At 59.6% G+C, this 56,936-nt stretch carries 51 protein-coding genes; 29 read left to right on the plus strand and 22 right to left on the minus strand.

Annotated features, from left to right (window positions below; all coding sequences use genetic code 11):
* Positions 1–92 precede the first annotated feature (92 nt).
* The 12 genes from KGB20_RS28525 (at position 93) to glmS (ending at position 11,517) form a co-directional block, all read left to right on the plus strand.
* On the plus strand, positions 93–500 hold the full coding sequence (locus KGB20_RS28525; RefSeq protein ID WP_057712661.1) for a F0F1 ATP synthase subunit I: 408 nt from the start codon (positions 93–95) through the stop codon (positions 498–500).
* Between the two features lie 16 nt (positions 501–516).
* On the plus strand, positions 517–1,386 hold the full coding sequence (gene atpB / locus KGB20_RS28530; protein ID WP_057712662.1) for a F0F1 ATP synthase subunit A: 870 nt from the start codon (positions 517–519) through the stop codon (positions 1,384–1,386).
* Positions 1,387–1,519: 133 nt separating this feature from the next.
* On the plus strand, positions 1,520–1,777 hold the full coding sequence (gene atpE, locus KGB20_RS28535; protein ID WP_003097235.1) for a F0F1 ATP synthase subunit C: 258 nt from the start codon (positions 1,520–1,522) through the stop codon (positions 1,775–1,777).
* Positions 1,778–1,835: 58 nt separating this feature from the next.
* Positions 1,836–2,306: a F0F1 ATP synthase subunit B gene (locus tag KGB20_RS28540; protein WP_008045681.1), complete on the plus strand. Its 471-nt coding sequence runs from the start codon at positions 1,836–1,838 to the stop codon at positions 2,304–2,306.
* A gap of 12 nt (positions 2,307–2,318) precedes the next feature.
* Positions 2,319–2,855, plus strand: a complete 537-nt coding sequence (locus KGB20_RS28545) for a F0F1 ATP synthase subunit delta (protein WP_008045680.1) — start codon at positions 2,319–2,321, stop codon at positions 2,853–2,855.
* 21 nt (positions 2,856–2,876) lie between these two features.
* Complete coding sequence (gene atpA / locus KGB20_RS28550) at positions 2,877–4,421, plus strand: F0F1 ATP synthase subunit alpha (protein WP_030132553.1); 1,545 nt, start codon at positions 2,877–2,879, stop codon at positions 4,419–4,421.
* Positions 4,422–4,471: 50 nt separating this feature from the next.
* Positions 4,472–5,332 (plus strand): F0F1 ATP synthase subunit gamma, encoded by an 861-nt coding sequence (gene atpG / locus KGB20_RS28555; RefSeq protein WP_008045673.1) that lies wholly within the window; start codon positions 4,472–4,474, stop codon positions 5,330–5,332.
* 27 nt (positions 5,333–5,359) lie between these two features.
* A complete protein-coding gene (gene atpD, locus KGB20_RS28560; protein WP_008002330.1) occupies positions 5,360–6,739 on the plus strand; it encodes a F0F1 ATP synthase subunit beta in 1,380 nt (459 codons plus the stop codon).
* A 45-nt stretch (positions 6,740–6,784) separates the two neighbouring features.
* Positions 6,785–7,210 carry a F0F1 ATP synthase subunit epsilon gene (locus KGB20_RS28565; protein ID WP_007969909.1) on the plus strand — a complete coding sequence of 142 codons (426 nt, stop codon included), beginning with the start codon at positions 6,785–6,787 and terminating at the stop codon, positions 7,208–7,210.
* 113 nt (positions 7,211–7,323) lie between these two features.
* Positions 7,324–8,691: a bifunctional UDP-N-acetylglucosamine diphosphorylase/glucosamine-1-phosphate N-acetyltransferase GlmU gene (glmU, locus tag KGB20_RS28570; protein WP_154909741.1), complete on the plus strand. Its 1,368-nt coding sequence runs from the start codon at positions 7,324–7,326 to the stop codon at positions 8,689–8,691.
* 215 nt (positions 8,692–8,906) lie between these two features.
* Positions 8,907–9,683 carry a DeoR family transcriptional regulator gene (locus tag KGB20_RS28575; RefSeq protein ID WP_008018362.1) on the plus strand — a complete coding sequence of 259 codons (777 nt, stop codon included), beginning with the start codon at positions 8,907–8,909 and terminating at the stop codon, positions 9,681–9,683.
* Position 9,684: 1 nt separating this feature from the next.
* Entirely contained in the window at positions 9,685–11,517 is a 1,833-nt protein-coding gene (glmS, locus tag KGB20_RS28580; RefSeq protein WP_150812674.1) for a glutamine--fructose-6-phosphate transaminase (isomerizing), read from the plus strand.
* 46 nt (positions 11,518–11,563) lie between these two features.
* Here the strand turns inward: glmS and KGB20_RS28585 are convergent, their stop codons facing one another.
* From KGB20_RS28585 to KGB20_RS28600, 4 genes are read right to left on the minus strand one after another with little or no spacing between them, the layout of a single operon-like run.
* Positions 11,564–12,589 carry a DUF2955 domain-containing protein gene (locus KGB20_RS28585; protein ID WP_150812675.1) on the minus strand — a complete coding sequence of 342 codons (1,026 nt, stop codon included), beginning with the start codon at positions 12,587–12,589 and terminating at the stop codon, positions 11,564–11,566.
* A complete protein-coding gene (locus KGB20_RS28590; protein ID WP_154909743.1) occupies positions 12,579–13,697 on the minus strand; it encodes an HlyD family secretion protein in 1,119 nt (372 codons plus the stop codon). Before KGB20_RS28590 ends, KGB20_RS28585 begins: the two co-directional genes overlap by 11 nt.
* Entirely contained in the window at positions 13,690–15,201 is a 1,512-nt protein-coding gene (locus tag KGB20_RS28595) for an efflux transporter outer membrane subunit (protein ID WP_102669468.1), read from the minus strand. Before KGB20_RS28595 ends, KGB20_RS28590 begins: the two co-directional genes overlap by 8 nt.
* Before the next feature lie 14 nt (positions 15,202–15,215).
* The gene (locus tag KGB20_RS28600) at positions 15,216–16,346 is read right to left on the minus strand and encodes an AI-2E family transporter (protein WP_154909745.1); all 1,131 of its coding nucleotides are present in this window, start codon (positions 16,344–16,346) and stop codon (positions 15,216–15,218) included.
* A 581-nt stretch (positions 16,347–16,927) separates the two neighbouring features.
* On the opposite strand from KGB20_RS28600, the gene KGB20_RS28605 reads away from it, so the two are divergent.
* The 5 genes from KGB20_RS28605 (at position 16,928) to KGB20_RS28625 (ending at position 24,181) form a co-directional block, all read left to right on the plus strand.
* Positions 16,928–17,830: a LysR family transcriptional regulator gene (locus KGB20_RS28605; protein ID WP_154860847.1), complete on the plus strand. Its 903-nt coding sequence runs from the start codon at positions 16,928–16,930 to the stop codon at positions 17,828–17,830.
* 127 nt (positions 17,831–17,957) lie between these two features.
* A complete protein-coding gene (locus KGB20_RS28610) occupies positions 17,958–18,584 on the plus strand; it encodes a glutathione S-transferase family protein (RefSeq protein ID WP_057712671.1) in 627 nt (208 codons plus the stop codon).
* A 63-nt stretch (positions 18,585–18,647) separates the two neighbouring features.
* Complete coding sequence (locus tag KGB20_RS28615) at positions 18,648–20,678, plus strand: pyridoxamine 5'-phosphate oxidase family protein (RefSeq protein WP_154860849.1); 2,031 nt, start codon at positions 18,648–18,650, stop codon at positions 20,676–20,678.
* Between the two features lie 202 nt (positions 20,679–20,880).
* Positions 20,881–22,077: a DUF3142 domain-containing protein gene (locus KGB20_RS28620; protein WP_154909747.1), complete on the plus strand. Its 1,197-nt coding sequence runs from the start codon at positions 20,881–20,883 to the stop codon at positions 22,075–22,077.
* Positions 22,064–24,181 carry a hypothetical protein gene (locus tag KGB20_RS28625; RefSeq protein ID WP_154909748.1) on the plus strand — a complete coding sequence of 706 codons (2,118 nt, stop codon included), beginning with the start codon at positions 22,064–22,066 and terminating at the stop codon, positions 24,179–24,181. The genes KGB20_RS28620 and KGB20_RS28625 overlap by 14 nt, the downstream gene beginning before the upstream one ends.
* Before the next feature lie 3 nt (positions 24,182–24,184).
* Here KGB20_RS28625 and KGB20_RS28630 read toward each other — a convergent pair whose 3' ends face one another.
* Complete coding sequence (locus KGB20_RS28630; protein ID WP_154860851.1) at positions 24,185–24,814, minus strand: LysE family translocator; 630 nt, start codon at positions 24,812–24,814, stop codon at positions 24,185–24,187.
* 145 nt (positions 24,815–24,959) lie between these two features.
* Here KGB20_RS28630 and KGB20_RS28635 point away from each other — a divergent pair, with 145 nt between their 5' ends.
* A complete protein-coding gene (locus tag KGB20_RS28635) occupies positions 24,960–25,433 on the plus strand; it encodes an Lrp/AsnC family transcriptional regulator (RefSeq protein ID WP_007969928.1) in 474 nt (157 codons plus the stop codon).
* A gap of 112 nt (positions 25,434–25,545) precedes the next feature.
* On the opposite strand, the gene lpdA is transcribed toward KGB20_RS28635, so the two are convergent.
* The gene (lpdA, locus tag KGB20_RS28640) at positions 25,546–26,946 is read right to left on the minus strand and encodes a dihydrolipoyl dehydrogenase (RefSeq protein ID WP_057712677.1); all 1,401 of its coding nucleotides are present in this window, start codon (positions 26,944–26,946) and stop codon (positions 25,546–25,548) included.
* 214 nt (positions 26,947–27,160) lie between these two features.
* Between lpdA and hflK (KGB20_RS28645) the strand changes: the two genes are divergently transcribed.
* From hflK (KGB20_RS28645) to cfaB, 5 genes are all read left to right on the plus strand, one after another.
* Positions 27,161–29,119, plus strand: a complete 1,959-nt coding sequence (gene hflK / locus KGB20_RS28645) for a protease modulator HflK (protein WP_154909853.1) — start codon at positions 27,161–27,163, stop codon at positions 29,117–29,119.
* Positions 29,116–30,153 carry a protease modulator HflC gene (gene hflC / locus KGB20_RS28650; protein WP_154909750.1) on the plus strand — a complete coding sequence of 346 codons (1,038 nt, stop codon included), beginning with the start codon at positions 29,116–29,118 and terminating at the stop codon, positions 30,151–30,153. Before hflK (KGB20_RS28645) ends, hflC begins: the two co-directional genes overlap by 4 nt.
* Positions 30,150–31,208 carry a protease modulator HflK gene (hflK, locus tag KGB20_RS28655; RefSeq protein ID WP_154909752.1) on the plus strand — a complete coding sequence of 353 codons (1,059 nt, stop codon included), beginning with the start codon at positions 30,150–30,152 and terminating at the stop codon, positions 31,206–31,208. The genes hflC and hflK (KGB20_RS28655) overlap by 4 nt, the downstream gene beginning before the upstream one ends.
* The gene (locus tag KGB20_RS28660) at positions 31,205–33,115 is read left to right on the plus strand and encodes a cation-translocating P-type ATPase (RefSeq protein ID WP_154909754.1); all 1,911 of its coding nucleotides are present in this window, start codon (positions 31,205–31,207) and stop codon (positions 33,113–33,115) included. Before hflK (KGB20_RS28655) ends, KGB20_RS28660 begins: the two co-directional genes overlap by 4 nt.
* A gap of 220 nt (positions 33,116–33,335) precedes the next feature.
* Complete coding sequence (gene cfaB, locus KGB20_RS28665; protein ID WP_057712681.1) at positions 33,336–34,520, plus strand: C17 cyclopropane fatty acid synthase CfaB; 1,185 nt, start codon at positions 33,336–33,338, stop codon at positions 34,518–34,520.
* Here cfaB and cls read toward each other — a convergent pair.
* Positions 34,517–35,956, minus strand: coding sequence for a cardiolipin synthase (gene cls, locus KGB20_RS28670; protein WP_154860855.1), 1,440 nt, complete (start codon positions 35,954–35,956; stop codon positions 34,517–34,519). The genes cfaB and cls overlap by 4 nt on opposite strands.
* A 132-nt stretch (positions 35,957–36,088) precedes the next feature.
* On the opposite strand from cls, the gene KGB20_RS28675 reads away from it, so the two are divergent.
* Positions 36,089–36,610, plus strand: a complete 522-nt coding sequence (locus KGB20_RS28675; RefSeq protein WP_057712683.1) for a DUF3617 domain-containing protein — start codon at positions 36,089–36,091, stop codon at positions 36,608–36,610.
* 89 nt (positions 36,611–36,699) lie between these two features.
* Here KGB20_RS28675 and KGB20_RS28680 read toward each other — a convergent pair whose 3' ends face one another.
* The 7 genes from KGB20_RS28680 to KGB20_RS28710 all read right to left on the minus strand — a co-directional run bounded on the left by KGB20_RS28680 (position 36,700) and on the right by KGB20_RS28710 (position 42,166).
* Positions 36,700–37,587 carry a His/Gly/Thr/Pro-type tRNA ligase C-terminal domain-containing protein gene (locus tag KGB20_RS28680; protein WP_057712684.1) on the minus strand — a complete coding sequence of 296 codons (888 nt, stop codon included), beginning with the start codon at positions 37,585–37,587 and terminating at the stop codon, positions 36,700–36,702.
* A gap of 194 nt (positions 37,588–37,781) precedes the next feature.
* The gene (locus tag KGB20_RS28685) at positions 37,782–38,342 is read right to left on the minus strand and encodes a carbonate dehydratase (protein WP_057712685.1); all 561 of its coding nucleotides are present in this window, start codon (positions 38,340–38,342) and stop codon (positions 37,782–37,784) included.
* On the minus strand, positions 38,339–39,214 hold the full coding sequence (locus KGB20_RS28690; RefSeq protein ID WP_154909756.1) for a metal ABC transporter substrate-binding protein: 876 nt from the start codon (positions 39,212–39,214) through the stop codon (positions 38,339–38,341). The genes KGB20_RS28685 and KGB20_RS28690 overlap by 4 nt, the downstream gene beginning before the upstream one ends.
* An 11-nt stretch (positions 39,215–39,225) precedes the next feature.
* On the minus strand, positions 39,226–40,092 hold the full coding sequence (locus KGB20_RS28695) for a metal ABC transporter permease (protein ID WP_150812687.1): 867 nt from the start codon (positions 40,090–40,092) through the stop codon (positions 39,226–39,228).
* The gene (locus tag KGB20_RS28700) at positions 40,092–40,760 is read right to left on the minus strand and encodes a metal ABC transporter ATP-binding protein (RefSeq protein ID WP_154909758.1); all 669 of its coding nucleotides are present in this window, start codon (positions 40,758–40,760) and stop codon (positions 40,092–40,094) included. The genes KGB20_RS28695 and KGB20_RS28700 overlap by 1 nt, the downstream gene beginning before the upstream one ends.
* The gene (gene folE2, locus KGB20_RS28705; protein ID WP_154860858.1) at positions 40,757–41,653 is read right to left on the minus strand and encodes a GTP cyclohydrolase FolE2; all 897 of its coding nucleotides are present in this window, start codon (positions 41,651–41,653) and stop codon (positions 40,757–40,759) included. The genes KGB20_RS28700 and folE2 overlap by 4 nt, the downstream gene beginning before the upstream one ends.
* A gap of 135 nt (positions 41,654–41,788) precedes the next feature.
* On the minus strand, positions 41,789–42,166 hold the full coding sequence (locus tag KGB20_RS28710; RefSeq protein WP_154909760.1) for a glutamine synthetase: 378 nt from the start codon (positions 42,164–42,166) through the stop codon (positions 41,789–41,791).
* Between the two features lie 142 nt (positions 42,167–42,308).
* Between KGB20_RS28710 and zigA the strand changes: the two genes are divergently transcribed.
* A complete protein-coding gene (gene zigA / locus KGB20_RS28715) occupies positions 42,309–43,514 on the plus strand; it encodes a zinc metallochaperone GTPase ZigA (protein ID WP_154909761.1) in 1,206 nt (401 codons plus the stop codon).
* Positions 43,515–43,529: 15 nt separating this feature from the next.
* Here zigA and KGB20_RS28720 read toward each other — a convergent pair whose 3' ends face one another.
* Positions 43,530–43,886, minus strand: coding sequence for an NADH:ubiquinone oxidoreductase (locus KGB20_RS28720; protein ID WP_154909763.1), 357 nt, complete (start codon positions 43,884–43,886; stop codon positions 43,530–43,532).
* Between the two features lie 27 nt (positions 43,887–43,913).
* On the opposite strand from KGB20_RS28720, the gene KGB20_RS28725 reads away from it, so the two are divergent.
* Positions 43,914–44,885, plus strand: a complete 972-nt coding sequence (locus KGB20_RS28725) for a CobW family GTP-binding protein (protein ID WP_154909765.1) — start codon at positions 43,914–43,916, stop codon at positions 44,883–44,885.
* A gap of 4 nt (positions 44,886–44,889) precedes the next feature.
* On the opposite strand, the gene KGB20_RS28730 is transcribed toward KGB20_RS28725, so the two are convergent.
* A complete protein-coding gene (locus KGB20_RS28730) occupies positions 44,890–45,303 on the minus strand; it encodes a DUF3301 domain-containing protein (protein ID WP_150812694.1) in 414 nt (137 codons plus the stop codon).
* A gap of 119 nt (positions 45,304–45,422) precedes the next feature.
* On the opposite strand from KGB20_RS28730, the gene pdxY reads away from it, so the two are divergent.
* Positions 45,423–46,295 (plus strand): pyridoxal kinase PdxY, encoded by an 873-nt coding sequence (pdxY, locus tag KGB20_RS28735; protein WP_057712695.1) that lies wholly within the window; start codon positions 45,423–45,425, stop codon positions 46,293–46,295.
* Positions 46,296–46,421: 126 nt separating this feature from the next.
* On the opposite strand, the gene KGB20_RS28740 is transcribed toward pdxY, so the two are convergent.
* Complete coding sequence (locus KGB20_RS28740) at positions 46,422–46,904, minus strand: acyl-CoA thioesterase (protein ID WP_057712696.1); 483 nt, start codon at positions 46,902–46,904, stop codon at positions 46,422–46,424.
* 289 nt (positions 46,905–47,193) lie between these two features.
* Here KGB20_RS28740 and KGB20_RS28745 point away from each other — a divergent pair, with 289 nt between their 5' ends.
* Positions 47,194–48,957: a cation:proton antiporter gene (locus KGB20_RS28745; RefSeq protein ID WP_057712697.1), complete on the plus strand. Its 1,764-nt coding sequence runs from the start codon at positions 47,194–47,196 to the stop codon at positions 48,955–48,957.
* A 22-nt stretch (positions 48,958–48,979) separates the two neighbouring features.
* Here KGB20_RS28745 and KGB20_RS28750 read toward each other — a convergent pair whose 3' ends face one another.
* The 4 genes from KGB20_RS28750 to uvrD all read right to left on the minus strand — a co-directional run bounded on the left by KGB20_RS28750 (position 48,980) and on the right by uvrD (position 53,363).
* Positions 48,980–49,387 (minus strand): SMI1/KNR4 family protein, encoded by a 408-nt coding sequence (locus KGB20_RS28750; protein WP_003187120.1) that lies wholly within the window; start codon positions 49,385–49,387, stop codon positions 48,980–48,982.
* A 138-nt stretch (positions 49,388–49,525) separates the two neighbouring features.
* Positions 49,526–50,404, minus strand: a complete 879-nt coding sequence (locus KGB20_RS28755; RefSeq protein ID WP_057712698.1) for a Tim44 domain-containing protein — start codon at positions 50,402–50,404, stop codon at positions 49,526–49,528.
* A 179-nt stretch (positions 50,405–50,583) separates the two neighbouring features.
* A complete protein-coding gene (locus KGB20_RS28760; protein ID WP_007971691.1) occupies positions 50,584–51,024 on the minus strand; it encodes an EamA family transporter in 441 nt (146 codons plus the stop codon).
* Between the two features lie 155 nt (positions 51,025–51,179).
* A complete protein-coding gene (uvrD, locus tag KGB20_RS28765) occupies positions 51,180–53,363 on the minus strand; it encodes a DNA helicase II (RefSeq protein ID WP_057712700.1) in 2,184 nt (727 codons plus the stop codon).
* Between the two features lie 256 nt (positions 53,364–53,619).
* On the opposite strand from uvrD, the gene KGB20_RS28770 reads away from it, so the two are divergent.
* A complete protein-coding gene (locus tag KGB20_RS28770) occupies positions 53,620–56,490 on the plus strand; it encodes an EAL domain-containing protein (protein ID WP_154909767.1) in 2,871 nt (956 codons plus the stop codon).
* Positions 56,491–56,570: 80 nt separating this feature from the next.
* Here KGB20_RS28770 and KGB20_RS28775 read toward each other — a convergent pair whose 3' ends face one another.
* A complete protein-coding gene (locus tag KGB20_RS28775; RefSeq protein WP_150812697.1) occupies positions 56,571–56,882 on the minus strand; it encodes a hypothetical protein in 312 nt (103 codons plus the stop codon).
* Positions 56,883–56,936: the final 54 nt, after the last annotated feature.

A 56,936-nucleotide genomic window follows, 5' to 3' on the forward strand; every position in this document is an offset into this window, starting at 1 on the left:
CAGAACCGCCCCTATACTCTGCGCGCATTTTGTCGGCACAAATTATGCCAAGTTATTGAATTTCGGCAGCCGACCATTGGGGAGTAAAAGTGATGGAAACCCGCACGCCAAACCGCCTGCCCTTCCATCGCCTGGCAGTTTTTCCGGTGTTAATGGCTCAATTTGTCGTGTTGCTGATCGCCGCTTTGGCGCTCTGGTACCGATATGGAGTCGTTGCCGGGTACTCGGGACTCTGCGGAGGCCTGATAGCCTTGCTACCCAATATTTATTTCGCTCACAGGGCATTTCGGTTTTCCGGCGCCCGAGCAGCCCAGTCCATCGTCCGGTCTTTTTATGCCGGCGAGGCAGGCAAACTGATTTTGACGGCAGTGCTGTTTGCACTGGTGTTTGCAGGTGTGAAGCCACTGGCGCCGATTGCAGTATTCGGTGCCTTCGTGCTGACTCAGTCGGTCAGCTGGTTCGCTCCCCTGCTGATGAGAACAAGACTTTCGAGACCTTAGGGCGTTTGAGGCAACCATGGCAGAAACAACCGCTTCGGGCTATATCCAGCACCACTTGCAGAACCTGACCTTCGGTCAGCACCCTACCGGCGGCTGGGGCTTTGCCCACACCGCAGCAGAAGCCAAAGAAATGGGCTTCTGGGCTTTCCACGTCGATACTCTCGGCTGGTCGGTCGCATTGGGTCTGATCTTCGTTCTTCTTTTCCGCATGGCGGCCAAGAAAGCGACTTCCGGTCAGCCTGGTGCTTTGCAGAACTTCGTTGAAGTATTGGTCGAATTCGTCGATGGCAGCGTGAAAGACAGCTTCCATGGCCGTAGCCCGGTGATTGCACCGCTGGCACTGACCATCTTCGTCTGGGTGTTCCTGATGAACGCCGTCGACCTGGTACCGGTCGACTGGATTCCTCAGCTGGCCATCCTGATCTCCGGCGATGCCCACATCCCGTTCCGCGCCGTGTCGACCACCGACCCGAACGCGACTCTGGCCATGGCCTTCACGGTGTTCGCGCTGATCATTTTCTACAGCATCAAGATCAAGGGCCTCGGCGGCTTCATCGGCGAGCTGACCCTGCACCCGTTCGGCAGCAAGAACATCTTCGTTCAGGCCCTGCTGATTCCGGTGAACTTCCTGCTGGAATTCGTGACCCTGATCGCCAAGCCGATCTCCCTGGCTCTGCGTCTGTTCGGCAACATGTACGCCGGCGAGCTGGTCTTCATTCTGATTGCTGTGATGTTCGGCAGCGGTCTGCTCTGGCTTAGTGGCCTGGGCGTTGTTCTGCAGTGGGCGTGGGCTGTGTTCCACATCCTGATCATCACCCTGCAGGCGTTCATCTTCATGATGTTGACCATCGTCTACCTGTCGATGGCGCACGAAGAAAACCATTAAGGCCAGTCTCGACTAGTCTGATGTCCTTCCCGGTAAAACGGGAAGGTGCTCCTTACGGGGCATCTGAAACGATTTGTTTTACCGCTTTAATCTAAAAAACCTAAACCATACGACGTAAAAGTCGGGAGGAAAGATGGAAACTGTAGTTGGTCTAACCGCTATCGCTGTTGCACTGTTGATCGGCCTGGGCGCACTGGGTACCGCAATTGGTTTCGGCCTGCTGGGCGGCAAGTTCCTGGAAGGCGCAGCGCGTCAGCCAGAAATGGTTCCAATGCTGCAAGTTAAAATGTTCATCGTTGCCGGTCTGCTCGACGCCGTAACCATGATCGGTGTTGGTATCGCTCTGTTCTTCACCTTTGCGAACCCGTTCGTTGGTCAAATCGCTGGCTAATTACTCGGATCTTCCGGGTAATTTGGTGTGATGGACAACGTAACTGCGAGGTGTTGGCGTGAACATTAATGCGACCCTGATTGGCCAGTCCGTTGCGTTCCTGATTTTTGTACTGTTCTGCATGAAGTTCGTATGGCCTCCGGTCATTGCGGCACTGCACGAACGTCAAAAGAAGATCGCTGATGGTCTGGACGCTGCCAGCCGTGCAGCTCGCGACCTGGAGTTGGCCCAAGAAAAAGCGGGTCACCAACTGCGCGAAGCGAAAGCTCAGGCAGCTGAAATCATCGAGCAAGCCAAGAAACGCGGTAACCAGATTGTCGAAGAGGCTGTTGAAAAGGCCCGTGTCGACGCTGACCGTGTGAAGGTTCAGGCTCAGGCCGAGATCGAACAGGAACTGAACAGTGTCAAAGACGCGCTGCGTGCCCAAGTGGGCTTGCTGGCAGTCGGCGGCGCCGAGAAGATCCTGGGTGCCACAATCGATCAAAACGCGCACGCAGAGCTGGTTAACCAACTGGCTGCTGAAATCTAAGCGAGGGCGATCATGGCAGAACTGACCACGTTGGCCCGACCTTACGCTAAGGCGGCCTTCGAGCACGCTCAGGCCCACCAGCAACTGGCCAATTGGTCAGCCATGCTCGGCCTGGCTGCAGCGGTGTCGGAAGACGACACCATGCAGCGCGTGCTCAAGGCCCCGCGACTGACGAGCGCAGAAAAGGCCGCCACGTTTATTGACGTGTGCGGCGACAAGTTTGATGCCAAGGCACAGAACTTCATCCACGTCGTTGCCGAAAACGACCGTCTCCCGCTGTTGCCGGAGATCGCCGCTCTGTTCGACCTGTACAAGGCCGAACAAGAGAAGTCGGTAGACGTTGAAGTCACCAGTGCTTTCGCATTGAACCAAGAACAGCAAGACAAACTCGCCAAGGTTCTCAGTGCACGACTCAACCGGGAAGTGCGCCTGCAAGTTGCGGAGGACGCTGCCCTTATTGGTGGTGTCGTCATCCGCGCCGGCGACCTGGTTATCGATGGCTCGATTCGCGGCAAAATCGCGAAACTTGCCGAAGCATTGAAATCTTGAGTTTGAAGGGGCAGCAGAGCAATGCAGCAACTCAATCCTTCCGAAATAAGTGAAATTATCAAGGGCCGCATCGACAAGCTCGATGTGACCTCCCAAGCCCGTAACGAAGGCACTGTCGTCAGCGTATCTGACGGTATCGTGCGGATTCACGGTCTGGCCGACGTAATGTACGGCGAGATGATCGAGTTTCCGGGCGGCGTCTTCGGTATGGCCCTCAACCTGGAGCAAGACTCCGTAGGTGCCGTTGTATTGGGCGCATACCAGTCTCTGGCTGAAGGCATGAGCGCCAAGTGCACTGGCCGCATCCTGGAAGTTCCGGTTGGTAAGGAACTGCTGGGTCGCGTAGTCGACGCACTGGGTAACCCTGTTGACGGCAAAGGTCCACTGGGCAACACCGAGACCGACGCGGTCGAGAAAGTTGCTCCAGGCGTGATCTGGCGTAAGTCGGTAGACCAGCCTGTACAGACTGGCTACAAGGCTGTCGATGCCATGATCCCTGTCGGCCGTGGCCAGCGTGAGCTGATCATCGGTGACCGTCAGATCGGTAAAACCGCTCTGGCGATCGACGCGATCATCAACCAGAAGAACAGCGGCATTTTCTGCGTCTACGTAGCAATCGGTCAGAAACAATCGACCATCGCCAACGTGGTTCGCAAGCTGGAAGAAAACGGCGCCCTGGCCAACACGATCATCGTGGCTGCCAGTGCTTCGGAATCTCCTGCGCTGCAATTCCTGGCACCGTACTCCGGTTGCACCATGGGTGAATTCTTCCGCGACCGCGGTGAAGACGCGCTGATCGTTTATGACGATCTGTCCAAGCAAGCAGTGGCTTACCGCCAGATTTCCCTGCTGCTGCGCCGTCCACCAGGCCGTGAAGCTTACCCAGGCGACGTGTTCTATCTCCACTCCCGTCTGCTGGAGCGCGCATCCCGCGTTTCGGAAGAATACGTAGAGAAGTTCACCAACGGCGCAGTGACCGGCAAAACCGGTTCCCTGACCGCACTGCCGATCATCGAAACCCAGGCTGGCGACGTTTCCGCGTTCGTTCCGACCAACGTGATTTCCATCACCGACGGTCAGATCTTCCTGGAATCGGCCATGTTCAACTCGGGCATCCGTCCTGCAGTGAACGCCGGTGTTTCGGTATCCCGTGTGGGTGGTGCCGCTCAGACCAAGATCATCAAGAAGCTGTCCGGTGGTATCCGTACCGCTCTGGCTCAGTACCGTGAACTGGCGGCATTCGCCCAGTTCGCTTCTGACCTGGACGAAGCGACCCGTAAGCAACTTGAGCATGGTCAGCGCGTTACCGAGCTGATGAAGCAGAAGCAATACGCACCAATGTCGATCGCTGACATGGCGCTGTCGCTGTATGCCGCTGAGCGTGGGTTCCTGACTGACGTTGAAATCGCCAAGATCGGCAGCTTCGAGCAAGCGCTGATTGCTTTCTTCAACCGCGATCACGCCGATTTGATGGCGAAGATCAACGTGAAAGGTGACTTCAATGACGAAATCGACGCTGGCATGAAAGCCGGTATCGAGAAGTTCAAGGCCACCCAAACCTGGTAAGCCGCAGCGGGAGCCGCAAGGCTCCCGCTTGCTAACCTGATAGGTGTTACATGGCAGGCGCAAAAGAGATTCGCAGTAAGATTGCGAGCATCAAAAGCACGCAAAAGATTACCAGCGCCATGGAAAAAGTGGCGGTCAGCAAAATGCGCAAGGCACAAATGCGCATGGCTGCTAGCCGTCCTTATGCGGAGCGTATCCGCCAGGTAATTGGGCATCTGGCCAACGCCAACCCGGAATACCGCCACCCGTTCATGATCGACCGCGAAATCAAGCGTGTTGGTTATGTCGTAGTGAGCAGTGACCGTGGTCTGTGCGGCGGCTTGAACACCAACCTGTTCAAGGCCCTGGTCAAGGACATGGCGGTAAACCGCGAAAACGGCGTCGAGATCGATCTGTGTGTCGTTGGTAGCAAGGGTGCGGCCTTTTTCCGCAACTTCGGCGGTAACGTCGTTGCAGCTATCAGCCACCTGGGTGAAGAGCCGTCGATCAATGATCTGATCGGCAGCGTCAAGGTGATGCTGGATGCCTACCTGGACGGCCGTATTGACCGCCTGTCCGTGGTGTCCAACAAGTTCATCAACACCATGACGCAACAGCCTACCGTGGAGCAGTTGATTCCATTGGTGGCAACCCCGGATCAAGACCTCAAGCACCACTGGGACTATCTCTACGAACCGGATGCCAAGGAGCTGCTCGACGGCTTGATGGTCCGTTACGTGGAGTCGCAGGTCTACCAGGCGGTGGTCGAGAACAACGCGGCTGAACAAGCTGCGCGGATGATCGCGATGAAGAACGCTACCGACAACGCCGGTGATTTGATCAGCGATTTGCAGCTGGTCTACAACAAGGCGCGTCAGGCTGCGATCACCCAAGAGATCTCGGAAATCGTCGGCGGCGCTGCCGCGGTTTAACGGTTCAAATATTCAGAGGATCCAGCTATGAGTAGCGGACGTATCGTTCAAATCATCGGCGCCGTTATCGACGTGGAATTTCCACGCGACAGCGTACCGAGCATCTACAACGCGCTGACAGTACAAAGCGCGGCCGGGACCACTCTGGAAGTTCAGCAGCAGCTGGGCGACGGCGTGGTTCGTACCATTGCGATGGGTTCCACCGAAGGCCTGAAGCGCGGTCTGGAAGTTACCGACTCTGGCGCAGCCATCTCCGTACCGGTCGGTAAAGCGACTCTGGGCCGGATCATGGACGTTCTGGGCAACCCGATCGACGAAGCTGGCCCTATCGCCACTGAAGAGCGTTGGGGCATTCACCGTCCAGCGCCTTCGTTCGCTGAACAAGCAGGCGGCAACGACCTGCTGGAAACCGGCATCAAGGTTATCGACCTGGTTTGCCCGTTCGCCAAAGGCGGTAAAGTCGGTCTGTTCGGTGGTGCCGGTGTAGGCAAAACCGTAAACATGATGGAACTGATCCGTAACATCGCCATCGAGCACAGCGGTTATTCCGTGTTCGCCGGTGTGGGTGAGCGTACTCGTGAGGGTAACGACTTCTACCACGAGATGAAGGACTCCAACGTTCTGGACAAAGTGGCACTGGTTTACGGTCAGATGAACGAGCCGCCGGGTAACCGTCTGCGCGTAGCACTGACCGGCCTGACCATGGCCGAGAAGTTCCGTGACGAAGGTAACGACGTTCTGCTGTTCGTCGACAACATCTACCGTTACACCCTGGCCGGTACTGAAGTATCCGCACTGCTGGGCCGTATGCCTTCGGCAGTAGGTTACCAGCCGACCCTGGCTGAAGAGATGGGCGTTCTGCAAGAACGTATCACTTCGACCAAGGAAGGTTCGATCACTTCGATCCAAGCGGTATACGTACCTGCGGATGACTTGACCGACCCGTCGCCAGCGACCACCTTCGCCCACTTGGACGCTACCGTCGTTCTGTCCCGTGACATCGCTTCCCTGGGTATCTACCCAGCGGTCGATCCACTCGACTCGACTTCGCGCCAGCTGGACCCGAACGTAATCGGCCAGGACCACTACGACACCGCTCGCGGCGTTCAGTACGTTCTGCAGCGTTACAAAGAACTGAAGGACATCATTGCGATCCTGGGTATGGACGAGCTGTCGGAAGCCGACAAGCAGTTGGTAAACCGTGCTCGTAAGATCCAGCGCTTCTTGTCGCAGCCGTTCTTCGTGGCTGAAGTCTTCACCGGTGCATCGGGTAAATACGTTTCCCTGAAAGACACCATTGCTGGCTTCAAAGGCATCCTCAACGGTGACTACGACCACCTGCCAGAACAAGCGTTCTACATGGTTGGCGGCATCGAAGAAGCGATCGAGAAAGCCAAGAAACTGTAATCCCGGCGCCCGGCAACGGGCGCTAATTTAGGTTGAGGCAATCAGATGGCTATGACAGTCCATTGCGATATCGTCAGCGCGGAAGGAGAAATCTTTTCCGGTCTGGTCGAGATGGTGATTGCGCACGGTGCACTGGGTGATCTTGGTATCGCTCTGGGTCACGCGCCGCTGATCACTAATCTGAAGCCAGGTCCGATCCGCCTGGTCAAGCAGGGCGGGGAAGAGGAGGTGTATTACATCTCCGGTGGTTTCCTCGAGGTTCAGCCGAACATGGTCAAGGTTCTTGCCGACACCGTGCAACGTGCTGCCGACCTGGATGAAGCCTCTGCTCAGGAAGCCGTTAAGGCAGCCGAGAAGGCCTTGCATGAACGTGGCGCAGAATTCGATTACGGTTCTGCTGCCGCACGTCTGGCCGAGGCTGCAGCTCAGCTGCGCACCGTCCAGCAGATCCGCAAGAAGTTCGGCCACTAAGGCTGCACTTGTTGTGTGATTGATTAAAAAGGGTAGCCTCGGCTACCCTTTTTTCTTTTCCGATTTTTACAACCCGGTCGCAGCCGCTGACCACCCAGGATTGGTAGCCAGTCATGTCTCTTGAAATCGTTATTCTCGCTGCTGGCCAAGGCACGCGTATGCGTTCTGCTTTGCCGAAAGTTTTGCACCCGATTGCTGGCAACTCCATGCTCGGCCATGTTATCCACAGTGCCCGGCAACTTGATCCACAGCGCATTCACGTCGTGATCGGTCATGGTGCCGATGCGGTGCGCGAACGCCTGGCGGCGGATGACCTGAACTTCGTCCTGCAGGATAAACAGTTGGGTACCGGCCACGCCGTTGCTCAAGCCGTGCCGTTCATTCAGGCCGACACCGTGCTGGTGCTCTACGGCGATGTGCCGTTGATCGAGGTCGACACCCTGCAGCGCCTGCTCAAGAAGGTGGGGCCGCAGCAGTTGGGCTTGCTGACCGTCGAACTGGATGACCCGACCGGTTACGGCCGCATCGTTCGTGATGACGCAGGTAAAGTGACGGCCATCGTCGAACAGAAAGATGCCAACGAAGCCGAACGCAAGATCACCGAAGGCAATACCGGCATTCTGGCGCTGCCTTTTGCCCGTCTCGGCGACTGGATGAGCCGACTTTCCAATAACAACGCCCAGGGCGAGTACTACCTGACCGATATCATTGCCATGGCCGTGAGCGATGGTCTGGTGGTGGCCACCGAGCATCCGCACGACGCCATGGAAGTGCAGGGCGCCAATGACCGCAAGCAGCTTTCCGAACTTGAACGGCATTATCAATTGCGCGCCGGTCGTCGCTTGATGGCTCAAGGCGTGACGCTGCGCGACCCGGCACGATTCGATGTGCGCGGAGACGTAACCGTAGGCCGCGATGTGCTGATCGACATCAACGTGATCCTCGAAGGCAAGGTGGTCATTGAAGACGACGTGGTGATCGGCCCGAACTGTGTGATCAAGGACAGCACCCTGCGCAAAGGCGTGGTCATCAAGGCCAACAGCCATATCGAAGGTGCCATTCTGGGTGAAAGCAGCGATGCCGGCCCGTTTGCGCGTCTGCGTCCAGGTACCGTGCTGGAAGCCCGGGCGCATGTGGGTAACTTCGTCGAGTTGAAAAACGCTCACCTGGGCGAAGGTGCCAAGGCCGGTCACCTGACTTACCTGGGCGATGCCGAAGTCGGGGCGCGCACCAACATTGGGGCCGGCACCATCACCTGCAACTACGACGGCGCCAACAAGTGGAAAACCGTGTTGGGCGAAGATGTGTTCATTGGTTCCAACAACTCGTTGGTAGCGCCTGTGGATATCCTGGCCGGTGCGACCACGGCGGCCGGTTCGACCATTACTTCGACTGTGGATAAATCCCAGTTGGCGATTGGGCGTGCTCGTCAGAAGAACATCGACGGCTGGAAGCGGCCGGAGAAGATCAAGAAGGGCTGAGTTATCCACAACTCCCTTGTAGGAGCGAGCTTGCTCGCGATGAATTCGAGAGCGGCGCATTTTTCCAGAAAGAATGCATCATCGTTCACGTCCATCGCGAGCAAGCTCGCTCCTACAGGTTATCCACAGCTCTTTTTATCGCATGGTGCTTGACGAAGTTTCGCTGATAGGTTTTGATTGCTTCCGTTATCTTTCGAAACGAAACTTACCAGCTTATGTCGAAGCGCAACACACCTCAGCGCCGTCACAACATCCTCGCCTTGCTCAATGAGCAGGGCGAAGTCAGTGTGGATGAGTTGGCCAAGCGTTTCGAAACGTCGGAAGTTACGATTCGCAAGGATCTGGCGGCGCTTGAAAGCAATGGCCTGTTGCTGCGTCGTTACGGTGGGGCGATCACCATGCCTCAGGAACTGGTCGCCGATCTTGGTCAGCCGGTTTCCAAGTACAAGCAAGCCATCGCCCGTGCCGCCGTCGCGCGGATTCGCGAGCATGCTCGGATCATTATCGACAGTGGCAGTACCACCGCCTCCATGATCCCGGAACTCGGACAGCAACCCGGCCTGGTGGTGATGACCAACTCGCTGCATGTCGCCAATGCCCTGAGCGAACTTGAGCACGAACCGGTGCTGTTGATGACCGGTGGTACCTGGGATCCGCATTCCGAGTCCTTTCAGGGGCAGGTTGCCGAGCAGGTACTACGCTCCTACGATTTCGACCAGCTGTTTATCGGCGCCGATGGCATCGATCTGGTTCGCGGTACAACCACCTTCAACGAACTGCTCGGGCTGAGCCGGGTCATGGCCGAAGTCGCCCGCGAAGTGGTCGTGATGGTGGAGGCCGACAAGATCGGTCGCAAGATTCCAAACCTGGAGCTGCCCTGGAGCAGCGTCCATACCCTTATTACCGATGAACGCCTGCCACTTGAGGCTCGCGATCAGATTCAGGCCCGCGGCATCACATTGATTTGCGCGGCTGTCAGTCAGGAGAAATAGCATGTGTGGAATTGTCGGCGCAGTCGCAGAACGTAACATCACCGCCATCCTCGTCGAAGGCTTGAAGCGTCTGGAATACCGCGGGTATGACAGTGCCGGCGTTGCGGTCTACACCAACGACGAAAAACTCGAGCGCCTGCGTCGTCCGGGCAAGGTCAGTGAGCTGGAGCAGGCGTTGGCCGCCGAGCCGCTGCTCGGGCGTCTGGGCATTGCCCACACCCGCTGGGCTACTCACGGTGCGCCGTGCGAGCGCAATGCCCACCCGCATTTTTCCGGCGACCTGGCGGTGGTGCATAACGGCATCATCGAAAACCACGAAGCCCTGCGTGAACAACTCAAGGCCCTGGGTTATGTGTTCACCTCGGACACCGACACCGAAGTCATCGCTCACCTGCTGAACCACAAGCTCAAGGATCTGAGCGACCTGACCGTGGCCCTCAAGGCAACTGTCAAAGAGTTGCACGGTGCTTACGGCCTGGCAGTGATCAGCGCTCAGCAACCGGATCGCCTGGTTGCAGCCCGCAGCGGCAGCCCGCTGGTGATCGGCCTGGGCCTGGGGGAAAACTTCCTGGCGTCCGACCAGTTGGCTCTGCGTCAGGTCACCGACCGTTTCATGTACCTGGAAGAAGGCGATATCGCCGAAATCCGCCGCGACAGCGTGCAGATCTGGGACGTTGACGGCAAGGCTGTCGAGCGCGAAGCCGTGCAGTATCGCGACGGCGCCGAAGCCGCTGAAAAGGGCGAGTTCCGCCACTTCATGCTCAAGGAAATCCACGAGCAACCGTCCGTGGTGCAGCGCACCCTGGAAGGTCGCCTGAGCCAGAACCAAGTCCTGGTACAGGCATTCGGCCCACAGGCGGCCGAACTGTTCGCCAAAGTGCGTAACGTACAGATCGTCGCGTGTGGCACCAGCTACCACGCAGGCATGGTCGCGCGTTACTGGCTCGAAGAGCTGGCCGGCATTCCGTGCCAGGTCGAAGTCGCCAGCGAATTCCGCTACCGCAAGGTGGTGGTGCAGCCGGACACCTTGTTCGTGACCATTTCCCAGTCCGGTGAGACAGCCGATACCTTGGCCGCGCTGCGCAACGCCAAGGAACTGGGTTACCTCGCCAGCCTGGCGATCTGCAACGTCGGCATCAGCTCGCTGGTGCGCGAATCCGATCTGACCCTGTTGACCCAGGCCGGTCGCGAAATCGGTGTGGCTTCGACCAAAGCCTTCACCACGCAATTGGTTGGCCTGCTGTTGCTGACACTTTCCCTGGGCCAGGTTCGTGGCACCTTGGCCAAGGGTGTCGAAGCGACGTTGGTCGAAGAGTTGCGTCGTTTGCCGACCCGTCTGGGCGAGGCGCTGGCCATGGACGGCACCGTGGAAAAAATCTCCGAGCTGTTCGCCGAGAAACACCACACGCTGTTCCTCGGCCGTGGCGCGCAGTTCCCGGTGGCGATGGAAGGGGCACTCAAGCTCAAGGAAATCTCCTACATCCACGCTGAAGCCTATCCGGCCGGCGAGCTGAAACACGGCCCGTTGGCGCTTGTGGATAACGACATGCCAGTAGTGACCGTGGCGCCGAACAACGAACTGCTGGAGAAGCTGAAGTCCAACCTGCAGGAAGTCCGCGCCCGCGGTGGCCAGTTGATCGTCTTCGCTGACGAGAAGGCCGGCATGACCAACGGTGAAGGCACTCACGTTGTGCACATGCCGCACATCCACGACATCCTGTCGCCGATTCTCTACACCATCCCGCTGCAACTGCTGTCGTACTACGTTGCCGTACTCAAGGGCACCGACGTTGACCAGCCGCGCAACCTGGCGAAGTCGGTCACTGTGGAATAAGTTATCCACAGGTGAAAAACCCCCTTCTCAGGGGGTTTTTCTTTTTCTAGGAGGTCGTAATTCGACGCTGGCGCCGCGTGTCCAGCAGATGGACCATGACACAGGCGTACAAGGTCACCAGTATGAACAGGCCCATGCGGATGGCGAAGGCGGTGTAGACGTCCTTGCCCGCCGCACTGTCCTGTACCGATTGGCCGAGCAGAATGATCAGGGTCGCCAGGCTGTTGAGCCAGAAACTCGGTGGCTGTCGGGTCAGGGCCAGGCCGTAGAGTTTTCTGGCCGCCAGCAAACCGAACAGCAGCATCCACAGAAAGAACATCCACAGGTTGACGAACAGGCTCAGCGCGCACCAGAAAAGAATTGCCATCAGGCCACCAAGCAGGGTCGAGCCGAGCAACTCCTGGCCGGCGGTGCGGGCGCTGGTCGCGCAGCTTTGTTGGCCGAGGCTGACGGCTTTCATGATGATCGGCAGGTAGCTGGCCGGGTCGATCATGGCCAGCAGGAAAGTCGGCAGTACCACCAGCGTGGCACGTAGCGCCAGCCAACTGCTTTCGGTTGGAGTAAGGCTCGGGCCGGGTTTGGCCGCGGGGGCACTGGCGGGGTCGGGAAACAGCCAATGGCTGATGGTCAGCGTGGTGACGGCCAGGAACAGCCCCTTGACCAGGGCCACGATCACCTCAAGCGCCAGGGCGAATTCAGCGGTTCCGGCCGAACTGATCAAGGTCAGGCCCACCACCAGGAAAGTCGCCACCAGCGGGTTGCCGCCGCGCAGGCCATAACCGAAGGCCAGGAACAGGCACAGTCCGACCAACAGCACACCGCTGAACGGGTAGTAACGCAGCAGGGGAATGAGCAACAGGCCGGTCCCGGTGGTCAGCATAAGGATCAGGATCAGGCCCAGGCTGGCCTTGAACGGCAATGGTCGGTTCATCGCTGCCAGCATCATCAGCGCCAGCATCGGAGAGAGGAACGGGATGGGCAGGGCCAGACCAAAGCTCGCCGCCAGGCACAGCGCCGTGCCGAAGCTCAAGCGCAGGGCGCGCTGAACCCGGGGCGGGCGCTCAATACGCATAGGACATCCAGCTCATCAGGCGCAGGAACAGGCGACCCAGGATATTCAGCGGGTTACTTTCACTCGGAAATGCCATGACTTCGGCCTGCCCGCCGGACCGGATGCCTTGCGGGCTGGTCAACTCACCGGGCTCGAACTCGATGATCACCGGAAAGCGCTGGGCAGGGCGTAGCCAGTCGCGGCTGTTCTCCACTTTCGGCAGGCTACCCGGCTGAGTGCTCTGACCAACTTCGACGCCATAGCCGACGCTGCGCACATGGCCTTTGAAAATTCTCCCCGGCAGGGCGTCGAGGACGATGGACACTGGCGTCCCGGGCTGGACACTTCCCAGATTGTTTTCGGTCATGTCGGCGCTGATCCACACATCGTGGATGGCGATCAGGGTCATCACCGGCGCACCTGCGGAAGCAAACTGGCCGACATCGGTGCGCAGATCGGTGATCAGGCCGGCCGAGCGCGCGTGGACCTTCGTATTGCTCAAGTCCAGCTCGGCTTTTTCAAGGTTGCTGGCGGCGCTGAGCAACTGGGCGTTTTCGTCTTCGTTACCGCCCTGTTGTTCGCGTGCACGTTGCACTTCGGCCTTGGCCGCGGCGACCTGGCTGATGGATTCTTCCAGGGTTGCGCGGGATATCTCCAGACGTCGCAGCGAGATGGTGCCCGGGTCTTCTCTGTACAGGCGTTCAAGCCGCTGGATGTCCTGGCGTGCCTTGAGCTCGTTGGCCTGGGATGCACGCAGCGACGCTTGTTTGGAGTCGACGCCGGCGGTGTTGGCGCCCACCTGGCGACGGGTTGACTCAAGGTCGGCGCGAGCGCGATCGACGGCAATCTGGTACTGCTCCGGGTTGACTTCAAACAGCAATTCGCCAGCCTTTACGTCCTGGTTGTTGCGTACATGCACCTTGGTCACCCGGCCGGATACCTCGGCGGCCACCGGTACAATGAAGGCCTGCACCCGTGCCTGTTGCGTGTAGGGGGTGTAACGGTCGGCCATCAGGTACCAGACCAGGCTCAGGATGATCAGCACCACCACCCAGTTGATCGCTTTTTTCGCAGGGTCGGCGGCAGGTGTCGGGGCTTTCTCGGCGGCCGGTTGTTGGCTGTCAGTCATTGGCACTTTCCTTCGGTTCGTCGAGCAGATCGCCCCAATCGGTCCGTTCTTGCATTTGTTTGCGGGTGGCCGGGTCGATCATCGGCTGGTCGCTGTACCAGCCTCCGCCCAGAGCCTTGTATAGGGCGATCAGGCTGTTGACCGCGGTGCCACGGTTGACCAGGTAGATATCCTGTTGGGCAAACAGGGCCCGCTGGGCATCCAGCACGCGCTGGAAATCGGAATAGCCTTCGCGGTATTGGGCATTGGCCAGGGTCACCGAACGTTCGGCGGCCACCGATGCATCGCTGAGGATCCGGTCGCGCTCCAGTGCCTTGATCAAGCCGGTCGCGGCATCGTCGGCCTCGCGTGCCGCCTGGCGCACGCTGTCCTGGTAGATAACGATCAGTTGCTGCAAGCGCGCATCCTGCACGCGGACGTTGTTGGTGATCCGGCCGTGGTCGAAGATGTCCCAGCGCAAACTAGGGCCGGCCACCATGTCCAAGGTGTTGGATGCACCGCTGAGTGAGCTGGCAGACCAGACGATGCTGCCCAGCAGGCTGATGGAGGGGTACAGGTCAGTCTCGGCCACACCGATCAACGCCGACTGCGCCGCCACTTGCAGTTCGGCAGCACGAACATCGGGGCGCCGCACCAGCAGGTTGGCCGGCACATCCTGCAAGACCGCAGTATCGAGCAGCGGCACTAAGCCGGTGTTGCGATTGAGGTCAGGGATCGAGCCGGGTGGCTGGCCGATCAGGGTGGACAACGCATTGCGCAAGCTCGCCACCTGGCTCTCGAAATCCGGGATGGTACTGAGGGTGCCCAGGTACTGGGTCTTGGCTTGTTGCAGATCAAGTTCGGCTTCGGCCCCGCTGTTGAACAGGCGCTCGGTGATCTCGTAGCTGCGTTTTTGCAATTTGGCGTTACTGCGGGCGATGGCCAGGCGCGCCTCGGCGGTGCGCAAGGCGTAGTAGTTTTGCGCCAGTTGCGCGTGCAACAGCACCAAGGCATTTTCATAGTTGGCCTGGGCGGCAAACCAGGATGCGTCCGCCGACTCGATGGCACGGCTGAAACGCCCCCAGAAATCCAGCTCCCAGCCGATATCGAAACCGGCGCTGTATTGCCAGAAATGCGTGTCCTGAGGGTTGGCGCCGCCCGATTGTCGACGGTTCAGGTACAGGCTGTCGGCGCTGGCCTGCTGCAATTGCGGGTAGCGTCCACTCAGGGCGATACCCAATTGCGCCCGGGACTCCATGACCCGCAGGCCAGCGAGGTGCAGGTCGGCGTTGTGGGCATCGGCTTCGGCCATCAAATGGTCCAGCACCGGGTCGTTGAACACGCGCCACCATTGGCGGCTGTCAGGTTGCGCGCGTTGTTGGCCGGCGACCTCCAGGGCCGGGCTGTTCCAGTGGTCGACCCAGGGCTGGGCCGGCGACTGGAAATCCGGGCCCAGTTGTACGCAGCCCCCCAGGACGACGGTGCCACAGAGCAGAAGCCGGCTGATGCGAGCAGGGCGTGGCATCAAGCGCAAACTCCTCAGACAGGACGCTGATCGTTCAACGCCTCGATCTCGGGTGTCTCGTTCATTAGCTCGACAGACGGTTGGTCCTGGACCCATTGCCAGAACAATTGGTAGCCCACCGCCAGCGCCACCGGCCCGATGAACAAACCGATGAAGCCGCCGCTTACCATGCCGCCCAGGGCACCAATCAGAATCACCGGCATCGGAACATCGACGCCACGACCCAGCATCAACGGTTTGAGAACGTTGTCGGCCATCCCGGCAATCAGGCTGTAGATGCCAAACACGACGGTGGCCAGGCTGGTCCCTTCGGTGGCGAAGACAAAAGCGATCACCGGAAGGGTCACCAGCAGTACCGGCAATTGCATGATCCCCATCAACAGCGCCACCATGGCCAGTAGCCCGGCACCGGGGACACCCATGAGCACGAAGCCCACACCGACCAGCAACATCTGAATGAACGCGATGCCCACTACGCCCTGGGCGACCGCGCGGATGGTTGCAGTGCAGAGCACGGTAATGCGTGGCCCACGCTCTGGTCCGGAAAGGCGCGAGGTGATGGCCAGGGCGCTTCTTTCGCCGTTTTCGCCATAGGCCATGAACACGCCGGCAATGATCAGGGCGCCGATGAACAACAGAAAGCCCACGCCAACATCGGCCATTTTGCCCAACAAGGTCAGGCCAACGGACTTGATGTAAGGCATCAGCTTCATGAGCACGCTGCTCATGTCGGTGGCGGCCTGCATCCAGTAGCCATAGAGCGGCTCGCCTATGAGCGGCAGGGAAGCGATTTTTTCGCTGGGGAGCGGAATCTGCAACGTATCGGACTTGAGAACCGCCAGGGTGCCCTGGACCGATTCACTGATCGAGGTGCCCAGCAGGTAGATCGGTACCATCAGCAAAGCCAGGGCGACCACCACGATCAGGGTGGCGGCACGACCGTCCTTGTTGACCAGCTTGCGCTTGATGAGCGCATGCAGGGGATACAGGGTAATGGCCAGAATCATTGCCCAGAGCATCAGGTTGAGGAAGGGGTGGAAGATCTGGAAGCAGAACAGTACCAGCACCGTAATCAACCCGGCGCGAATCAGTACATCGAGCAAACCACCGGACAGTGCTCTAGCGGAAATATTAGTGCGCAACATTGTCGAACTCCTTGCTGTGTCACACAGGTTAGCCAGGCCGTTGAAGTTCAACTCTTCCCTACTAAGTGAATCCATAAAGCAGGATCGACGGGCAGCCGTCAAAGCGTTAAAAACCGATAACGCCTTACTTTAAGTAGAGAAAACTTCAATGAGGTACCTACCAAAAACCCAATAGGTAACAGGTGGTTTGTAGTATAGGAGCAGTCGTATATTCCGCCTGTTTATACAGGCTGGAATCCTGCTGCAGTTGATGGGGTCCGCTGCGAGCCCTTGACTGAAGCGGTTTGGAAGCTGAACCAATGGTTCTTTTTCTCTACCGGGCATTTGCCATTGCAGCGGGCTGATCAGAATAATTGCCAACAGTCGCACTCGTCGCAAGAAAATAATCGTCATTAATTATCAATAATCCCCGGTCCGCTTTTTGAGGTTTGTGACACGCTTGGTTTTTGCGGTGCAGGCGCTACAGTGCAGTAGCCCATTGATTTACCTGATGGTCTGGCGCCCAACTATGTTGTTGAACATTTGCGCTTAACATTCCGGCCTTCGGTTGCGGTTTATCTATCTGAAATGAGGACAGTCCCATGGACCGCTTCCAGGAAATGCAGGTCTTCGCTGCTGTCGCCAAGGAGCAGGGTTTTTCGGCGGCGGCGCGGGGTTTGGGTCTGTCGGCGGCCAGCGTCACCCGAGCGGTCGCGGCGCTGGAGAAGCGAATAGGCACACAACTGCTCACGCGTACGACGCGCAGCGTTTATTTGAGCGAGGCCGGTCAGCGATATCTGGAGGATTGTCGGAGAATTCTCGCCGAGGTGCAGGAAGCCGAGGACTCGGCAGCGGGCAGCCATATTCATCCCCGTGGGCAACTGACCATCACCGCACCGGTCTTGTTTGGCGAGCTGTTTGTCACGCCGTTGATGGTGAATTATCTGACGCAATTCCCCGAGGTCTGCATCAACGCGCTGTTGGTGGACCGGGTGGTGAGCGTGGTCGAGGAGGGCGTTGATGTGGCCATCCGCATCGGCGAGCTCCCCGACAGCAACCAGCATGCGATCCGCGTGGGCGAGGTGCGGCGGGTGATCTGCGCATCGCCACAGTTTCTGGCCAGCCATGGTCGGCCCAGGCATCCACAGGAACTGGCCCAGGCGCCGATCATTGCGACATCGGCCATAGGCCAGTTGCGGAGTTGGCCATTCATTGAAGACGGTGAAACCTTGAGTGTGCGGGCTGAACCGCGGCTGGTGGTGACGGCGAATCAGGCGGCCATCACGGCAGCCAGTCTGGGGTTGGGATTCACGCGGGTACTGTCTTATCAAGTGGCGAGCAAGGTGGCTGCCGGTGAGCTGGAAATCATTCTGGCGGACTTCGAACTGCCGCCGTTGCCCATCCATGTGGTCTATCAGGGCGGACGTAAAGCGCCGGCCCGGGTGCGCAGTTTTGTTGATTTCGCGGTGAAGACGCTGCGCGAGCATCCGGCGCTCAAGTGTTGAGTTATTTCACCCAATGAAATAATTGATTGCGTTTTTTGGTGATTCTGCTGTTTTGGTTGAAGGTAGAGTATGCACCTCATCGGCGCTGGTCTCTCCTGAACAGCACCACTCACCCGAGGTGTCGACCATGCAAGCGATCAAACTCTACAACTTCCCACGTTCCGGGCACGCTCATCGTGTCGAATTGATGCTGTCCCTGCTGAAACTGCCGACCGAATTGATCTTCGTTGACCTCGCCAAAGGCGAACACAAGCAACCGGCGTTCCTCGCGCTCAATGCTTTCGGTCAGGTACCGGTGATTGATGATCAGGGCGTGGTGTTGGCCGATTCCAACGCGATTCTGGTTTACCTGGCGCAAAAGTACGGCAACGGTCGCTGGCTGCCGGCTGATCCGGTAGGGGCCGCCAAGGTCCAACGCTGGTTGTCGGTGGCGGCAGGTCCGATTGCCTTCGGCCCTGCCCGGGCAAGATTGATTACTGTGTTCGGCGCGCCTTACAACGCTGCAGAAGTGGTTGCCTATGCCCATACCGTGCTCAAGGTAATCGATCACGAATTGGCCGATACGCCGTATCTGGCTGGCACTGATCCGACGATTGCCGACGTCGCCGCCTACAGCTACATCGCCCATGCGCCTGAGGGCAATGTGTCGCTGGACGAGTACACCAACATTCGTGCCTGGCTGGCCCGCATCGAAGCCTTGCCGGGTTTTGTCGGCATGCCGCGCACCGTCGCCGGCCTGCAAAAAACCGCCTGATGCTGGTGGCCCGGTGTTGCCGGGCCGCCCCGTTCTGCGCCACAGGCGCAAGGGAGCAGCCGTATGGACCGTTCACCCTGGCATGCCGGCGAGAAACAATTGCAGGCGCATGTGGGCGTTGCCGAACGAATGGAGGCGTTCGGTCGTAAGGTGATTCGCAGCGAGATGCCGGACCAACACCGCACCTTCTATCAACAATTGCCGTTCATGCTGTACGCAGCGGTGGATGCCGACGGTCATCCCTGGGCCAGTGTCCTTGAAGGCCAGCCCGGTTTCGCACATTCGCCAGAACCTGGCTTGCTGCAATTTCGCAGTCTGCCGGCTTTTGATGATCCCGCGCAGTTGAGCGAAGGCTCGGCCATCGGACTGCTGGGCATCGAGTTGCACACCCGCCGCCGCAACCGCATCAATGGGCATGTCAGTGCCATGACCATGGATGGTTTCGCGGTGACGGTGGACCAGTCCTTCGGCAATTGCCCGCAGTACATTCAGTTGCGCCAGTTTCGCTCGGTGCCGCTGACCGATCCTGCGACCCGTGCCGCCCAGCATTTCGGCGAACTGGATGACGCGACCAAAGCCATGATCGCCGAGGCGGACACCTTTTTCGTTGCCAGTTATGTGGACGTCGACGGTGAGCGCTCGGTGGATGTTTCTCACCGCGGCGGTCAGGCCGGTTTCGTACAGGTGGAAGGCAATCGCCTGACCATTCCGGATTTCGCCGGCAACCTGCATTTCAATACCTTGGGCAACCTGCTGCTCAATCCCCGGGCCGGGTTGTTGTTCATCGATTTCAATACCGGTGATTTGCTGCAACTCAGTGGGCGCACCGAAATCATCCTGGACGGTCCTCAGGTCGAGGCGTTCCAGGGGGCCGAGCGCCTGTGGACGATCGATGTCGAGCAAGTGGTACGTCGTCCGGCTGCCCTGTCGTTGCGCTGGCGCTTCGACGGCGTTTCACCCACCAGTTTGCTCACCGGTACCTGGGAGCAGGCCAAGGCGCGTTTGCAGGCCAAGGCCCTGGGCGATCAGTGGCGGCCGTTGCGGGTGACGCGGATTGAAGCGCAAAGCCACAGCATTCGCTCGCTTTACCTGGAGCCCGCCGACGGAGCGGGGTTGCCACTGTTCCAGGCCGGGCAGCATTTGCCTTTGCGCTTCAACATTGATGGCGATGTGCATATCCGCACGTACAGTTTATCGAGCGCACCGTCCGATGATTTTTTCCGCATCAGCGTGAAGCGTGACGGACGGGTGTCTACGCATTTGCATGAGCAGATTCGTGTCGGCGACCTGCTGGAGGCGCGGGCGCCGCAAGGGCATTTCACCGTGGCGCCCCATGAGCGTCGACCCTTGGTGTTGTTGGCGGCCGGGGTCGGCATCACGCCGCTGTTATCGATGCTGCGGGAAGTGGTTTACCAAGGGTTACGCACCCGCCGTATCCGGCCCACATGGTTCATCCAGAGTTCGCGCACGCTGGCCGACCAGCCATTTCGCCGCGAACTGGATCGCTTGCTCGAGGATGCCGGTGACGCGGTGCGGGTAGTGCGTTTGCTCAGTCAACCGGAAGCCGAGGCGATACAAGGAGAGGACTTCGACCTCAGTGGACGGATCGACGTCGCGCTGCTCAAGGATCTGCTGACAGTCGAGGACTACGATCAGCCGGATTTTGTGGTCTGCGGTCCCGGGAGTTTTACCCAGGCGTTGTACGACGGCTTGCGCGAGTTGGACATTCGCGATTCGCGGATTCACGCCGAAACCTTCGGCCCGTCCACCTTGCGCCGGCGACCGGACCCCGATGCGGTGGTCATCGAACAACCACCAGCCGCCACCACGTCCGTACCCGTGGTGTTCCAGCGTTCGGCCAAGGAGGCGCGCTGGCAGCCAGACGGCGGCAGTTTGCTGGAGTTGGCGGAAAGCCGTGGCCTGCGCCCGGAATTCAGTTGTCGCGGCGGCTCCTGCGGCACCTGCAAAACGCGCTTGATCAGCGGTCAGGTGCATTACCCACTGCCGCCAGCGGAGGTGCCGGATGATGGACAGGTGCTGATTTGCTGTGCGATTCCGGCGCAGGGCGCGCAGCCATTGGTGCTCGATATCTGAAGGACGATTGCAGGCGAACATTGCCCGTCGGTCGATGGCTGAGTAGGGTGGGCAGAGCCCCGGACGTTGTGGGAGCGGGCTTGCTCGCGAATGCAGTGTGTCAGCAACGGTGATGTTGGCTGACACTACGCCTTCGCGAGCAAGCCCGCTCCCACAAGGTTTGTGGTAAAGCCTTTACTGCAGTTCAGGAACAAGCGTTTCCATGGGTTTTTTCATTCGCTCCATTGTCTTGCTGATAGCGCTGGCGCTGACCACCGGTTGCGAAAGACCGGACGCACCGCCGTTGGATCAGCAACTCTACGTCTGGCAACGGCAGTGGACGCCGGCCCACGACGCTGCCCTCAGGGATAGCCGCGCCGACTTTTCGACGTTGCGGGTGCTGGCCTTGCAGGCCTTTCCCAACGCGGGCTGGAGTCGGGCCCGGATTGACCCGGCACTGCTCAAGCGCGATGGCCGGCCGGTGATTGCGGTGATTCGCCTGGATGGGCAGCTCAAGGCGCTGGATCAGGATGAGATCACAGCGCAAATCCGGCAGGTGATCGGCGACTGGCAGGGACAGGGGCTGAACCTCGCCGGGGTGGAAATCGACCACGATGCCGGTAACGCTCGGCTACCGGAGTACCGCCAATTTCTCGCGCATTTGCGCGGAGCCTTGCCGACTTCGCTGGTACTGAGCATCACCGCGTTGCCATCCTGGCTCGACAGTCGCGAACTGCCGGCGCTGTTATCCACAGTCGACAGCAGTGTGTTGCAGGTGCACGCGGTGAGCGATCCGCGTCGTGGCTTGTTCGATGCTGATCAGGCCCGGCAATGGACGAAGGCCTGGAGCCGTATCACGACGAAACCGTTCTATCTGGCGCTGCCGGCCTATGGCGTGGCGTTGCTGCCGTCGGCGGGTGGCGCGCCCGTTGTGGAAAGCGAAGTGACGGTGGAGCGTGAAGGACTGCGTCGGGAATTACTTGCCGACCCTCAGTCATTGCGCACCCTCGGCACCGAGTTGCGTGCCGATCCACCGAAACATCTGGCGGGCCTGATCTGGTTTCGCCTGCCATTGGCCAACGACCGTCGGGCCTGGAGCTTGACCACTTTGCTCGCCGTGGCGCGTGGTGATGTCCTCAACAGTCAATTGAAACTGAAACTCTCGGCCGACAATGGCCTCTATGACATCGGCATCAGCAACCAGGGCAATCTCGACAGCGCCTGGCCCGAACGCCTGACACTGGCGGTCAGCGGTTGTGAGGGGGCCGATGCCTTGGCCGGTTACGCGTTGCAACAGCGTCCGGATCTGCTTACCTTCACCCGCCTGCGTGATGGCCGAATACCGGCTGGCGGACAGCGTGCCGTTGGTTGGGCTCGCTGCGCACACATTGATCAAGGAGGTTCGAATGTTCACCCGTAACTGGCCGCGTCATTTGCTTTGCCTGAGCCTCAGCCTGCCGCTGGGTTCGGCACTGGCCTGCGGCCCGGACTTCCCCATGCGCCTGCTGGATAACCGTGGTCAGTCGCTGGCGGAGCTGCCGGAAGGCAACTTCAGCTTCGAAATCAGTCGCCTCGGCCACGCCATCAACGGGTTGAAGAACGTCACCGCTGGCGTTGACTACTCGGATGTACCTGACGCTGTAGCGCTGCGCGATCAAGCCGAGCAGGCGGGACTTTCCGCCGAACAACAGGTGCTGGTGAAACACTTGCGCAGCCTGACCGATGCCCGCCAGGTCGAAAGCGAGGGCGCGCAACTGCCGCCTGAGCTCAGGTTGTACCTGGCCGGCGCTGTGGCATTTGCCGCGGGTGATCCTGCCTTGGCTGCCGGGTATTTCAAGAAAGTGCTGGCCCTGCCCGCAGAGCAACGGGCCTCACGCAGTACCTGGGCGGCTTACTCGTTGGGTCGAGCGTTGTTCGCCATGAGCGCCGAAGCCAATGCGGCTCCGGATTTGCTCGAACAATCCCGCGACGCCTTCGAGCAAACCCGGCAACTGAGCATCGACGGCTTCAGTGATCCACTGGAACTGGGTGTCGCCAGCCTCGGTGAAGAAGCCCGGGTGGTGCGCACCGCTGGCGACTGGAACCGCGCCATCGAGTTGTACGCCACGCAGAATCTGCACGGCTCCGCGGTGGGCTACACCTCGTTGAAGCTGTTGATGGCGGACCTGATGACGCTGCCGGATGATCAAGTGGCCGAATTGCTCAAGGGCCAGCCAGTGCAGCAATTGGTGACAGCATCGCTGATCAGTCGGTTGGGGTGGTCGTTCGGTGATCAACCGCCCAACGAACAGAAAATGATCAAGCTGCTGCAAAACAGTACCCGTGGCAGTCTCGAAAACGCCGACCGCCTGGCGGCGATGAATTATCAACAGGGTGATTACGCCAGCGCCAAGGCTTTCCTCGAACAGGCTGGCGATGGTGGGTTGGCCTGGTGGCTGCGGGCAAAACTGGCGGTGCGTGAGGGCGATAAGAGCGCGGCCGCCGCAGCCTATGCCAAAGCGGCGCAGGCCTTCCCGCAGAATGAATCCTGGGGCGAGCGCCGCACACCGGACTTCGATTACGAAACACTCCAGCCCAAATGCCGGGTCGAGGGTGAAAGTGCGATCCTGGCCCTGCAACGCGGGGATTACCTGCAAGCCTTCGATCAGCTGTATCGCAGCCAGAGCATTTACTGGTTCGACGCCGCCACCGTTGCCGAGCGCGTGTTGACCCTCGAAGAACTCAAGCACTACGTAGACACTCAAGTGCCGGCCCCGCCGCCGCTCAGCCAGCAGGACCGCGACAACTATGTGCCCTTGCCGGTGGCGGCGAGTCTGCGCAATCTGCTGGGCCGGCGGCTGTTGCGCGAGGGGCATTACGAGCAGGCGTCGGCGTACTTCGACAATGACGGCTTGCGGCACAAGGCAAAACTGTATGGCGAGCAACGTCTGGCGGCTGATTCAGCCTGGTGGCCGACCCGTCGTGCCGCTGCTCTGTTCAATGCGGCCTGGACGGCACGCGAGTGGGGCATGGACATTCTGGGCTATGAAATGGCGCCGGATTACGCCACGTTCGGCGGTAACTACATTCTCGAAAACACCGAACTCAAGGTCGGTCCTTTGGTGGCCGAGGACGAAGTGAAGCGCCAGCAGGCCAGCGCTGCCCAGCCTGATCAGCGTTATCACTATCGCTTCGTGGCCACCGCGCTGGCGAGCAAGGCGGCGGATAACTTGCCTCACACCAGTCAGGCGTTTGCGGCGGTGCTGTGCGAGGCGTCGGGGTGGAACAGCAGCCTCGAAGAGCAAAGTGCGATATATCAGCGTTATGTCAAAGAAGGGCCTTACGTGGAATGGGCCGCCGATTTCGGCCACCAGTGCCCGTACCCCGACTTCGAAAACGCCGACAAACGCTACGTGACCCAAGTGACCGACGCTGCGCGTTCGGCCTTGCGCCCGTACAAGATGCCGTTACAGGTTGGTAGCGTAGTGGCGTTCGCGGTAGCCGCGCTGTTGATGTTCAAACGTTGCCGCCGCAAGGCGCAGTGAGGTTCAAGCCTGTTGCACAAAGGTCAGCCGCACGGCGAAACCGATCAACAGGCTGCCGAACAACCATTGTTGCAGGCGCTGGGCTGAGGGGCTGCGTTGCAGCCAACGGCCGAGTGCGGCGCCTACCAGGGCGTATGCGCTGTCGAACAGCAACCCGACACTAACCAGCACCACGCCCAAGGTCGCAAATTGCCCGAGCACCGGCCCAGACTGTGGGTCGATGAATTGCGGTAGCAGCACCGAGCAAAACAGCAGTGCCTTGGGATTGAGCAGGTTGGTCAGCAGTCCGCGTCGGATGGCTGCGCCCCAGCGCGGTTTTTCGCCGGTTGGGTCGGCGCTGGTGAGGCTCGGCAGCATCGTGGTTCGCAGGCACTGAATGCCGATCCACAGCAGGTACGCGGCACCGGCCAGGCGTACCACGTCGAACGTCCAGGGCGCAGCCTTGAACAGTGCCGCCAGCCCCAGCGCCGCCAATGCCACATGGCAACCCCGGGCAATGCCCAGGCCCACGGCCGTGGCCAGAGCAGCGCCTTTGCCTTGGCGGGCACCGGTCTGCAACAGCAGGATCATGTCGGGCCCCGGCAACAGGTAGACCACCGCCAGTGCCATGAAAAACAGCCAGAGACCTTGCATGTTGCACCCCATTCGTTGTCGATTTGGTCGTGCCAGTCTAGGGCTGAAGGGCGGGGCAGGTGCTTGCGTTGTCAGCTTCTATCGGGTCATGTATTGGCATAATCTGCCACTTCATCAAGCTTGAACCATCAGGATCTGCCAAACCATGAAACTCGACGCCTACGACCGCAAGATTCTCGCCGCACTGCAACGGGATGGCCGCCTGAGCAATGTGCAACTGGCAGACGAGATCGGCCTGTCGGCATCGCCTTGCTTGCGCCGGGTGCGGATGCTTGAAGAGGCGGGGGTGATTCGCGGCTACCAGGCCAATCTGGATCGCGACGAAGTGGGGTTGGGGCTGACGGTGTTTGTCGGGGTCAAGGTCGAGCGTCATAACGATGAGCAAGCCGAAGCCTTTCGACTGGCGGTGACGGCATTGCCGGAGGTGATTTCGGCGTTTCTGGTATCAGGTGAGTCGGATTTTCTGCTGCAGGTAGTGGTGCCGGACTTGCGTGCCTATGACCGGTTTCTCACCGGGCGTTTGCTGAAGTTGCCGGGGGTGAGCGACATCCGCAGCAACTTTGCGATTCACACGGTGAAGGCGCCGGGGGCGTTGCCGTTGGAGCATTTGCCTCTTTAAACCGAGTCGCCTGCCTTCGCGAGCAAGCCCGCTCCCACAGGTACAGCGCAATCCTTGTGGGAGCGGGCTTGCTCGCGAAGGCGATAAATCAGTCACTGCAACTCTTCAAGTCTTACATCTGCGTCGCCATCCCCTCCACATTCATCGCCGCCTGGCGCAAGGCCTCTGAACGGGTCGGATGTGGGTGGCAGGTCAGGGCGATGTCTTCGGCCGAGGCGCTGAACTCCATGGCCACGCAATACTCGCCAATCATTTCACTGACGCTCGGGCCAACCAGATGCACGCCGAGGACTTCGTCCGTGCGTTCATCGGCCAGCACTTTGGCGAAGCCTTCGGTCTCGTGGTTGATCTTCGCCCGGCTGTTGGCGGTAAAGGGAAACTTGCCGACCTTGTACGCCCGGCCTTCAGCCTTGAGCTGCTCTTCGGTCTTGCCGACGCTGGCCAGCTCCGGTTTGGTGTAGACCACACTGGGGATCAGGTTGTAATTGACCTCGCCAGCCTTGCCGACCATCTGCTCGACGCAGGCCATGGCTTCGTCCTCGGCCTTGTGGGCGAGCATGGGGCCGGACGTCACGTCACCAATCACCCAGACCCCGACGGCTTCGGTGCGATGTCCTTTGTTGGCGAGCATGCCGCGCTTGTCCGTGGCGAGGCCGACGTTCTCCAGGCCCAGACCCTGTGTATAAGGTCGGCGCCCGATGGCCACCAATACGTAATCCGCTTCCAGTAGCTCGGCGGCACCGCCTGCGGCAGGCTCGATGCTGAGCTGCACGCCGGTGGCGGAGGTGGTGGCGCTGGTCACTTTTGAACTCAATTTGAAACTCAAGCCTTGCTTGCTCAGGGAGCGCTGCAGGGTTTTGCCGGCTTCGATGTCCACACCGGGGCAGATCCGGTCGAGAAACTCGACCACCGTTACCTGCGCACCAAGGCGCCGCCATACCGAACCAAGCTCCAGGCCGATCACGCCGGCACCAATCACCACCAGATGCTTGGGCACCTCGGTCAGCGCCAGGGCACCGGTGGAGTCGAGGATGCGTTTGTTATCGATATCCACGCCGGGTAGGGGCGTAGGCTCGGAACCGGTGGCGATGATGATGTCCCTGGCGCTCAGTTCGGTCTTGCCGCCGGCGCTATCGGTCACCGTGACTTTGCCCGGCCCGTCGATGTGGCCCCATCCTCTGATCCAGTCGACCTTGTTCTTACGGAAAAGAAACTCGATGCCCTTGGTCAGCCCGGTAACGCTTTCATCCTTTTGCTTCATCATCTGGTTGAGGTTGAGCACGGGTTTGACTTCGATCCCCAGATTGGCGAATTCCGCGCCCTTGGCCGCGTCGTACAGTTCGGAGGCATGCAGCAACGCCTTGGATGGCATGCAACCGACGTTCAGGCAGGTGCCGCCGAGTGTGGCGCGTCCTTCCACGCAGGCAGCTTTCAGACCCAGTTGTCCGGCGCGGATCGCCGCGTTGTAACCGCCGGGGCCACCGCCGAGTATCACGACGTCATAAGTGCTCATGGATGTACTCCTGGATCGAATGGGGAAGGGATGGGTAAAAGTAGTTCCTGAGTAAAATTACGAACGTAATATGTGCGTTCTGCCGCATTTCGGTCAAGGCTTCAGCCAAGCGACAGGTTGGGCATCTTTAGATAGCGCGCTCGAGTACGAAAATTTCACCATTTTCGTTATATCGTAACGAATTGCCATGCAAGCGAAGACACTCTGGGGTGGTATGCAAGTCGATCTCGATGTTGATGAAACGCCGTTAGCCGGGTTGCCGCGCTTTCAGCAGGCGTTCATTCAAGGGCGGCGTTTGCGCCAGTTCGCCATCGGTGCGGGCGTGCTCGCGACAGTAGGTGTGCTGCTGGCGTTTTTTGCCGTGTTGTTTTCCTCGCAAACACTGTGGCCAACATTGCTGCTGAACCTGAGCATGGCGTTTGTCGTATTGATGGCGGGTTTGCAATCGGCCTGGTGGGTGGCCCAGTGGCGTGCCCGCGCCATGAACCCCGTGGGGAAGGTGATTGCTGTCGACGAATCTGTCGCGCCTTCGGGGTGGTATGAGCGTTTGCTGGACCGGATCAGCCTGCAATCGCAGCACCTGCTAGGGCAAATCGGCGCGCCAACGCTGTGGCTTGGTGGCTGGGGATTGTTGGCGGTATTGGGCGTCGAACAGGCCTGGAACCTCACACTGCCCCCGGCAGCACTGGGGCTGGCAGCCAATGTCGGGGCAGCGTGCTTCTTGCTGTTGGCGTTTGGCCTGTTGGTGATGGAGCGTCATCTGGCGCAGGAAAACAGCGCGAAATGGCCTGAAGCCGCTACGTTGGCGCAATTGATCCGTGTGGCGATCATCAGCCTGGCGCTCGGTGCTTTTTGTCTGTTGTTTGCCGATGAAACCTCGGTATGGCCCGTACACCTGGCGGTGTTGATTGGACTGCTGCCGGGGCTGGTGGCGGCAGAACTGTTGCTGCGCGCGGTGTTGTCATTGTTCAGCCCGCGCCGTGAACGTCTTGAACCAGAGCTACTGGCGCGCAGTTTTATCGCTGACATGTTGCGCTGGCCACCACAGCCATTGCTGGCGTTGCAGCACGAATTGCATAACCGCTTCGGCATCGACCTGCGGCAGATCTGGGCCTTCACTTACATGCGTCGGGCCTTCCTGCCGGTGTTGGCGGTGGTTGCACTTGTTGGCTGGTCGCTGACCGGCATTCACGAAATTGCCCTGCAAGAGCGTGGCATCTACGAACGATTCGGTAAGCCAGTGGAGGTGTTTGGCCCAGGTTTGCATATGGGGTTGCCTTGGCCATTGGGCCGGGTGTTGAGCGTCGAGAATGGCGTGGTACACGAGTTGGCCACCAGTGTTGGCGAAACCACGCCCCCTACTCAGGCAGACCCCGCTGAAGGCCCGGCCCCGGCAGTTGCCAATCGTCTGTGGGACGCCAGCCATGTGAACGACAAGTCCCAGGTGATCGCCAGCAGCCGAGCCGACAAGCAGAGCTTTCAGATCGTCAACATGGACGTACGCTTCGTCTATCGCATTGGTCTGAGCGATGAGGCGGCGTTGGCTGCGACCTATAACAGTGCCGATGTACCGATGTTGATTCGCAGCACCGCCAGCCGAATCCTGGTTCACGACTTCGCCTCGCGCACTCTCGACGGATTGCTTGGCGAGGACAGGGTAGGGCTGGCTGAAGAGATCGGCCGCGCGGTTCAGGCGGACCTGCAAAAACTCGACAGCGGCGTGGAAATTCTCGCCACGGTGGTCGAGGCGATTCACCCCCCGGCCGGAGCAGCCAACGCCTATCACGGCGTGCAAGCGGCGCAGATTGGCGCGCAAGCCTTGATCGCCCGTGAACGTGGTGCCGCTGCTGAAGCTACCAATCAGGCGCAGTTGCAGGCCAGCATCGCCCGCGATCAGGCGACGGCCAGCGCCCGCGAAATCAATGCTGGCGCTCAGGCAGCGGACCTGAAATTCAACGCCGAACAGAAAGCCTATGCCAGCGCCGGTCAGGCCTTTGTGCTGGAACAGTATTTCAGCCAGCTATCCCAGGGTTTGGCCAATGCTAGATTGCTGGTTCTCGATCATCGTCTGGGCGGCAGCAGCAATGCGCCGACTATCGACCTCCGTACGTTCACGCTGCCGGTTGACCCTGCGCCGTCGCGTAAAACCGCTCAGCCAGGAGCTGCCAATTGAGCCAGTCCCATACTCACGATCACGATGACCACGCCGGCCACGATCACGGCCATGGCGGGCACCATCACCACGGCCATCATCATCACGGCGATCCGCAGGAGGCCGGTCCATTCCCATGGCGTCGGATGGGGTGGGCGGCATTGCTGGTGGCGTTTGCGGTCGCTGCCGCGAGCCTGGTGCAGGTGCGCTCGGGTGAGGCCACGGTGATCACGCGCTTCGGCAACCCCTCACGGGTCTTGCTGGAGCCGGGACTGGGCTGGCGCTGGCCGGCACCGTTCGAAGCAGCGATCCCTGTGGATCTGCGGCTGCGTACCACGTCGAGCGGTTTGCAGGATGTCGGCACGCGGGACGGTCTGCGCATCATCGTTCAAGCCTATGTCGCGTGGCAGGTGCAGGGCGATCCGGACAATGTGCAACGTTTCATGCGGGCGGTGCAGAACCAGCCCGATGAAGCCGCGCGGCAGATTCGCACCTTTGTCGGCTCCGCGCTGGAAACCACCGCCAGCAGTTTTGATCTGGCGAACCTGGTCAATACAGATGCCAGCCAGGTACGCATCGCCGATTTCGAAACACAACTGCGCAAGCAAATAGATCAGCAGTTGCTCACCACTTATGGTGTGCGCGTGTTGCAGGTCGGTATCGAGCGATTGACGCTGCCTTCGGTGACGCTCACCGCGACGGTCGACCGGATGCGTGCCGAGCGCGAAACCATCGCTACTGAGCGCACGGCCGTCGGCAAGCGTGAAGCCGCGCAAATTCGTTCCGCCGCCGAGCGTGATGCGCGAATTGTGCAGGCCGATGCCACGGTGAAAGCAGCAGATATCGAAGCGCAATCGCGCGTCGAAGCGGCGCAGATTTATGGCCGCGCCTACGCGCAATCGCCGCAGCTCTACAACCTGCTGCGCTCGCTCGACACCTTGGGCACGGTGGTGACGCCAGGAACCAAGCTGATTCTGCGTACCGACGCCGCACCGTTCCGGGTGTTGGTTGACGGTCCGCCGAGCTTCGACAACAAGTCCGGATCGCAGCCATGAGTTTGGTTCCACGTGGAACAAATGAGTTGAGCAGCCCCTGGATTCAGGCCGGGCGCTTGGCGTTTCTCGCCCTCTACGCGGTGACGGTGTTGGCGGCATTGGCGTGGGCGTTTTCCAATGTGCGGCAGATTGATCCGCAGAATCGCGCAGTGGTTTTGCATTTCGGCGCGCTGGATCGCATTCAGAATGCCGGGCTGTTATTGGCCTGGCCACAACCGTTCGAGCAGGTGATTTTGTTGCCGGCGGCGGATCGGGTGATCGAGCGCCGAGTGGAAGGCTTGTTGCGCAGTGGTGCCGCGATGCAGGCAGATCGCGTGGCCAGTTTTGCCACACCCATCAGCGATGCCCTCGCAGGTTCCGGCTATCTGTTAACGGGGGATGCCGGAGTGGTGCAACTCGATGTGCGGGTTTTCTACAAAGTCACCGAGCCCTATGCATTCGTGCTTCAAGGCGAACACGTGTTGCCGGCACTGGATCGTCTGGTGACCCGCAGTGCGGTCGCGCTCACGGCCGCACGGGATCTGGACACTATCCTGGTCGCTCGTCCGGAATTGATCGGCGCTGATAGCCAGGCGGCGGAACGGCGCGAGCGCTTGCGTGGCGATCTGGTGCAGGGCATCAATCAACGGCTGGCCGAACTCACCGCAACGGGGCAGGGCTTGGGGATCGAAGTGGCGCGGGTCGATGTGCAATCGAGTCTGCCCAGCCCTGCGGTGAACGCTTTCAACGCGGTACTGACGGCCAGCCAGCAAGCCGATAAGGCCGTCGCCAATGCACGCACCGAAGCCGAGAAGTTGACGCAGACCGCCAACGAGCAAGCCGACCGTACGCTACAAGTGGCCCATGCCCAGGCGAGCGAACGACTGGCCAAAGCCTCGGCAGATACCGCCACAGTATTGAGCCTGGCCAAGGCTCAGCAGCAGGGGACTGACCCGCAAATGCTGCTGCGCATTTATCGCGAGCGGATGCCGAAAATTCTCGGCCAGGCTGGCTCGGTCACGACTGTCGATCCCAAAGACGATTCCCGCCTGATCATTCAGGGACCTGCACAATGACTGCTCAAACAACCGCTGCACCGAGCCTGTTGTCATCGGCCGAACAGCGCCGCGCCGCGCGCCAGTTGACCCTGGCCATGCTCGCGTTGGGCCTGCTCGCGCTGGGCTTGATCTGGCGTTGGCTGGCGCCGGAGCAGACTGGTGTCAGTCAACTGCTGCTGGGTTTTGCCTCGTTGCTGGTCGCCGTTCCGGTCATGCGTTCAGCCTGGTACAGCCTGCGCTATCCAAGCCTGCACGGCATCACCGATCAATTGATTGCCCTGGCCATGCTGGGTGCCTGGGCCACCGGGGATCTGCTGACGGCGGCCCTGTTGCCGATCATCATGATCTTCGGGCACGTGCTGGAGGAGCGCAGCGTGATCGGTTCCCAAGAGGCGATTCACGCCCTCGGCAAACTGACCCGCAGCCACGCGCGCAAGGTTCAGGCGGACGGCTCCATCATCGAAGTCGACAACGGTACGCTCAAGGCGGGCGACCTGGTCGAGGTCCGTGCCGGGGACAGGGTGCCCGCGGATGGCCGGGTGTTGTCCGGCCAGGCCAGCCTGGACACCGCCTCCATTACCGGCGAATCGGTACCGATGGAGGCGGGCGTCGGCATGTCGGTGTTCGGCGGCGCGATCAACCTCGACGGTCTGCTACGGATCGAAGTGACCCGCATCGGCCAGGAATCGACCCTCGGCAAAGTCATCGCTCTGATGCAAAACGCCGAGCGCTCGAAACCGCCGATCACTCGTCTGCTGGAGCGTTACGCGGGCAGCTATATGGTGCTGGTGTTGCTGCTGGCGGCGGTGACCTGGTTCATCACCAACAACGCTCAAGCGATGCTCGCGGTGTTGGTGGCGGCCTGTCCTTGTGCGCTGGTGTTGTCGGCGCCGGCCACGGCGATTGCCGGGGTGGCGGTAGCGGCACGCCACGGGATTCTGATTCGCAGTTCTGCGTTCCTTGAAGAGTTGGCGGACCTGACTTCGCTGGTGGTCGACAAGACCGGGACGCTGACCTTCGGCACCTTGCGGCTGCAATCCATCGACAGTCCGCTGGAGGATCGCAGTCATCTCCTGACGCTCGCCGCCAGCCTTGGCTCGGCCAGCAGTCATCCGGTCAGTCGTGCTCTCGCGGGGTTGGTGACCCAGGAGCATTTCCTGCTGCTTACTGACATCCATGAGCGCCAGGGCCTGGGCGTGGTGGCGATGACCGGGCAGGGCGAAGCGGCGCTCGGCCGGCCGGAGCTGTTCGCGCAACTGGGCATCAGTACAACGGAGGTTCCCGATCACGACGGTCCGATTGCCGGGCTGGCGCTCAACGGTGAATTTCTCGCCTGGTTGTTGTTGGCCGACAGCGTCAAACCCGAGGCGCAATTTGCCTTGGGTGAGTTGCGCGACCTCGGGTTGGGTCGCCAGGTGTTGCTCACCGGTGACCGGCACAGCGTCGCACAAACGCTCGCCCGGGATGTCGGGATCAGTGATGTCGAAGCGCAGGCACTGCCCGAAGACAAACTGAAGCGTGTGCTCAAGGAAATCGACAGCGGTTTCCGGCCGATGGTGGTCGGTGATGGGATCAACGATTCCCTGGCCCTCAAGGCTGGCGTGGTGGGTGTCGCCATGGGCGCGGGCGGTGCGGACATCGCCTTGGCATCGGCGGATATCGTGCTGATCGGCAGTGACCTGCGCCGCCTCGGTACTTGCGTGCGCCTGAGTCGTCAGTGCCGCCAAACGTTACAGGTGAATGTGATCATCGGGCTAGGCTGGACCCTGGCGATCGTGGCCTTCGCCGCGTTCGGCTGGCTTGGCGCTGCCGGGGCGATGATTGCGGCGTTGCTGCACAACCTCAGCACCTTGCTGGTGTTGGGCAATGCCGGTCGTTTGCTGCGGTTCCAGGAGCCACTGCTCAAGCTCAAGGATGAAGCCTGAAGGCGAATGCTCTAAACCGGGCAATCACGGGGGGCTTCAACTTTTTAGAACTGTGCGCCCGGTTCGTAGTCTTTGAAGATGAGGGCACATCATTTTGTGCGTTCGCGGCGGCCGGTTCTGGCGTCGCGAATCATTGAAAACGGCTATTAATTCGATAGCCAGCTATTTTTCAAAGATGGTCTACCCTCTGTTTAGACGTCTGAAACAAGGGGGCTTCTCCATGCTCGCGCATCTTCCACCGGCCTTACAGAATCTGCAATTGCCGCTTCGCCTGAGACTCTGGGATGGCCATGAATTCAATCTGGGGCCGACGCCCAGTGTCACGATTGTGGTCAAGGACCCACAAATGGTCACCCAGTTTACCCATCCAAGTCTGGACGCCCTTGGTGCTGCATTTGTCGAAGGCAAACTTGAGCTTGAAGGCTCCATCAGCGATGTGATCCGCGTCTGCGATGAATGGAGCCAGGCGTTGCTGGATGAAGGCGACGACAATCAGCCGGTTCGTAACGCCCACGACAAAGAGATGGACGCCAAGGCGATTTCCTACCACTACGACCTTTCCAACGCGTTCTATCAGCTGTGGCTCGACAGCGACATGGCATATTCCTGCGCCTATTTCGAGACCGGCAGCGAATCCCTGGAACAAGCCCAGCAAGCCAAGTTCCGTCATTTGTGCCGCAAGCTGCGCCTGCAGCCCGGCGAGTATCTGCTGGATGTGGGTTGTGGTTGGGGCGGATTGGCGCGTTTTGCTGCGCGAGAATTTGGCGCGAAAGTGTTCGGCATCACCCTCAGCAAGGAGCAGTTGGCCCTGGCCCGGGAACGCGTAAAAGCGGAAGGCCTGGAGGACCTGGTCGAACTGCAACTGCTCGACTATCGCGATCTGCCGCAGGATGGCCGTTTCGACAAGGTTGTCAGCGTCGGCATGTTCGAACACGTCGGTCACGCCAATCTTGCCGAGTACTGCAAGACCCTGTTCGGCGCGGTGAAAGACGGTGGCCTGGTGATGAACCATGGGATCACCGCCAAATACACCGACGGCCGTCCGGTGGGACGCGGTGCCGGTGAATTCATTGGAAAATATGTGTTCCCCAACGGCGAGTTGCCGCACTTGTCGATGATCTCTGCCGAGATCAGTGAAGCCGGGCTGGAAATCGTCGACGTCGAGAGCTTGCGTCTGCACTACGCACGTACGCTCGATCACTGGAGCGAACGCCTGGAGGACAACCTCGAAGCGGCCTCCAGACTCGTACCGGAACAAGCCCTGCGTATCTGGCGACTGTACCTGGCCGGTTGCGCTTACGCCTTTGCCCGGGGCTGGATCAACCTGCACCAGATTCTCGCGGTGAAGGCCCACGCCGATGGCAGTCATGAACTGCCATGGACCCGTGACGATATCTACCTCTAGAGAACCGGCGAAATAAGCCGGGCGACCCGCATGCCGACCTGCTGCAGGCGGTGAGTCTCCCGGCCTTCTCCTTTGGCGATTTCGTGGGCGTTGGCGAAATCATCGTTGAGCATCTGTTCCACCTCTGCGGCAAAGGCGCTGTCGACGGTCAGCAACATCACTTCGAAATTCAGCCGGAACGAACGGTTGTCCAGGTTGGCGCTGCCGATGGCGCTGATTTCGTGGTCGATCAACACCACTTTCTGGTGCAGGAAACCGGGCTCGTAACGGAACACCCGAACACCGGCGCGCACGGCTTCGAAGGCGTAGAGGCTGGAGGCGGCGTAGACGATTCGATGGTCGGGTCGAGACGGCAACAGCAGCCGCACATCCACACCCCGCAGGACCGCCAGACGCAACGCTGCGAATACGGCTTCATCGGGGATGAAGTACGGGCTGGTGATCCAGATCCGTTCCGTCGCTGCATGGATCGCTTCGACAAAGAACAGAGAACAGGTTTCGTAGGCGTCTGCCGGCCCGCTGGCGAGCAACTGGCACAGCACGCCGTCTTCCGGATAAACCTCGGGCAGGATCAGTGGCGGCAGGGCATGAGCCACCCAGAACCAGTCTTCAGCGAAAGACTCCTGCATGCACGCCACCACTGGCCCGCGCACTTGCACGTGGGTATCGCGCCAAGGGGCCAGGGGCGGTTTCTCGCCCATGTATTCATCACCGACGTTGTGCCCGCCAACGAAGCCGAGAATGCCGTCCACCACCACAATTTTGCGATGGTTACGGAAGTTCACCTGAAAGCGATTGAACCAGCCATTACGGGGGCCAAAAGCCTTGACCTCGACCCCGCCATCACGCAAGGCCTGCACGTAGCCGTTGGGTAGGGAATGGCTGCCGATTCGGTCATACAACAGATAGATCGCTACGCCTTCGGCGGCTTTCTTCAACAGCAAAGTCTGCAGGCGTTGACCGAGACGGTCGTCGTGGACGATGAAAAACTGGATCAGCACGGCCTCTTTCGCTTGGCCGATGGCATCGAAAATGGCCTCGAACGTCGACTGGCCGTTGATCAACAACCGCATCTGGTTATTGGCCAGGCAGGGCATGTGTCCGAGCTTGGGCATCGCTCTGAGCGAGGCGTAGGCAGAAGAAGCGCGGGCGGTGAGGGCTTCTTCTACCCAGGGCCGCCAGTTGAGTTCGGAAACAGCCTTGCGCATCTCGTCGTTGGCCTGCCGCCGGGCCTTGATGTAGCCATCAAAGGTGCTGCGGCCGAACATCAGGTAAGGGATCAGCGTCAGGTAAGGGATGAAAAACAGCGACAGGGCCCAGGCGATCGAGCCTTGGGCGGTACGGACGGTCAACACGGCGTGTATGGCCGCAATCATGCCCAGCGAGTGCAACAGGGCGATGGTATAACCGAAAATATGTGGTCCGAAGTAATCCATGGGGGCTGCCTTGCTCCTGAAGATTCAGTGCTTAACAGACCATGTTCCGTGCAGAATGTCGCTAATTAATTCGACCATGAACCGAAGCCCGCGGCTGACGTCTAACGGCCACTACTGATCAGGAGTTACTCGATGAACGTTCGTCTGCTGGGTTTGGCCATGGCACTGGGTTTGGCACTTCCTGTGGCGGCTCACGCGCAAATGCTGCAACCAGGATTGTGGGAGCTGACCACGAGCAACATGAAGGTCGACGAGCAGAATATGCCGGACCTGCAATTGATCCTCGGCCAGATCCAGAACCAGATGACTCCCGAGCAGCGTGCGCAGCTGGAAAAGCAGGGCATCACCATGGGCGGTAAAGGGATCCGGGCGTGCCTGACCCCTGAACAGGTCAAGACCGACAACATTCCGCTGACCGATCCGCAGTCGGGCTGCAAACAGGAAATCACCGACCGCTCCGGCAATCAGTGGAAATTCCGTTTCAGCTGCCCGAAAGCCCAGGGAGCCGGCGTGGCGACGTTCCTCAGTGATCGTGAATTCACCACCAAGGTCAACGGGACGTTCAACGCCACCGGCATTCAGCAGAAGGGCAGCCTCGAGTCCCGCGCCGTCTGGTTGGGGCAGGATTGCGGCACGGTGAAGCCAAGAGCTTAAAAAGCTTCGCGAGCAGGCTCGCTCCCACATTGGTTATGTGTCGCACACAAATCCCCTGTGGGAGCGAGCCTGCTCGCGAAAGCGTCCATTCAACCGCCCTGAATCCCCGGCCGACTTAACCACTCACACGCCGCCTCGACAGCCATCCGGCCAAAATCCTCCCCCGTGCGACTGCGCACACTGACGAACCCCCCAGCCTGTTCCATTTCGCCAACCACGACCAGGAACGGCACGGTCTGGCTGTGCTGGCGAATCTTGTAGCGGACCTTTTCGTTTCGCAGGTCGGCCTTTGCATGCACGCCTTTTTGGCGCAAGGACTCGGTCACCGCTTGTGCATAAGTCGCCTGACGTTCATCCATGCTCACGACGACCACATGGGGTGGAACGCGCCAGTGTTGCAGCTCCTGATGGCTGGACCAGCAGGTGCCGTAGATCCGTTGTTGCAACGTGCCGCTGATGTGATCGAGGGCAAACGCCTGCAAGACTTTGGTGGTTGGGACGTGCGGTCCATGGCTCTGGTACTCGGCGTCCCCCAGACGGTACAGCGACACGGCTTCGCGCGCCGGCCGACGACGGATCGAGTGATTGGTTGCTGCCAATGACTGCATACGCGCTTCGATTAGAGGCAGGTCTGCGGGGGTCAGCGGTTGCTCGACTGCAAACTCGTAATAGAAACCGTCACCCAGTTCCTTTCCCGCACGCAATTGCGCATGAGGGTGGAGTTGCTTGACTGCCATGGCCAGCATCAATGCACAGGAGCGACGCAGGATCTCCAGGCCGTCCGGCTCCCGGGGGGTGACAATGCTGACCCGGGCATCCGCCTCGATCAGGTATTCGCAGTCCACCAGTACACCATTGACCCTTCCCGCGACGGCCGCGATGGCCAGTTCGGGGCCGATGCTGGCGGCCACCTCGTGCACGGACAGCGGCTGGTCGTACTCACGCAATGAACCATCGGGCAGGGTGATCTGGATCATGGTCGGCGTACTCTGGTGCTTCTAACGAGCGTTATCGCATAAACCGTAGGGGTGCTTCATTAAGACGTTTGTCATGCCAGGCAATTTGTCCTGACACGATGGCTGGTTTTGGCCGCCAGTGTGGTGATTGGCAAAATCTGGTCCGCGACCGGTTCCAGCAACGCGGGCATTGCGAATCAGCGCGCTACTCATGCTCAGAACTCGTTTTGCAGGGCCTTGTAGCCGCGTACCAGGTCGACGTTGGTGCGCGCCACATCTTCGGAAAATTCCGAAGCACTGACGCTCACCGGCGGGTATTGCGAGAGGTCGGTGTTGGGGCCGATCCGCGTGGTGGAAGGTACGTAGAAAGCTTCAGGCAGGTCACGACCATCGACCACCGAGTTGTGCCGCACCACGCAACCGTCACCGACCACGCAGTTGAACAGCACGCTGTTGAAGCCGATGAACACTCGATTGCCAACGGTGCAGGGCCCATGAACGATCGAGCGGTGGGCGATGGAACTGAATTCGCCGATGGTCACCGCCGCACCGGATTTGGAGTGGATCACCACGCCGTCCTGGATGTTCGAGTTGGCGCCGATGGTGATCGGCTGCATGTCGCCCGAGTCATCGACTTCGTCAGCACGTATCACCGCGTAGGGGCCGACGAACACGTTCTCCCCGATCACCACTTTGCCGCAGATGATTGCCGTCTTGTCGACGTAGGCCGATTCGGCAATCAGCGGTAAATCTCCAGAGGGGTTCTTGCGGATCATGGCTTGCTCAACGCGTTGTAAAGGGTGTTGAGGTTGTACTCGAACAACCCTGTGAAGGTGCTGGCCGGACCACTCGCCGCCAGGGCATCGGAGTACAGCGTGCCGCCGATCTGAGCGCCGCTTTCATCCGCGATCTGCTTGAGCAGGCGGGCGTCCTTGATGTTTTCCATGAACACCGCCTTGACCTTGGCCTGACGAATCTGGGTAATCAGTGCGGCCACTTCGGCGGCTGAAGGCTCGCGCTCGGTTGAGAGTCCTTGAGGTGCCATGAACTCGATGCCGTAGGCTTGGCCGAGATAACCGAAGGCATCATGGGACGTCACGACCTTGCGGTTGCCCGGTGGCAGTGAGCCGAGTTTGGCCTTGGCTTCGGCGAGCAGGGTGTAGACCTGTTTCAGGTACAGCTGGCTGTTGCGCTCATAGTCGGCGGTGTTCGCCGGGTCAGCGGCGATCAGCGCTTTGGTGATGTTGGTGATGTACAGCTCGGTGTTCGCCAGGTTATGCCAGGCGTGCGGGTCGGGAACGGTTTCGCCGTCTTCATCCAGGCTACGGGGTATGACACCGTGGCTTGCGCTGATGACCGGCGCCCGAGTCTCCGTGCTCGTCACCAGGCGATCCAGCCAGGGCTCGAAACCCAGGCCGTTCTTGATGATGAGCCTGGCCTTGAGCAGCGCTTTGGCGTCGTCCGGTGTCGGCTCGTACGTGTGCGCATCCGCGTCCGGGCCGACCATGTTGGTGATCTGGATGTGATCCTTGCCAACCTGCCGGGTCATGTCGGCAAGGATGCTGAAGCTGGTGACCACCTGAAGTTTTTCGGCGGCAGACAGTGACATCGACACCATCAAGCTGAACAGCACAAGTAAAGCGCGCATCGGTTAACACCTCATTGGGATGTGAGCAAAGGCGGGTGGCGCAGCAAGCCGTGCACCGGCCCAAACACCACGGACAACAGATATCCACCGCCGGCCACCAACACGATTGCCGGGCCACTGGGCAGCGAGTAATAGAACGAGATCAATAAACCGAGCCATACCGAGAGGCTGCCGAGCACGGTGGCGACGACGATCAGTATTGGCAGGCGGCGACTCCAGAAACGTGCCGCGGCGGCAGGCAACATCATCAGGCCGACTACCATCAACGCGCCGATCGCCTGGAAGCCGATGACCAGATTCAACACCACCAGCGTCAGGAATACGCCGTGGGCCAGTGGGCCGAGTCGGCTGACGGTTTGCAGAAAAAGCGGGTCGAGGGTGTCGAGCAGCAGTGGTTTGTAGATCAGTGCCATGGCCATCAGGCTCAGGCCCGAGACCCAAAGCATGCCGGTCAAGGTCGGGCCGTCGACTGCCAGCGCGGAACCAAACAGCAGGTGCAACAGGTCCAGGCGTTTGCCGGCGATGCCGAGAATCAGCACGCCACCGGCCAGGGAAATCGGGTAGATCGCCGCAAGGCTGGCGTCCTCTCGCAGGCCGGTGCGTCGCGTAATCCAGGCCGCGAGGCCTGCCATGCTCAGGCCCGCGCCGAGGCCACCGATGGTCAACGCCGGGAGGCTCAACCCGGCAAACCAGAAACCTAACGCCGCACCGGGGAGGATGCCGTGGGCGACGGCATCACCGATCAGGCTCATGCGTCTGAGGATCAGAAATACCCCCAGGGGCGCCGTGCTGCATGCCAGGACCAATCCACCGAGAAGCGCTCGGCGCATGAACACGAATTCGTGGAACGGTTGCCAGAGATGCGCGGCAGCGATCATCAGGCCACCTGCGATTGAGGTTGTTGGCGGATCAGTTCGGCGCTCGGGCCGAATACACAACCGTTGCTTTTGATCAGCAATGTATGTGGGATGTGCTCGCGAACAGCGGCGAGGTCATGGCACACGACCACCAGTGTCCGGCCGTCGAGGTGCCAATCGTGTATGTGTTTCCAGAGCAATGCCTGACCGAGTTCATCGAGGGCCGCGTGGGGTTCATCGAGCAACAGCACGGGTGCGTCTGTCAGGCTCAATCGGGCGAGCAGGGCGCGTTGCAATTCGCCGCCGGAAAGGGCCATCAAGGGTCGATCTTCCAGGCCATTCAGGCACCAGTTTTCGAGGACGGTTGCCAGTCGTTGGCTACGGATTACCGGTGATTGTTTGTTGCCCCAGAAACCGGCGGCGACCAATGCCTGAAGGCTGATCGGAAATTGCCTGTCCAAGTGTTGTTGCTGGGGCAGGAACGACACACCGCCCTTGAGTGGAACCTCCAGTCGAACCTTTCCGGCCAACGGTTTTTGCAGGCCGGCGATGACCTTCAGCAGGCTGCTTTTCCCGGAGCCGTTCGCACCGATGATGGCAGTCAGGCTGCCATTCGACAGTTCGAAGTCCAGCGCTGGCGTCAGTGGCTGCCCCAGTGCGCCCCAGCGCAAGGCGTGGCAACCGATCATGCGACCTCCCAGTTGAAACGGCTTTCGGCTACGGCGTCGTGGGCGTGCAGGCTTTCGGCGTGGATCACACGAATGTGGAAGGCGTTAATGCCCGTGGAGCGCTTCAGGGCCAGATTCAAGCGGCGTGCGGCGTCCTCACAGAACATCAGGTTCTGACCATTGGCGAGGGCGAAGGCCTGTTCGTCGGCGCGTTTTACCGCTGTTTGAACGGCTGTGCCGAGTGCGGCTTCAGCGTCATTGATGACGGCAATCAGAGGCAACTCGTCCAAAAAATCAGCCAGCCGTACGCGCAACTTTGCGCTGCTGCGTTGGCTGTGAGGTGTGGCGACGATGCCATTCGTGGAGCCGAGCCACGCTAAAACGTCGGCGTGTTGCAGTGGCTTGTTGGTGAAATCATCGACGAACTGCTGCTGAATCAACTGTCGAGAAAGAGCAGCAGAACACGGGCAGGTTGAGGAATAAGGCACCTCGATTTTTAGTTCCACGTGGAACATTGCGTTTTTCAAACGTGCTTCGATGCTGATCGGATAGCTTTTCCAGCCCGCCAATGGACTGATTAGCGCGGGCCTTTTCAGCAACAAATCGGCGTGAAGGGTCAAGTGGGCGCTGCTGGACAGCCCTTCATGGCTCTCAAGAAAACGCTGCAAAACCCGCCGCAATAAAGCCGCTGAAAGGCTTTCCTGTTCCAACAATTCAAGTGCCAGATAGAGCCGTGACATGTGAATGCCACGCGCGTTGCCATCGTCGAGGCTCACGCCGGCATCGGCCTTTGCATTCAGTCGTTGGCCCTCAAACAAAACGGGAAGAGCAATGCCGCACATGCCCACCCACTCCAGTGGCAGGGCTTGGCGTGAGGCCTGCGCGGCGATATCCGGCAGAGTCAGCGCATTCATGAGCAGGTCCATCGTGGGAGTTGATTGGTAATGTTATAGTATTACGATCAAGTCGACGATGCCTTTTTCATGAACAGGTCTTCATCATGCACAGACGTCATTTGCCTGGCAGCAAGAGCAGAAAAACAAGCCGGCCTAACAGCCAGCGATCCGGCTGCAGGTGAACCTGGCGCTGCTTCCGCCGGAGCTGGAAAACCGGTTGATCGTGGTCCAGCCGACGCGCCGGTTGTAGCCAACCCAGGTCTCGCCGTCGGAAGCGATACCGGTGAAAAACGTAAGCTGGCCGTAGCGGCTGCTGGTTTGTGCCCAATAGCGTTTTCCGGCTACTTCGAAACCCCGCAAATAGATCGTGCTTCCGGCGGTATTGACGCTGTAGGCGTTGCCATCCGCATCCACGCAGGCCAGCAGGTTGGCGCTGCGAGTGCACTTGGCCAGGCTCGGGACCTGTGCCATCGCGTCGGCAGCCACCAGCAGGGGGAGCATGATCAATACGGGTTTAAGGGCGTTGCGCATGGGCTTTCTCACGAGGGTAGCGGCGTTCAGCATCCTGTCGTTTGCCCTGCTGAGCAAGAGGGGATGGCTTATTGATGTTGTTACAGTATAACATTGTGTAAGCCCGACACAGCGACCGGGCATCCCTGTGAGGAATATACAGATGTCCAATCGACTCCCCGTGACCGTTCTCTCCGGCTTTCTTGGTGCCGGAAAAAGTACACTTATTAATTACATACTACGTAATCGCGATGGTTTGCGGGTTGCAGTCATCGTCAACGATATGAGCGAAATCAACGTCGATGGCACCGAAGTCCAGCGCGATGTCAGCCTTAATCGGGCTGAAGAACGGTTGGTGGAAATGAGTAACGGGTGTATTTGCTGTACGTTACGTGAAGATTTGCTGGAGGAAGTGAGCCAACTCGCCAGGGAGGGTCGCTTCGACTATCTGCTGATCGAGTCCACTGGTATTTCCGAACCGCTGCCGGTGGCGGAAACCTTTACCTTCCGCGATGAAAACGGCCAGAGCCTCAACGACATCGCACGTCTGGACACCATGGTCACGGTGGTCGATGGCATGAACTTCCTGCTCGATTACCAGGCTGCCGATAGCCTGGCTTCCCGAGGAGAAACACTAGGGGAGGAAGACGAACGTTCGATTACCGATCTGTTGATTGAGCAGGTCGAGTTCGCCGATGTGATTTTGCTCAGCAAGATCGACTTGATCAGCAGCCACCAGCGTGAGGAGTTGATCGCCATACTTGAACGGCTCAACGCCAGGGCGGAAATCATTGCGATGTCGATGGGTGAAATCCCCTTGAACAAGATTCTCAACACCGGTCGTTTTGACTTCGAAAAGGCTGCCCAGGCACCGGGATGGTTGCAGGAGCTGCGCGGCGAGCATGTGCCGGAAACCGAAGAATACGGCATTGCTTCCAGTGCTTACCGGGCTCGCCGACCGTTCCATCCACAGCGTTTCTTCAACTTCATCGACGGTCCTTGGGACAACGGCAAACTGCTGCGCTCCAAGGGCTTTTTCTGGCTGGCGAGCAAGCACATGGATGCCGGCAGCTGGTCTCAGGCCGGTGGTTTGATGCGCTACGGCTTCGCCGGACGCTGGTGGCGTTTCGTACCGAAAAACCAATGGCCGCAAGACGAAGAAAGTACCGCCGGGATCATGAAAAACTGGACCGCTGACAGCGGGGACTGTCGTCAGGAACTGGTTTTCATCGGCCAGAACATCGACTTCACGCAGCTTGCGGCCGAGCTGGACGCATGTCTGCTGACCGATGAGGAAATGGCGCTGGGCGTAGAGGGCTGGCATTTGCTGCCTGATCCATTCGGCCCTTGGTACGAAGAAGCTGCCTGATCCTCTGCTGGCGCTTCAGGGCCTGATCCAGGTGCCCTGGTTCTGGGCCTCGCAGTACGGCTGCAAATACGCCGCGTCGGTGGCAACGTCGTAATAGTGAATATCCTGTCGGTAGGGCATATTGGCGACTTGGGCGTTGCTGCAGATACCAAATGCGCCGCCGGGACATTGATCGACATACTGCACATCGACTTTCTGCCCAGCCAGGTTCGGTTGGCAGAAACCATCGGCGAAGAGTTTTGGCGGGATGTTGCGGTTCTGCTGGCAAACCTGGACATCAAGCCGCTCGCCCTGGCTATGAACCACACAAGCCTGGGCCAGCGCTTCGCCTGAAACGAGTGCCAGGAGCAACGCCAAGCCAATCAACCGCATCCATCACCTCCTCAGAAATCATCAACCATGCTGCAGAATATCCCCACTCATGTCATTGCCGGCCCCTTGGGTGCCGGCAAGACCAGCCTGATCAAGCACCTGCTGGCCCAGCGCCCGGCTGGCGAGCGGTGGGCGGTGTTGATCAACGAGTTTGGCCAGATCGGTCTCGACGCTGCGCTACTGACCCAGGACGCCGATGGTATCGCACTGGGGGAAGTGGCCGGGGGCTGCTTGTGTTGCGTCAACGGTGCGCCGTTTCAGATTGGTCTTGGGCGCTTGTTGCGCAAGGCACAACCGGATCGGCTGTTCATCGAACCCTCGGGGCTGGGGCATCCGGCGCAGCTGCTCAGGCAATTGAGCGAAGCGCCGTGGCAAGGCGTATTGGCTGTCCAGCCTTGTGTGCTGGTGTTGGATGCCCAGTCGCTCGCCGCGGGCAAACCGCTGCCGGATGTTCAACAGCAAGCGCTGGGCCATGCGGGATTGTTACTGTTGAACAAGTCTGAAGAACTCGAAGAAGAAAGCCGCCAGCGAATCACCGGGCAATTGCCGCCGCTCCCCCTGCACTGGACGCAACAGGCGGCTTTACCCTTGAGCGAGTTGCCGGGGCTGCATGCCAAAGCGCTGGCAGGTGTGGATAACTTCGTCTTGCCCAAGGGATTGGCGCAGCTGCCGGCGGTCTGGAGTGATCCCGCGTTGCCCATTTGCTTGAGTCAGGAACAGGACGGAGGCTGGAGCATCGGATGGCGTTGGCACCCAAGCCAGGTGTTTGATGCCGCTCTGGTTGGCCGGTGGCTTGACTGCCTTGGCTGGAAGCGGGCGAAGCTGGTTATCCACAGCGCCCACGGGTGGGTCTCGGCGAACGCTGTGGATAACTCGGTGCTGGACTGGCAGCCCAGTGAATGGCGGCAGGATTCGCGTATCGAGCTGATTTTCAGTGAAACGCAGAACGCAGAACGACTGCAGCGTGAGCTGGCAGCATGTCGATCCGGATCGGGTTAATGGCTCAAGGTCGCCACTTGGTGTGTTCCTGACGCCACTGGCTCAGCTCGATCACTTGCGCGCGAGGTTTCGCCACTTCGACCACCGGTTCGGTTTCGTCGAACGGGACCGGGTAGGGCGCGAGCTCAATCTGTGCGCTGTGAGCGCCGAATTGGGTGATGGTACCGTTGTGGCGGGTTTCGCCCGTCACGGTGAACTCGAAGTTATACACACGGGCCAGGCGTCGCCGACCACTGGCATCCCTGATGAACGCGATTCTTTTCAAGGCCACGTTGCCGTCGAGCAATTCGATCCCGAGTTTGCCGCAATGCTGCTTGACCCGCTCCAGCGCGCGCTCGCGCAAGCCGTGGTTGTGCCATAGCCATGCGCCGGCAGTGGCGAACAGCATCAGCACGAATATATTTCCAAGGGTCAGCATCAACAGGGTGCTCCAACAAGATAGTGTCAGCTTAACTGTGTCGCTGGTCTGTCGTACAGGCTGCGTTTAGTCGCATACTGCGCGGCTAGAATTTCAATCGTTTTACGGAAATCCACCGCATGAAACGTACACCGCATTTGCTCGCTATCCAGTCCCACGTGGTATTCGGTCACGCCGGCAACAGTGCCGCGGTATTCCCGATGCAACGGGTCGGGGTGAATGTCTGGCCGCTCAACACTGTGCAGTTCTCCAATCACACCCAGTACGGTCAGTGGGCCGGTGAAGTGTTGGCGCCGCACCAGATACCTGACCTGGTCGAAGGCATCGCGGCGATTGGCGAGCTGGGCAACTGCGATGCGGTGCTCTCCGGTTACCTCGGCAGTGCGGCCCAGGGCCGGGCGATCCTGACGGGGGTGGAGCGGATCAAGTCGATGAACCCCAAGGCGCTGTACCTGTGTGACCCGGTCATGGGGCATCCGGAGAAGGGCTGCAGTGTTCCGGCGGAGGTCAGTGATTTTCTGCTGGAGGAGGCCGCCGCCGTGGCGGACTTCATGTGCCCGAACCAGCTGGAGCTGGACAGCTTCTCCGGACGCAAGCCGCAGTCGCTGTTCGATTGCCTGGCAATGGCGCGTGCATTGTTGGTGCGCGGTCCGAAAGCGGTGCTGGTCAAGCATCTGGACTACCCAGGCAAGTCTGCTGAGGTCTTCGAGATGCTGCTGGTGACGGCCGAAGGCAGCTGGCATTTGCAGCGCCCGTTGCTGGCGTTCCCGCGTCAGCCGGTGGGCGTGGGCGATCTGACGTCCGGCCTGTTCCTGGCGCGTGTGCTGCTGGGCGACAGCCTGGTGGCCGCGTTCGAGTTCACGGCATCGGCGGTGCATGAAGTACTGCTGGAAACCCAGGCTTGTGCCAGCTACGAGTTGGAACTGGTTCGGGCTCAGGACCGGATTGCCCATCCGCGGGTGCGGTTCGAGGCGACCTCGATCAGCCTTTGATTCTGCGTTGCCCCCATTCGCGAGCAGGCTCCCACATTTGATCTTCGGTATTGCATAGATCCAGTGTGGGAGCGGGCTTGCTCGCGAATGGCTATCTAACGAACACCATCAGCCTGACAGACCAGCTCAGGCGTCGCCCTTGATTTCCTGATAGCGCTTTTCCAGCTCCTGACGAATCTGCCGACGCTGCTGGGCCTGCATATAGCGGCGCTTGTCTTCGCTGTTCTGCGGTTGCAGCGGTGGTACCGATGCAGGTTTACGCTGCTCATCCACCGCGACCATGGTGAAGAAGCAACTGTTGGTATGGCGCACCGAGCGTTCGCGGATGTTCTCGGTCACCACTTTGATGCCCACCTCCATGGAGGTGTTGCCGGTGTAGTTGACCGAGGCCAGGAAGGTCACCAGTTCGCCGACATGGATCGGCTCACGGAAAATGACCTGATCCACCGACAAGGTCACCACATAGCGGCCGGCATAACGGCTGGCGCAGGCGTAGGCCACTTCGTCGAGGTATTTGAGCAGGGTGCCGCCGTGAACATTGCCAGAGAAATTGGCCATGTCGGGGGTCATCAATACCGTCATCGACAGCTGGGCGTTTCCGGGTTCCATAGCATTCTCACGGGTCAAGGCCAGGTTTGAGGGATGCACCTCTGCGGGTGCCTCGGCGGTTTTTTTTCAAACCAACAGTTATCGGGACGCCGGGTGCCGGGTCGCCGTCACGCCGGATCGATCTGTTTCCATATATTGCACCGCCTTTCTGCCAGAAGTCGCGGTGTTACCCTGCAAAAAAGCCCCGCCTCAAGGGCATTTCCTACGTGCAATTCCGATTTTTGTTCTGCTCGATCAGACTTTTCCTGCGTCCGGGGATCGAGCAATACCACCCAGGGAGTCTCACGCCATGCATGCCATCAGTTTCATTCAGGATCTGGCAGTGATCATGTTGATCGCAGGCGTGGTCACCGTGGTCTTCCATCGCCTGAAACAACCGGTGGTACTGGGATACATCGTCGCCGGTTTCATCATTGGCCCGCACACCCCGCCATTCGGCCTGATCCACGACGAAGAAACCATCAAGACCCTGGCCGAGCTCGGTGTGATATTCCTGATGTTCTGCCTGGGCCTGGAGTTCAGCCTGCGCAAGTTGTTCAAGGTCGGTGCCACGGCATTCATCGCGGCATTCCTGGAAATCGTGCTGATGATCTGGATCGGCTACGAGATCGGTCGCTGGTTCGACTGGAACACCATGGATTCACTGTTCCTCGGCGCGATCCTGGCGATTTCCTCGACCACCATCATCGTCAAGGCGCTCAATGATCTGAAGCTGAAAAACGAGCGGTTTGCCCAGTTGATATTCGGAGTGCTGATCGTCGAAGACATTCTGGGCATCGGCATCATCGCGCTGCTGTCCAGCATCGCAGTCAGCGGTACGGTCAGCTCCGGCGAAGTGTTTTCCACGGTCGGCAAACTGTCGCTGTTCATGATCGTCGCCTTGGTCATTGGCATCCTGATGGTGCCGCGACTGTTGGCCTACGTCGCCAGATTCGAAAGCAACGAAATGCTGCTGATCACGGTGCTGGGCCTGTGTTTTGGCTTCTGCCTGCTAGTGGTCAAGCTTGAATACAGCATGGTCCTCGGTGCATTCCTGATCGGCGCGATCATGGCGGAATCCCGGCAACTGCTGAAAATCGAGCGTTTGATTGAACCGGTTCGCGATCTTTTCAGTGCGATTTTCTTTGTGGCCATCGGGCTGATGCTCGATCCGGCAATCCTGCTTCAGTACGCCTGGCCAATCGCGGTAATCACCGTAGCCGTGGTGCTCGGCAAGATGTTGTCCTGCGGCCTTGGTGCATTTATCGCCGGCAATGACGGACGTACCTCACTGCGAGTCGGGATGGGTCTTTCACAGATTGGCGAATTCTCTTTCATCATCGCGGCACTGGGCATGACGTTGCAGGTCACCAGTAACTTTTTATACCCCGTGGCTGTGGCGGTTTCGGTGATCACGACCCTGCTGACGCCTTATCTGATCCGTGCGGCTGATCCATTGTCGATCAAGCTTGCCAGCGCGATGCCAGAACGCTTGGGGCGGGTGCTGGGGATGTATGGCGAATGGCTGCGCAGCATCCAGCCGCAGGGTGAGGGCGCGTTACTGGCATCCATGATTCGCAGGATCTTGCTGCAGGTGGGCGTCAATCTAGCGCTGGTGATCGCGATCTTCTTCTCGGGCGCGTACTTCGCCGAACGCATGTCGGCTTACCTGCAAGGCTGGATCAGCGATCCGAGCTGGCAAAAGGCGTTGATCTGGGGCGGGGCGCTGTTGTTATCGCTGCCTTTTTTGATTGCGGCGTACCGCAAGCTAAAGGCGCTGTCGATGTTGCTCGCGGAAATGGGCGTGAAGCCGGAGATGGCCGGGCGCCACACGCAGCGAGTGCGCCGGGTGATCGCCGAAGTGATCCCGATCCTGTCGCTGCTGGTGATCTTTTTTCTGCTGGCAGCCTTGTCGGCCAGTATTCTGCCGACCAACAAGTTGCTGGTACTGATCGCCGTGGTCGCGGCCGCCGTGGCGGCGCTGTTGTGGCGCTGGTTCATTCGTGTGCATACGCGGATGCAGGTGGCGTTGCTGGAAACCCTCGACAATCACAAGGAGTCGTCCGGGCATTGACCACCCCGCGGCGTTGACTGGATCAGCTTTCCAGCCAGACGTCCCGTGCCCAGTGCCAAACCGACTCCCAGGTCTCTTCGGCGATCAGTTCTTCTTCGGCCTGCCAAAGCACCACGGTGCCGTCTTCTTCGACACAATAGTAGTCATCACCGTCCTGGCAGATCGGGATCAGGCTGCGATCGACGCCGGCGTCCCAGGCGTTGGCGGCAACGTCGGGCAGGTAGGTGTGGGATTGCGGGTCGGTCACAGTGACCGGTTCCAGGCTGCCGTAGACCACATCGCTGACGGTCAGCAGAAATTCTCTGAAGACGAACGGAATGTCGATGAACAGTTGTTCTTCGATTTCGACCAGCAGGTCTTCGTCGGGCAACTCCAAGGGGACCGGTACCGGTTCGTTGGCTTCACGCAGTTGTTCGATGATTTCTTCCACGTCCGGGATCCTCTTGCTTGTATGGCGCGGTTTATATGGGGCGGTTTATACAGTAGCTTGCTATAGATGCAACCGCGAAATAGAAAACCCCGGCCTGGGCCGGGGTTTTGTTTACAACAAGTGAAACGCGGAGGGTGATCAGCCGTTCTGGCGGATACCGGCTACCAGCCAAGGCTGGTTTTCGCCCTGTGCACGTTCCATGTTCCAGCTTTCGCTGAAGACTTCGCCCTGGTCGAAACGCGAGGTTTTCGACAGGCCAGTGAAGGTCAGGGTGGCGATGGTCTTGTCGGCGCGATCGTCCACACCGTCCAGCTGTACATTGAGGTTATCGATGTAGGTGGACTGGAAGCCGTCGCCCAGGTCAGCACGTTCACGCTTGAGGAACTCCAGCATTTGCGGAGTCACGAACTCGGCGATCTTGTCCATTTCGTTGGCGTCCCAGTGCTGTTGCAGGGACTGGAAGTGATTGCGTGCCGCTTCGACGAAGTTTCCTTCGTTGAACCAGGCTGGGGCGTTGATCACCGGGCGAGCGGCAACAGGCGCTGCCGAACCACCGAAGATCGAACCGCCGGCAGGCTTTTGTTCGAACGCCTCACGTTGCATCGGCGCGTGGCCAGCCGGAGCGTACTGCTCCTGCTGCTTGCGACGACGGGCGGCGATAAAACGGAAGACCAGGAACGCAATGACGGCCATGATCAGGATGTCGAAGATCTGCATGCCCTGGAAGCCGTCACCCATGAACATGGATGCGAGCAGGCCACCGGCCGCGATACCGGCCAGTGGGCCGAGCCAGCGCGAAGCGCCACCGGCCTTGGCAGCAGCGCCAGCGGCACCGGCAGCACCAGCGGTCGCCGCAGCGCCACCCATGCCTGGAGAAGAAGGAGCCATCTGGCTGGTCTGGTGAGTCGGCGCAGCGCCTGCGCTTTTGCCACCACCGAAGCGCTTGGCGGCATTGACGTCGAGACTCATCGTCAGGCCGATGCACAACGCCATGGCGATGCTAAGAAAACGTTTCATAAAGGGAATTCCCATTTGTGGAAGGCACGCGCGCCATGTTGCACAGGTGAAGTGTTGCTGGCTAGCGGCAGAGTGTTTCGGGCTTTTGCCTGACAGGTCGTGTTCAGCTCCAGTCCGTGCAATAAGGCCTTTTGACTTTGATCTGTCAGATGAGTGGACAGGGCTTGTAGGACGCTTGCCTAGCGTCGCAGGGCAAGCATGACCACCCCGGCCGTGATCAGGCCTATTCCGCCCCATTGGCGCAAGTCGAGTTTTTCACCCAGCAGGACAACGCCAAGGACAGCCACCAGCACCACGCTGAGTTTGTCCACTGGAGCAACCAGTGACGCCGGACCGACCTTGAGTGCGCGGAAATAGCAGATCCACGATGCACCGGTGGCAAGGCCCGACAACAGCAGGAACAGGTAGCTCTTCGCAGAGATCGATCCCAAGGACTGATATTGGCCCGTGGCGTACAAAATCAAGGCCAGGCTGACCAATACCACTATCGTACGCAGCAGGGTGGCGAAGTCGGAGTTGACGTTTTCGATGCCGACTTTCGCGAAAATGGCGGTCATTGCCGCGAATGCCGCGGATAACAGGGCCCAGAATGTCCAGGAGGAAAAAAAGCCTGAGCCCATGACGGTTCCTTGATTGCTTACATGAACCTGGAGACTACACAGAACCTTGTGGGAGCGGGCTTGCTCGCGAAAGCGGAGTGTCAGGCAACATCGATAGAGAGTGATCCACCGTATTCGCGAGCAAGCCCGCTCCCACATTGATCCTTCGACGATCTTTAGATTGCTTCCAGTTTGGCATAACCCAGCATCAACCACTTGCTGCCTTCGCTGAAGTTCACCTGCACCCGGGCCTGAGCCCCGGCGCCTTCGAAGTTGAGGATCACACCGTCACCGAAGATCGAGTGGCGCACAGTCTGGCCCAGGCTGAAGCCGGTCTGCGGAATCTCGCTGCCGCTGAACAGGTTGCTGCCACTCATCGACTGGTTGCCACCGAACGGACGGCTGACGCTGTTGGACAGCCGCACCTCCTGAATCAGGCCTTTCGGAACTTCGCGTACGAAGCGCGACACCTTGTTGTAGGTCTCGCTGCCATACAGGCGGCGGGTTTCGGCGAAGGTCATCACCAGGTTCTGCATGGCCCGGGTGATGCCTACGTAGGCCAGACGACGCTCTTCCTCCAGGCGGCCGGGTTCTTCCAGGCTCATCTTGTGCGGGAACAGGCCTTCTTCCATGCCCACCAGGAACACGTAAGGGAACTCCAGGCCTTTGGCGCTGTGCAGGGTCATCAGCTGGATGCTGTCTTCGTGCTCGTCGGCCTGGGTATCACCGGCTTCCAGCGACGCATGACCAAGGAATGCTGCCAATGGCGTCAGGTCTTCGTCTTCTTCGCTGTTTTCGAAGTTGCGCGCGGCGCTGACCAGTTCCTCAAGGTTTTCTACCCGGGCCTGGCCTTTCTCGCCTTTTTCCGCTTCGTGATAGGCGATCAGCCCCGACTGCTCGATGACGGTCTGGGTCATCAGGTGCAGTGGCATTTCCATGCACTTGGCGGCGAGGTTCTCGATCAGCTCGATAAACGCGCCGAGGGCACCGGCTGCGCGACCGGTCAGGCCTTTGTTGGCCACCAGTTGGCGCATCGCTTCCCACATCGACACATCGCTGTGGCGCGCATGGTCGCGGATCGCTTCGACGGTTTTCTCGCCGATGCCACGGGCCGGTACGTTGATGACCCGTTCCAGCGCAGCATCGTTACCGCGGCCTTCGAGCAAGCGCATGTAGGCCATGGCGTTCTTGATTTCGGCGCGTTCGAAGAAGCGCTGACCGCCATAGATGCGGTAGGGAATGCGCTCGCGCAGCAAGGCTTCTTCCAGAACCCGCGACTGGGCGTTGGAGCGGTACAGAATCGCGATATCGCTTCGAGACAAGCCGGTTTTCAGCGCGCTTTCGATGGTTTCGACAACGTAGCGTGCTTCGTCGTGCTCGTTGAAGGCGGCGTACAGGTTGATCGCTTCTCCGTCGCCACCGTCTGTCCAAAGCTCTTTGCCCAGGCGCCCGGTGTTGTTGGCGATCAAGGCGTTGGCAGCCTTCAGGATGCCGGCGGTGGAGCGATAGTTCTGCTCCAGGCGAATGGTTTCGGCGTCCGGGAAGTCTTCGGAATACTGGTAGATGTTCTCGATTTTCGCGCCGCGCCAGCCGTAGATCGACTGGTCGTCGTCGCCCACCACCATCAGGCTGTCGCCACCCTTGGCCAACAGGCGCAACCAGGCGTATTGCACGGCGTTGGTGTCCTGGAACTCGTCTACCAGAATGTGCCGGAAACGCTTTTGATAGTGAGCGAGCAGGCCTGGGTGATCGCGCCACAGATCGAGTGCGCGCAGCAGCAATTCGGAGAAGTCGATGACACCGGCACGCAGGCAGGCGGCCTCGTAGGCCTCATAGATACCGCGCATGGTTGCCAGGAACAGGTCGCCACTGGCTTGAATGTGTTGCGGGCGCAGGCCTTCGTCTTTCTGGCCGTTGATGAACCATTGGGCCTGACGGGCCGGCCAACGCTGTTCGTCCAGGCCGAGCTCGCGGATCACCCGCTTGACCAACCGCTGCTGGTCATCGCTGTCGAGAATCTGGAAGGTCTGGCTTAAGCCCGCTTCCTGCCAGTGTGCCCGCAGAAGGCGATGCGCCAGGCCGTGGAAGGTGCCAACCCACATGCCGGCCGGGTTGATACCCATCAACTGCTCGATGCGCTGGCGCATCTCGGCAGCGGCCTTGTTGGTGAAGGTCACCGACAGGATGGAGTGGGGCGAGGCGTTTTCGACCTGGATCAACCAGGCGATACGGTGCACCAGCACTCGGGTTTTACCGGAACCAGCACCGGCCAGGACCAACTGACGACCCACGGGGGCCGCTACGGCCTGGCGTTGGGCATCGTTGAGGGAGTTCAGCAGAAGGGAGAGATCATCGCGCATCGGGGCATTCTAGGGGGCCGCGACACACCGGGCAAACCCCGCTTCGCTTTAACCGATGAAAGTTATGCGAAGGACGACCGGTCAGTCATCGGCTGCAGGCATTGGCGGGGCGTGCCTTCAGCATTTTCAGTGGCATCGGCGTCCGAAAAAATTGGCGATTTATTGATCAGCAGCAGTTTGGTCCGGGCAATTGCTTGTGTATGCTCCGAGCAGTTTCGGGCACATGCTCATCATTATAAGAACAAGAACATCGCCTATGACCCTCAGCTTCGACCTGTCGGGCCCCACTGTGGAGCCCCGGGTGATCCGTAAACAGTACGCCATGGAAATGGCGGTCGAGCGCACGCGCCTGTTGTATCAAGGCTCGCTGCTGCCCACGTTGTTCATGCTGATCAATGGCCTGGTCTGTGCCGGTTTGCTCTGGAGCCCGCAGCGCTATTTCCTGGTCAGTGTCTGGCTGGTGTGGTTGTTGTCATTGGTGGCATTGCGGGTGATTCAGGTCGCAGCCTTTGATTCGGCCATTCCCAACCGTCAGGCCCATCCCATCTGGCGGCGGATGTTTCTGCTGGGCTCCGGCCTCACCGGTCTGACCCTGGCCGGTGCCGGCATCGCCCTGGTTCCCGCCGATAACTTCATTCAGCAAGCCTGGGTCTTCGGCCTCATCGGTGCCGCAGCGCTCTCGGCCAGCGTGGCTTATGCGGTCAGCTTGCCGGCCTTCCTGTCATTCACCTTGCCCTGCCTGTTGCCGGCCATCGCCTATATGTTCTGGGGGGCTGACGAACAGCAGCAAGGTTGGGGCTGGTTCGGGCTGATCCTGCTCGGTGCGTTGAGCGTGGTTGCCTGGCAAGTCAATCGATTGATCGATCGGGGCTTGATGCGACGCTTTCAGAACCAGGCACTGATCGAGCATCTGCAGCAGGCGCAAAGCTGCAGTGATCAGCTCAATCAGAAGCTGGCCAAGGAGATAGAACAGCGCCGACGTGCCGAGGACGAATTGCGAGAGATCCAGGTCGACCTGGAAAACCGAGTCGCTCAGCGCAGCCTGGAACTGGACGCCGCCAATCAGGCACTGAGCAAGAGTGAGGCGCGCCTGGCGCTGGCATTGAAGGCCAGCGAGTTGGGGTTGTGGGACTGGAATCTGCAAACCGACGAAGTCCATCACACACAAATTCAGGAATTGTTCGGCCTGGAGCCGGAACAGGTCACGGCGATATTGCGTCACCTCAAGCCGCGCCTTCACCCCGAGGATCTTCCTGCGCTGAAAAGGGCGCTGGTCGAGCATTTGAAGGGCCGCACCGAGGACTATCAAATCGAGTATCGCGTGCGGCATGGCGACGGCCACTGGGTCTGGATCGAGGACCGCGGGCGGGCAGTCGAGCGTGCCGACAACGGCCGGGTGATTCGCATGGTCGGCACTCGCCGCGATATCAGCGCCAGCAAAAGTCTGGAAGAGCAGCGGCAATTGGCGGCGACCGTGTTCGAGGCGGCCAGCGAAGGGATCGTGATTTTCGATCCTAACTACGTCCTGATCGCGATCAATCAAGCCTTCAGTCGGGTGACCGGTTATGACATCGACGACATGATCGGACGCAATGTCGTCGAGTTGCCATGCAGTCGCGATGCGCGTAGGCATTACTCCGCGATACATCAGGCGCTGGAACAGCAAGGCAGCTGGCAGGGCGAATTGGTGGAAACCCGCAAGAACGGCGAGATGTATCCGCAATGGCTGCAACTGAATGCCGTGCGCGATGTCCGGGGAAATGTGAGCCATATTGTGGGCTTCTTCGCTGATCTCTCGGCTCGTCGAGAGTCCGAACAGCGTATGCGCTATCTGACCCATTACGACGAACTTACCGGTCTGGCCAACCGCGCGATGTTTCGCGAACGACTCAACGAGGCTCATCAACGAGTGCGGCAGGGCGGTTATCGCAGCCTGGCGTTGCTGCACATCAATCTCGATCGGTTCAAGCAACTCAACGACAGCCTGGGGCATGAAGTCGCCGATCAGTTATTGCAGAAAATGGCCCGGCGACTGGTGAATGCATTGCCTGAAGCAGACACCATCGCGCGCCTTTCCGGTGATGAGTTTGCCGTGCTGTTCAATTCCTACGGCAACCTTTCGAGCCTGGCGAGAGTGGCGACTCGTCTGGCGAACAAGTTGCGTTTGCCGGTGAGCATTGACGGGCATGAGCTGGTGCTCAGCGCGTCGATGGGCATCAGCTTGTTGCCGGACAGCGCGCGGGAAGTATCGGCACTGGTCAGTCAGTCGAACATGGCAATGCAGCACGCCAAACACCTGGGTGGCGATAATTTCCAGTTTTACACCGACAGCTTGCAAGCCAGCACGTTGGAGCGTTTACAGCTGGAAAACCACTTGCGCAAAGCCATCGAAGACAAACAACTGAAGGTGTTTTACCAACCGAAACTGTGCCTGGCCACTGGCAGGTTGAATGCCGCAGAAGCCTTGGTGCGTTGGGATCATCCGACCATGGGCCGCGTGCCGCCGGGGGATTTCATTGGTCTGGCTGAAGAAACCGGATTGATCGGCCCGATCGGTGAGTTCGTGCTGCGTCAGGCCTGCTGGCAAGCCTGTGAGTGGCAACGGCAGGGACTCGAAGCAATTCGGGTGTCGGTCAATCTGTCGGTGCATCAATTGCGCCAAGGCAAGCTGGTCAGTCTGGTGCGGCAGGTGCTGGAAGAGACCGGGCTGGCGCCGCATCTGCTGGAGCTGGAACTCACTGAAAGCCAGTTGCTCGATAGCGTCGAACATATCATCGCGACCTTCCAGCAATTGCGTGATCTGGGGGTGAAGCTGGCCATCGATGATTTCGGCACGGGGTATTCGTCTCTGAGTTACCTCAAGCGGATTCCGGTGGATTACGTGAAGATCGATCAGGCGTTTATCCGGGGGCTGGGGGAAGGCACCGAGGATGCGGCGATCACCCGGGCGATCATTGCCATGGCTCATGGCTTGTCATTGAAGGTCGTCGCGGAAGGCGTGGAGCGGCAGGAGCAGCTTGAGTTTCTCAAGAGTGAGCGCTGCGACGAGGTTCAGGGTTACCTGATCAGTCGGCCGGTGGAGGCGCAAAGCTTGGCAGCCTTGCTAAGAGAGCCACGCGTCGAATGAATTGCTATCGTAATATCATGCCTCCCGACGGTAATAGTTAACCGGCGGGAGGCACGGTGTTACGTAAGGATGAAAACTAATTAGTCGGTGATTACAATCTCATCGATGTGATGCAGTAATCCGCCGTTGTAAAAGATACCAACGCTGGTTGGGGCGTGGTTTCCAAGCACTTTGTATTCTACTATTTTGTCTGTTAAAACCGGCAGTGAAATATCAGCAGTACGCTCAAGGACCAGCTCCAGAGGCAGAAAAGGAGTGTCCTGTACCTGGCTTAATACCAGCTTGGGTGTAATGCCGGAGTTGGCAACGGTTACAGTGCCGAATACTCGAAAAGAAGCGGCGCCAGGCATACGGTCAATTTGTACAGTCCAGTTTTTTGTTTGAATGCTCATTGTATTTAATTCCTTTTTAATAAGTTGTTTTGCTCCTGCGCAATTAATGTAGCA

This window comes from Pseudomonas sp. BF-R-30 (assembly GCF_019956175.1).
Lineage (GTDB): Bacteria > Pseudomonadota > Gammaproteobacteria > Pseudomonadales > Pseudomonadaceae > Aquipseudomonas > Aquipseudomonas jessenii.

Excerpts from the sequence above, each read along its gene's own strand:
- KGB20_RS28620 (WP_154909747.1), top strand. The coding sequence starts at position 20,881 with ATGGGTTTTTTCATTCGCTCCATTGTCTTGCTGATAGCGCTGGCGCTG.
- atpE (WP_003097235.1), top strand. The coding sequence starts at position 1,520 with ATGGAAACTGTAGTTGGTCTAACCGCTATCGCTGTTGCACTGTTGATC.
- KGB20_RS28635 (WP_007969928.1), top strand. The coding sequence starts at position 24,960 with ATGAAACTCGACGCCTACGACCGCAAGATTCTCGCCGCACTGCAACGG.
- KGB20_RS28685 (WP_057712685.1), bottom strand. The coding sequence starts at position 38,342 with ATGATCCGCAAGAACCCCTCTGGAGATTTACCGCTGATTGCCGAATCG.
- KGB20_RS28700 (WP_154909758.1), bottom strand. The coding sequence starts at position 40,760 with ATGATCGGTTGCCACGCCTTGCGCTGGGGCGCACTGGGGCAGCCACTG.
- KGB20_RS28545 (WP_008045680.1), top strand. The coding sequence starts at position 2,319 with ATGGCAGAACTGACCACGTTGGCCCGACCTTACGCTAAGGCGGCCTTC.
- KGB20_RS28755 (WP_057712698.1), bottom strand. The coding sequence starts at position 50,404 with ATGAAACGTTTTCTTAGCATCGCCATGGCGTTGTGCATCGGCCTGACG.
- KGB20_RS28720 (WP_154909763.1), bottom strand. The coding sequence starts at position 43,886 with ATGCGGTTGATTGGCTTGGCGTTGCTCCTGGCACTCGTTTCAGGCGAA.
- KGB20_RS28730 (WP_150812694.1), bottom strand. The coding sequence starts at position 45,303 with ATGCTGACCCTTGGAAATATATTCGTGCTGATGCTGTTCGCCACTGCC.
- KGB20_RS28740 (WP_057712696.1), bottom strand. The coding sequence starts at position 46,904 with ATGGAACCCGGAAACGCCCAGCTGTCGATGACGGTATTGATGACCCCC.
- hflK (WP_154909752.1), top strand. The coding sequence starts at position 30,150 with ATGAGTTTGGTTCCACGTGGAACAAATGAGTTGAGCAGCCCCTGGATT.
- KGB20_RS28660 (WP_154909754.1), top strand. The coding sequence starts at position 31,205 with ATGACTGCTCAAACAACCGCTGCACCGAGCCTGTTGTCATCGGCCGAA.
- KGB20_RS28775 (WP_150812697.1), bottom strand. The coding sequence starts at position 56,882 with ATGAGCATTCAAACAAAAAACTGGACTGTACAAATTGACCGTATGCCT.
- KGB20_RS28745 (WP_057712697.1), top strand. The coding sequence starts at position 47,194 with ATGCATGCCATCAGTTTCATTCAGGATCTGGCAGTGATCATGTTGATC.
- KGB20_RS28695 (WP_150812687.1), bottom strand. The coding sequence starts at position 40,092 with ATGATCGCTGCCGCGCATCTCTGGCAACCGTTCCACGAATTCGTGTTC.
- KGB20_RS28770 (WP_154909767.1), top strand. The coding sequence starts at position 53,620 with ATGACCCTCAGCTTCGACCTGTCGGGCCCCACTGTGGAGCCCCGGGTG.
- KGB20_RS28630 (WP_154860851.1), bottom strand. The coding sequence starts at position 24,814 with ATGCAAGGTCTCTGGCTGTTTTTCATGGCACTGGCGGTGGTCTACCTG.
- atpG (WP_008045673.1), top strand. The coding sequence starts at position 4,472 with ATGGCAGGCGCAAAAGAGATTCGCAGTAAGATTGCGAGCATCAAAAGC.
- cls (WP_154860855.1), bottom strand. The coding sequence starts at position 35,956 with ATGGATTACTTCGGACCACATATTTTCGGTTATACCATCGCCCTGTTG.
- atpB (WP_057712662.1), top strand. The coding sequence starts at position 517 with ATGGCAGAAACAACCGCTTCGGGCTATATCCAGCACCACTTGCAGAAC.
- KGB20_RS28760 (WP_007971691.1), bottom strand. The coding sequence starts at position 51,024 with ATGGGCTCAGGCTTTTTTTCCTCCTGGACATTCTGGGCCCTGTTATCC.
- cfaB (WP_057712681.1), top strand. The coding sequence starts at position 33,336 with ATGCTCGCGCATCTTCCACCGGCCTTACAGAATCTGCAATTGCCGCTT.
- glmS (WP_150812674.1), top strand. The coding sequence starts at position 9,685 with ATGTGTGGAATTGTCGGCGCAGTCGCAGAACGTAACATCACCGCCATC.
- folE2 (WP_154860858.1), bottom strand. The coding sequence starts at position 41,653 with ATGAATGCGCTGACTCTGCCGGATATCGCCGCGCAGGCCTCACGCCAA.
- KGB20_RS28595 (WP_102669468.1), bottom strand. The coding sequence starts at position 15,201 with ATGCCACGCCCTGCTCGCATCAGCCGGCTTCTGCTCTGTGGCACCGTC.
- hflK (WP_154909853.1), top strand. The coding sequence starts at position 27,161 with ATGCAAGTCGATCTCGATGTTGATGAAACGCCGTTAGCCGGGTTGCCG.
- zigA (WP_154909761.1), top strand. The coding sequence starts at position 42,309 with ATGTCCAATCGACTCCCCGTGACCGTTCTCTCCGGCTTTCTTGGTGCC.
- atpD (WP_008002330.1), top strand. The coding sequence starts at position 5,360 with ATGAGTAGCGGACGTATCGTTCAAATCATCGGCGCCGTTATCGACGTG.
- KGB20_RS28690 (WP_154909756.1), bottom strand. The coding sequence starts at position 39,214 with ATGCGCGCTTTACTTGTGCTGTTCAGCTTGATGGTGTCGATGTCACTG.
- KGB20_RS28565 (WP_007969909.1), top strand. The coding sequence starts at position 6,785 with ATGGCTATGACAGTCCATTGCGATATCGTCAGCGCGGAAGGAGAAATC.
- lpdA (WP_057712677.1), bottom strand. The coding sequence starts at position 26,946 with ATGAGCACTTATGACGTCGTGATACTCGGCGGTGGCCCCGGCGGTTAC.
- KGB20_RS28615 (WP_154860849.1), top strand. The coding sequence starts at position 18,648 with ATGGACCGTTCACCCTGGCATGCCGGCGAGAAACAATTGCAGGCGCAT.
- KGB20_RS28590 (WP_154909743.1), bottom strand. The coding sequence starts at position 13,697 with ATGACTGACAGCCAACAACCGGCCGCCGAGAAAGCCCCGACACCTGCC.
- pdxY (WP_057712695.1), top strand. The coding sequence starts at position 45,423 with ATGAAACGTACACCGCATTTGCTCGCTATCCAGTCCCACGTGGTATTC.
- KGB20_RS28675 (WP_057712683.1), top strand. The coding sequence starts at position 36,089 with ATGAACGTTCGTCTGCTGGGTTTGGCCATGGCACTGGGTTTGGCACTT.
- KGB20_RS28600 (WP_154909745.1), bottom strand. The coding sequence starts at position 16,346 with ATGTTGCGCACTAATATTTCCGCTAGAGCACTGTCCGGTGGTTTGCTC.
- uvrD (WP_057712700.1), bottom strand. The coding sequence starts at position 53,363 with ATGCGCGATGATCTCTCCCTTCTGCTGAACTCCCTCAACGATGCCCAA.
- KGB20_RS28710 (WP_154909760.1), bottom strand. The coding sequence starts at position 42,166 with ATGCGCAACGCCCTTAAACCCGTATTGATCATGCTCCCCCTGCTGGTG.
- atpA (WP_030132553.1), top strand. The coding sequence starts at position 2,877 with ATGCAGCAACTCAATCCTTCCGAAATAAGTGAAATTATCAAGGGCCGC.
- KGB20_RS28525 (WP_057712661.1), top strand. The coding sequence starts at position 93 with ATGGAAACCCGCACGCCAAACCGCCTGCCCTTCCATCGCCTGGCAGTT.
- KGB20_RS28625 (WP_154909748.1), top strand. The coding sequence starts at position 22,064 with ATGTTCACCCGTAACTGGCCGCGTCATTTGCTTTGCCTGAGCCTCAGC.
- KGB20_RS28585 (WP_150812675.1), bottom strand. The coding sequence starts at position 12,589 with ATGCGTATTGAGCGCCCGCCCCGGGTTCAGCGCGCCCTGCGCTTGAGC.
- KGB20_RS28575 (WP_008018362.1), top strand. The coding sequence starts at position 8,907 with ATGTCGAAGCGCAACACACCTCAGCGCCGTCACAACATCCTCGCCTTG.
- KGB20_RS28605 (WP_154860847.1), top strand. The coding sequence starts at position 16,928 with ATGGACCGCTTCCAGGAAATGCAGGTCTTCGCTGCTGTCGCCAAGGAG.
- KGB20_RS28610 (WP_057712671.1), top strand. The coding sequence starts at position 17,958 with ATGCAAGCGATCAAACTCTACAACTTCCCACGTTCCGGGCACGCTCAT.
- glmU (WP_154909741.1), top strand. The coding sequence starts at position 7,324 with ATGTCTCTTGAAATCGTTATTCTCGCTGCTGGCCAAGGCACGCGTATG.
- KGB20_RS28680 (WP_057712684.1), bottom strand. The coding sequence starts at position 37,587 with ATGATCCAGATCACCCTGCCCGATGGTTCATTGCGTGAGTACGACCAG.
- KGB20_RS28725 (WP_154909765.1), top strand. The coding sequence starts at position 43,914 with ATGCTGCAGAATATCCCCACTCATGTCATTGCCGGCCCCTTGGGTGCC.